The 57,083-nt window shown below is 70.0% G+C and carries 51 protein-coding genes and 2 tRNA genes (2 of these 53 only partly in view); 36 read left to right on the top strand and 17 right to left on the bottom strand.

From position 1 onward, the window contains the following. The 3 genes in view from F6J84_RS13195 to F6J84_RS13185 are tightly spaced (each overlapping or abutting the next) and all read left to right on the top strand, a layout consistent with a single transcriptional unit that may run on beyond the window. Positions 1-136, top strand: the 3' end of a protein-coding gene (locus F6J84_RS13195) for a sugar ABC transporter ATP-binding protein (RefSeq protein ID WP_150974270.1). 1,448 nt of this gene lie to the left of the window's left edge; 136 of the gene's 1,584 nt are visible here — the last part of the coding sequence; the start codon falls outside the window, past its left edge; the stop codon is at positions 134-136. Continuing rightward, the gene (locus F6J84_RS13190; RefSeq protein ID WP_150974269.1) at positions 133-1,146 is read left to right on the top strand and encodes an ABC transporter permease; all 1,014 of its coding nucleotides are present in this window, start codon (positions 133-135) and stop codon (positions 1,144-1,146) included. Before F6J84_RS13195 ends, F6J84_RS13190 begins: the two co-directional genes overlap by 4 nt. Further along, a complete protein-coding gene (locus F6J84_RS13185) occupies positions 1,143-2,243 on the top strand; it encodes an ABC transporter permease (RefSeq protein WP_150974268.1) in 1,101 nt (366 codons plus the stop codon). Before F6J84_RS13190 ends, F6J84_RS13185 begins: the two co-directional genes overlap by 4 nt. 114 nt (positions 2,244-2,357) lie before the next feature. Here F6J84_RS13185 and F6J84_RS13180 read toward each other — a convergent pair whose 3' ends face one another. Beyond that, positions 2,358-3,371 (bottom strand): NAD(P)-dependent alcohol dehydrogenase, encoded by a 1,014-nt coding sequence (locus F6J84_RS13180; RefSeq protein WP_150974830.1) that lies wholly within the window; start codon positions 3,369-3,371, stop codon positions 2,358-2,360. Between the two features lie 260 nt (positions 3,372-3,631). Between F6J84_RS13180 and F6J84_RS13175 the strand changes: the two genes are divergently transcribed. From F6J84_RS13175 to F6J84_RS13135, 9 genes are all read left to right on the top strand, one after another. Next, a complete protein-coding gene (locus F6J84_RS13175; RefSeq protein WP_238702508.1) occupies positions 3,632-4,666 on the top strand; it encodes a zinc-dependent alcohol dehydrogenase family protein in 1,035 nt (344 codons plus the stop codon). After that, entirely contained in the window at positions 4,663-5,322 is a 660-nt protein-coding gene (locus F6J84_RS13170; protein WP_150974267.1) for a DUF2291 family protein, read from the top strand. Before F6J84_RS13175 ends, F6J84_RS13170 begins: the two co-directional genes overlap by 4 nt. Further along, positions 5,319-6,836 carry a sugar ABC transporter ATP-binding protein gene (locus F6J84_RS13165; RefSeq protein ID WP_150974266.1) on the top strand — a complete coding sequence of 506 codons (1,518 nt, stop codon included), beginning with the start codon at positions 5,319-5,321 and terminating at the stop codon, positions 6,834-6,836. The genes F6J84_RS13170 and F6J84_RS13165 overlap by 4 nt, the downstream gene beginning before the upstream one ends. A 23-nt stretch (positions 6,837-6,859) precedes the next feature. Beyond that, positions 6,860-7,975 carry an ABC transporter permease gene (locus F6J84_RS13160; RefSeq protein ID WP_150974265.1) on the top strand — a complete coding sequence of 372 codons (1,116 nt, stop codon included), beginning with the start codon at positions 6,860-6,862 and terminating at the stop codon, positions 7,973-7,975. A gap of 73 nt (positions 7,976-8,048) precedes the next feature. Beyond that, a complete protein-coding gene (locus F6J84_RS13155) occupies positions 8,049-9,044 on the top strand; it encodes a D-ribose ABC transporter substrate-binding protein (protein ID WP_150974264.1) in 996 nt (331 codons plus the stop codon). Positions 9,045-9,138: 94 nt separating this feature from the next. Then, positions 9,139-10,860 (top strand): dihydroxyacetone kinase family protein, encoded by a 1,722-nt coding sequence (locus F6J84_RS13150; RefSeq protein WP_150974263.1) that lies wholly within the window; start codon positions 9,139-9,141, stop codon positions 10,858-10,860. Between the two features lie 19 nt (positions 10,861-10,879). Further along, entirely contained in the window at positions 10,880-11,353 is a 474-nt protein-coding gene (locus tag F6J84_RS13145) for a ribose-5-phosphate isomerase (protein WP_150974262.1), read from the top strand. Continuing rightward, complete coding sequence (locus F6J84_RS13140; RefSeq protein WP_238702506.1) at positions 11,346-12,128, top strand: triose-phosphate isomerase family protein; 783 nt, start codon at positions 11,346-11,348, stop codon at positions 12,126-12,128. The genes F6J84_RS13145 and F6J84_RS13140 overlap by 8 nt, the downstream gene beginning before the upstream one ends. Positions 12,129-12,147: 19 nt before the next feature. After that, positions 12,148-12,978: a DeoR/GlpR family DNA-binding transcription regulator gene (locus tag F6J84_RS13135; protein ID WP_150974261.1), complete on the top strand. Its 831-nt coding sequence runs from the start codon at positions 12,148-12,150 to the stop codon at positions 12,976-12,978. Positions 12,979-13,051: 73 nt separating this feature from the next. Here F6J84_RS13135 and F6J84_RS13130 read toward each other — a convergent pair whose 3' ends face one another. The 3 genes from F6J84_RS13130 to F6J84_RS13120 form a co-directional block, all read right to left on the bottom strand. Continuing rightward, positions 13,052-14,419: an MFS transporter gene (locus tag F6J84_RS13130; RefSeq protein ID WP_150974827.1), complete on the bottom strand. Its 1,368-nt coding sequence runs from the start codon at positions 14,417-14,419 to the stop codon at positions 13,052-13,054. 5 nt (positions 14,420-14,424) lie between these two features. Then, entirely contained in the window at positions 14,425-14,871 is a 447-nt protein-coding gene (locus F6J84_RS13125) for a MarR family winged helix-turn-helix transcriptional regulator (protein ID WP_150894071.1), read from the bottom strand. A gap of 75 nt (positions 14,872-14,946) precedes the next feature. After that, positions 14,947-16,560, bottom strand: coding sequence for a DHA2 family efflux MFS transporter permease subunit (locus tag F6J84_RS13120; protein WP_150974260.1), 1,614 nt, complete (start codon positions 16,558-16,560; stop codon positions 14,947-14,949). Positions 16,561-16,636: 76 nt separating this feature from the next. Here F6J84_RS13120 and F6J84_RS13115 point away from each other — a divergent pair, with 76 nt between their 5' ends. The 3 genes from F6J84_RS13115 to F6J84_RS13105 are packed head-to-tail and all read left to right on the top strand — an operon-like array spanning position 16,637 to position 19,459. After that, a complete protein-coding gene (locus F6J84_RS13115; protein WP_150974259.1) occupies positions 16,637-17,485 on the top strand; it encodes an alpha/beta fold hydrolase in 849 nt (282 codons plus the stop codon). Between the two features lie 37 nt (positions 17,486-17,522). Next, positions 17,523-18,572, top strand: a complete 1,050-nt coding sequence (locus F6J84_RS13110; protein WP_150894078.1) for a lipoate-protein ligase LplAB — start codon at positions 17,523-17,525, stop codon at positions 18,570-18,572. Beyond that, positions 18,569-19,459, top strand: coding sequence for a DNA-methyltransferase (locus F6J84_RS13105; protein WP_238702504.1), 891 nt, complete (start codon positions 18,569-18,571; stop codon positions 19,457-19,459). Before F6J84_RS13110 ends, F6J84_RS13105 begins: the two co-directional genes overlap by 4 nt. 4 nt (positions 19,460-19,463) lie before the next feature. On the opposite strand, the gene F6J84_RS13100 is transcribed toward F6J84_RS13105, so the two are convergent. The 3 genes from F6J84_RS13100 to galT all read right to left on the bottom strand — a co-directional run bounded on the left by F6J84_RS13100 (position 19,464) and on the right by galT (position 23,496). After that, positions 19,464-20,930 carry a carboxylesterase/lipase family protein gene (locus F6J84_RS13100; protein ID WP_150974258.1) on the bottom strand — a complete coding sequence of 489 codons (1,467 nt, stop codon included), beginning with the start codon at positions 20,928-20,930 and terminating at the stop codon, positions 19,464-19,466. Positions 20,931-21,163: 233 nt separating this feature from the next. Next, positions 21,164-22,348: a galactokinase gene (galK, locus tag F6J84_RS13095; protein ID WP_275094016.1), complete on the bottom strand. Its 1,185-nt coding sequence runs from the start codon at positions 22,346-22,348 to the stop codon at positions 21,164-21,166. Continuing rightward, positions 22,345-23,496 (bottom strand): galactose-1-phosphate uridylyltransferase, encoded by a 1,152-nt coding sequence (gene galT / locus F6J84_RS13090; protein ID WP_150974824.1) that lies wholly within the window; start codon positions 23,494-23,496, stop codon positions 22,345-22,347. The genes galK and galT overlap by 4 nt, the downstream gene beginning before the upstream one ends. 70 nt (positions 23,497-23,566) lie before the next feature. On the opposite strand from galT, the gene F6J84_RS13085 reads away from it, so the two are divergent. After that, on the top strand, positions 23,567-24,532 hold the full coding sequence (locus F6J84_RS13085) for a LacI family DNA-binding transcriptional regulator (protein WP_150974257.1): 966 nt from the start codon (positions 23,567-23,569) through the stop codon (positions 24,530-24,532). Between the two features lie 413 nt (positions 24,533-24,945). Here F6J84_RS13085 and galE read toward each other — a convergent pair whose 3' ends face one another. Both galE and pgm read right to left on the bottom strand, forming a co-directional pair. After that, positions 24,946-25,920 (bottom strand): UDP-glucose 4-epimerase GalE, encoded by a 975-nt coding sequence (gene galE / locus F6J84_RS13080; RefSeq protein WP_150974256.1) that lies wholly within the window; start codon positions 25,918-25,920, stop codon positions 24,946-24,948. A 494-nt stretch (positions 25,921-26,414) separates the two neighbouring features. Next, on the bottom strand, positions 26,415-28,058 hold the full coding sequence (gene pgm, locus F6J84_RS13075) for a phosphoglucomutase (alpha-D-glucose-1,6-bisphosphate-dependent) (RefSeq protein WP_150974255.1): 1,644 nt from the start codon (positions 28,056-28,058) through the stop codon (positions 26,415-26,417). Between the two features lie 88 nt (positions 28,059-28,146). Between pgm and F6J84_RS15575 the strand changes: the two genes are divergently transcribed. Then, the gene (locus F6J84_RS15575; RefSeq protein WP_191905680.1) at positions 28,147-28,410 is read left to right on the top strand and encodes a response regulator transcription factor; all 264 of its coding nucleotides are present in this window, start codon (positions 28,147-28,149) and stop codon (positions 28,408-28,410) included. 581 nt (positions 28,411-28,991) lie between these two features. After that, entirely contained in the window at positions 28,992-29,957 is a 966-nt protein-coding gene (gene pheA, locus F6J84_RS13065) for a prephenate dehydratase (protein ID WP_150974823.1), read from the top strand. Between the two features lie 45 nt (positions 29,958-30,002). Here pheA and F6J84_RS13060 read toward each other — a convergent pair whose 3' ends face one another. From F6J84_RS13060 to F6J84_RS13050, 3 genes are all read right to left on the bottom strand, one after another. Continuing rightward, entirely contained in the window at positions 30,003-31,046 is a 1,044-nt protein-coding gene (locus tag F6J84_RS13060; protein ID WP_150974254.1) for an LLM class flavin-dependent oxidoreductase, read from the bottom strand. Between the two features lie 67 nt (positions 31,047-31,113). Continuing rightward, a complete protein-coding gene (locus F6J84_RS13055; RefSeq protein WP_150974253.1) occupies positions 31,114-32,475 on the bottom strand; it encodes a cryptochrome/photolyase family protein in 1,362 nt (453 codons plus the stop codon). Positions 32,476-32,539: 64 nt separating this feature from the next. After that, positions 32,540-33,538 (bottom strand): diacylglycerol/lipid kinase family protein, encoded by a 999-nt coding sequence (locus F6J84_RS13050; protein ID WP_150974252.1) that lies wholly within the window; start codon positions 33,536-33,538, stop codon positions 32,540-32,542. Between the two features lie 113 nt (positions 33,539-33,651). Here F6J84_RS13050 and serS point away from each other — a divergent pair, with 113 nt between their 5' ends. The 5 genes from serS to F6J84_RS13025 all read left to right on the top strand — a co-directional run bounded on the left by serS (position 33,652) and on the right by F6J84_RS13025 (position 37,552). Next, entirely contained in the window at positions 33,652-34,917 is a 1,266-nt protein-coding gene (serS, locus tag F6J84_RS13045; protein ID WP_150974251.1) for a serine--tRNA ligase, read from the top strand. Then, positions 34,914-35,822: an HAD family hydrolase gene (locus F6J84_RS13040; RefSeq protein WP_238702503.1), complete on the top strand. Its 909-nt coding sequence runs from the start codon at positions 34,914-34,916 to the stop codon at positions 35,820-35,822. The genes serS and F6J84_RS13040 overlap by 4 nt, the downstream gene beginning before the upstream one ends. Before the next feature lie 133 nt (positions 35,823-35,955). Further along, a tRNA-Ser gene (locus F6J84_RS13035) sits at positions 35,956-36,040 on the top strand. 82 nt (positions 36,041-36,122) lie between these two features. Then, entirely contained in the window at positions 36,123-37,379 is a 1,257-nt protein-coding gene (locus F6J84_RS13030; RefSeq protein ID WP_238702501.1) for an LCP family protein, read from the top strand. Between the two features lie 84 nt (positions 37,380-37,463). After that, positions 37,464-37,552 (top strand) — tRNA-Ser (locus F6J84_RS13025). 67 nt (positions 37,553-37,619) lie between these two features. On the opposite strand, the gene F6J84_RS15570 is transcribed toward F6J84_RS13025, so the two are convergent. Beyond that, the gene (locus F6J84_RS15570; protein WP_191905679.1) at positions 37,620-37,769 is read right to left on the bottom strand and encodes a hypothetical protein; all 150 of its coding nucleotides are present in this window, start codon (positions 37,767-37,769) and stop codon (positions 37,620-37,622) included. 350 nt (positions 37,770-38,119) lie between these two features. Here F6J84_RS15570 and F6J84_RS13020 point away from each other — a divergent pair, with 350 nt between their 5' ends. After that, positions 38,120-39,406 carry an ice-binding family protein gene (locus F6J84_RS13020; RefSeq protein WP_202980449.1) on the top strand — a complete coding sequence of 429 codons (1,287 nt, stop codon included), beginning with the start codon at positions 38,120-38,122 and terminating at the stop codon, positions 39,404-39,406. A 66-nt stretch (positions 39,407-39,472) separates the two neighbouring features. Here F6J84_RS13020 and F6J84_RS13015 read toward each other — a convergent pair whose 3' ends face one another. After that, positions 39,473-40,375 (bottom strand): LysR family transcriptional regulator, encoded by a 903-nt coding sequence (locus tag F6J84_RS13015; protein WP_150974248.1) that lies wholly within the window; start codon positions 40,373-40,375, stop codon positions 39,473-39,475. 89 nt (positions 40,376-40,464) lie between these two features. Here F6J84_RS13015 and F6J84_RS13010 point away from each other — a divergent pair, with 89 nt between their 5' ends. The 7 genes from F6J84_RS13010 to F6J84_RS12980 all read left to right on the top strand — a co-directional run bounded on the left by F6J84_RS13010 (position 40,465) and on the right by F6J84_RS12980 (position 48,222). Further along, positions 40,465-42,141: a thiamine pyrophosphate-binding protein gene (locus F6J84_RS13010; RefSeq protein ID WP_238702499.1), complete on the top strand. Its 1,677-nt coding sequence runs from the start codon at positions 40,465-40,467 to the stop codon at positions 42,139-42,141. A 35-nt stretch (positions 42,142-42,176) separates the two neighbouring features. Next, positions 42,177-43,229, top strand: a complete 1,053-nt coding sequence (locus tag F6J84_RS13005; protein ID WP_150974247.1) for an ABC transporter substrate-binding protein — start codon at positions 42,177-42,179, stop codon at positions 43,227-43,229. Between the two features lie 13 nt (positions 43,230-43,242). Beyond that, the gene (locus F6J84_RS13000) at positions 43,243-44,034 is read left to right on the top strand and encodes an ABC transporter ATP-binding protein (RefSeq protein WP_150974246.1); all 792 of its coding nucleotides are present in this window, start codon (positions 43,243-43,245) and stop codon (positions 44,032-44,034) included. Next, positions 44,034-44,813, top strand: coding sequence for an ABC transporter permease (locus F6J84_RS12995; RefSeq protein WP_150974245.1), 780 nt, complete (start codon positions 44,034-44,036; stop codon positions 44,811-44,813). Before F6J84_RS13000 ends, F6J84_RS12995 begins: the two co-directional genes overlap by 1 nt. Further along, positions 44,810-45,598, top strand: a complete 789-nt coding sequence (locus tag F6J84_RS12990) for an ABC transporter permease (RefSeq protein WP_150974244.1) — start codon at positions 44,810-44,812, stop codon at positions 45,596-45,598. The genes F6J84_RS12995 and F6J84_RS12990 overlap by 4 nt, the downstream gene beginning before the upstream one ends. Positions 45,599-45,818: 220 nt before the next feature. Beyond that, on the top strand, positions 45,819-47,186 hold the full coding sequence (locus F6J84_RS12985; RefSeq protein WP_150974243.1) for a hemolysin family protein: 1,368 nt from the start codon (positions 45,819-45,821) through the stop codon (positions 47,184-47,186). Then, a complete protein-coding gene (locus tag F6J84_RS12980; RefSeq protein WP_150974242.1) occupies positions 47,179-48,222 on the top strand; it encodes a hemolysin family protein in 1,044 nt (347 codons plus the stop codon). Before F6J84_RS12985 ends, F6J84_RS12980 begins: the two co-directional genes overlap by 8 nt. Positions 48,223-48,247: 25 nt before the next feature. Here F6J84_RS12980 and F6J84_RS12975 read toward each other — a convergent pair whose 3' ends face one another. Together F6J84_RS12975 and F6J84_RS12970 are read right to left on the bottom strand one after the other, a co-directional pair. Next, positions 48,248-49,564: an FtsX-like permease family protein gene (locus tag F6J84_RS12975; RefSeq protein WP_150974241.1), complete on the bottom strand. Its 1,317-nt coding sequence runs from the start codon at positions 49,562-49,564 to the stop codon at positions 48,248-48,250. After that, positions 49,561-50,256: an ABC transporter ATP-binding protein gene (locus F6J84_RS12970; RefSeq protein WP_150974240.1), complete on the bottom strand. Its 696-nt coding sequence runs from the start codon at positions 50,254-50,256 to the stop codon at positions 49,561-49,563. The genes F6J84_RS12975 and F6J84_RS12970 overlap by 4 nt, the downstream gene beginning before the upstream one ends. 86 nt (positions 50,257-50,342) lie before the next feature. Here F6J84_RS12970 and F6J84_RS12965 point away from each other — a divergent pair, with 86 nt between their 5' ends. Beyond that, complete coding sequence (locus F6J84_RS12965; RefSeq protein ID WP_150974239.1) at positions 50,343-50,543, top strand: hypothetical protein; 201 nt, start codon at positions 50,343-50,345, stop codon at positions 50,541-50,543. 7 nt (positions 50,544-50,550) lie between these two features. Here the strand turns inward: F6J84_RS12965 and F6J84_RS12960 are convergent, their stop codons facing one another. Then, on the bottom strand, positions 50,551-51,603 hold the full coding sequence (locus F6J84_RS12960; protein WP_150974238.1) for a YihY/virulence factor BrkB family protein: 1,053 nt from the start codon (positions 51,601-51,603) through the stop codon (positions 50,551-50,553). A 383-nt stretch (positions 51,604-51,986) separates the two neighbouring features. On the opposite strand from F6J84_RS12960, the gene F6J84_RS12950 reads away from it, so the two are divergent. From F6J84_RS12950 to F6J84_RS12935, 4 genes are all read left to right on the top strand, one after another. After that, positions 51,987-53,465, top strand: coding sequence for an MFS transporter (locus F6J84_RS12950; protein WP_150974236.1), 1,479 nt, complete (start codon positions 51,987-51,989; stop codon positions 53,463-53,465). A 111-nt stretch (positions 53,466-53,576) separates the two neighbouring features. Then, positions 53,577-55,118, top strand: a complete 1,542-nt coding sequence (locus F6J84_RS12945) for a Re/Si-specific NAD(P)(+) transhydrogenase subunit alpha (RefSeq protein ID WP_150974235.1) — start codon at positions 53,577-53,579, stop codon at positions 55,116-55,118. Beyond that, positions 55,115-56,518 (top strand): Re/Si-specific NAD(P)(+) transhydrogenase subunit beta, encoded by a 1,404-nt coding sequence (gene pntB, locus F6J84_RS12940; protein ID WP_150974234.1) that lies wholly within the window; start codon positions 55,115-55,117, stop codon positions 56,516-56,518. The genes F6J84_RS12945 and pntB overlap by 4 nt, the downstream gene beginning before the upstream one ends. 34 nt (positions 56,519-56,552) lie before the next feature. After that, positions 56,553-57,083, top strand: the 5' portion of a protein-coding gene (locus F6J84_RS12935; protein ID WP_150974233.1) for a TetR/AcrR family transcriptional regulator. Its footprint extends 129 nt past the window's final position; the window shows 531 of its 660 coding nt (coding positions 1-531); it begins with the start codon at positions 56,553-56,555; the stop codon falls past the right edge of the window.

The raw sequence follows: 57,083 nt of genomic DNA, 5'->3' as shown, positions 1-57,083 counted from the left end.
GCGGATCGCGGCCGAGTTCGGACCGGATGCATCGCAGGTGCAGATCCTCGCGGCCGCGGCCGGCGACGAGCGCGCACAGGAGGCCGCGGGGCTCGCCCCCGTCGATGCGGATGAGCAGGAAGGGGCGGCGGGATGACCACCATCAGACCCGAGACCGGACCCGTCGTCCAGGCTACGGCCCGCCGCATCCTCCCTCCCGCGGTCACCGGGCAGGAATGGGTGCTGGTGGGGGTGATCGCCGCGCTGTGGGTCCTGCTCGGGATCTTCACGCCGGCGTTCCTGAGCCCGGGGTCCGTCCAGCCCCTCCTCGTGGCGGTCGCCCCGATCGCCCTCGTCGGGGTCGGGATGACCTTCATCATCCTGACCGCCGGCATCGACGTCTCGGTCGGCGGCGCGATCATGGTCTGCGCGGTCATCACGGCGAAGCTGATGGTGGGCGCCGACGTGCCGCTGGTCGTGGCGGTACTGGTCGCGGTCGTCACCGGCACACTGCTCGGGCTGCTGAACGGCTTCCTGATCGCGTACGGGCGTGTGCACGCCATCATCATCACCTTCGGCACCGCGAACCTCTTCCAGTTCCTCGGCCTGCGGATCTTCGGTTCGTCCACGGTGAACGGCATCCCCTCGACGCTCGAGGCGTTCGGGCGGGGCGAAGCCGGCCGCACGTTCGGCATCCCGCACAGCTTCGCGATCACCGTCGTGGTGGTCGCGCTGGCCTGGTGGTACCTGCGGTACACCCGGGGTGGTCGTCATCTCTACGCGATCGGCGGCAACGAGAACGCCGCCCGCCTCGCCGGGGTCCGGGTGCGCCCGCGGGTGATGAGCTCCTACGCCATCACGGGCGGGCTGGTGGGACTGGCCGCGTGCTTCATCATCGCTGCGGGGACGTCTTCGCTCGACCAATCGGTCGGGGCCGGTCGCGAACTCGCGGTGATCGCCGCCGTGGTCATCGGGGGCACATCGATCCTCGGCGGACGCGGCTCGGTCGTGGGCACCCTGTTCGGCGCGATCCTCGTCCAGACCGTGCTCAGCGGCGTGACCCAGCTCGGCTGGCCGTCGCAGCTGGGCTTCCTGTTCGTCGGACTATTCATCATCGTGGCGGTCGGCACGGATCTGCTGCGCGAGAAGGCGAGGAAGAAGAAATGAGCGCTCCCCCTTCGACACCGCCCGTGGATGCCACGACCGCGACGAACGTCGTCGATCCGCCCCGATCCTGGGCGAGCCGGGCGCTGCAGGCGCTGCTCACGCAGCGGATCGTGCTGCTCGCGGTGCTGATCGTGATCCTGCTGGGCGTCATGACCATCCTGGACGTCAGCGGGCTGCTCAGCGGGTCCTACAACGCGGACTACCTGGCGGCGGCGCTCATCAGCGCGGTGCCGCTGGCGCTGCTGGGTCTCGCGCAGCTCATCGTCATCACGTCCGGGCGCGGCGGGATCGACCTGTCGGTCGGGTCGATGGTCTCCCTCACCGGCATCGTCTTCGGCTACCTCTACGGCATCCTCGAACTCCCGCTGGTCGTCGCGATCGTGATCACGGTGCTCGCGGGGGCCCTGGCCGGAGCCGTGAACGGCGTCCTCGTCTCCTACATCGGCTTCCCCGCGCTGATCGCGACGCTCGCGACGTTCTACATGTACCGCTCGCTGGCCCTCGTGGTCAGCGGGCAGAAACCCATCAACGCGCCGGCGATCCAGCAGTTCTACGATGCCGCCCGCGCGGTGGAGCTACCGGTCATCGGTGGCGTGCTGCCGCTCGTGCCGCTGGGGGTGTTCACCTTCCTGCTCCCCGCGATCGTGCTGGTGTGGCTGGGGATGAACAAGACCACATGGGGGCGGCGGGTGTACGCCATCGGCACGAACGACGTCGCCGCGGTGTGGGCCGGACTCGGCAACAAGTCGACGCGGGCGAGCGCCTACGTCCTGTCCGGGGTGATCTCCAGCGTCGTCGCGATCTACACGGTCGCGCAGTTCGCCTCCGCGCGGCCGGATGCCGGGACGTCCGGGAACGGGATGGCCCTGCCGGCCATCACGATCGCCGTCCTCGGCGGTGTAGCGATCACCGGGGGCATCGGACGGGTCGCGGGGGTGGTGCTGGCCGCCCTGCTGATCGTGTGGCTGAACGCCGGCATCCTGCTGCTCGTCCCCGGCAACGAGGGGTCCCAGTTGCAGTTGTTCGCGCTCGGTGCGGTGCTGGTGTTCGCGGCGCTGTTGAACGGCCTCACCAAACGCAAGTACGGCGGCATCTGAGCGGTCGCCGGGGCTCGGCGCCGCGGGACGGCGACTCGACACCGTCGAGCGCACCCGCAGGGTGATCGTGCCGGGACGGCGACCGCCCGTCTCAGCGGCGACGGGTAGGCATGATCAGCGACGACCCGGTTCGACGATGGATTTGATCGTGCGCGGGTCGGCCGTGGACTCGAGCGCGGTGCGGACGTCGCCGAGCCCGAACGTCCCGGTCACCATCCGGTCGAGGTCGACGCGTCCGCTCGCGACGAGCGCGATCGCGGTGGGCCAGGTGTTCGCGTACCGGAAGACCCCGGTGACGACGAGCTCCTTGTTCTGGATAGCGATGATCGGCAGGGGGACCTCGGGCAGTCCCATGCCGACCAGCACCGCGCGGCCCGAGGGGCGCAGCGCCGTGATGCCCGCCCGGACGGCGGATGCAGCGCCCGAGGCATCGACGAAGGAGTCCACGCCCTCGATGGCAGCAGCGAAGTCCGGTGACGCCGGATCGACGGTCGCCGTGGCGCCGAATGATCGTGCGGCTGCGCGGCGGTCCTCGGCGATGTCCGAGACGATGATCTCCGAGGCGCCGTACGCGACCGCGACCTGCGCGATGGCGATGCCGACCGGGCCGGCGCCGGTGATGAGTACCCGATCGCCCGGGGAGAACCCTGCCTTCCTGGCCGTGGCGATGGCGACCGACAGCGGCTCCATGAGTGCCGCCGCGTGATCGCTGACCGTGTCGGGGACGGCGTGGGCGAAGTGGCTCTGGATCGTGACGTACTCCTGGAAGGCGCCGTCGGTGCCGGGAACCGCGTAGAACTCCATGTGCGGGTCGAGGTTGTACTCGCCGCGCAGCGTCTCAGCCGAGGTCGTCGACGGATGCTGCGGCTCGATCGAGACGCGCTCGCCGACGCGGGACGGGTCGACATCGGCGCCGACCGCCACGATCGTCCCGCCCGATTCGTGGCCGAGGACGAGTGGTTCCTCGACGACCCAGTCGCCGAGGTGGCCGTCGGTGAAGAAGTGCACGTCGCTGCCACACACGCCGACCGCCGTCACCCGGACGAGGACCTCATCGGCTCGCGGGGTAGGCACCGGGCGTCGCTGGACCTCGATCTCCTGGCGGCGCACGAGCACCGCAGCGTCCATCTGCTCGGGGGTGCGGTCCGGGGTGCGTTCAGTCACGGCGATCTCCTTCGAATCGTCGGCGACACGCGGGTCGCGTGCGGGTTTTGACACTGAAATGTGATGTTCCTATGGTGTATCTCACGTAGTTACGTGACAAGATCACAGGAAAGATAACACAGGCGGTCGGGCCGACCTGCCGGACATCGTGCTCCGGCCGGATGCAGGCGAGAACGTCGACGACGCCGCGCCTCATGGTTGGCGCCGAGACACAAACGGGAGCGATGATGCGCGCAGTTGTATTCACCTCGGAAGGCAAGTTGGCGCTCGAGGAGCGGCCTCAGCCGACGCCCGGGTACAAAGAGATCCTGATCGAGACCGCTGCAGTCGGCATCTGCGGCACCGACACCCACGTGTTCGACGGCGAGTTCGAGGGCACGGTGTTCCCCCTCGTGCCCGGCCATGAGGCCACGGGCACGATCGTGGCGCTCGGCGAGGGGGTCAACGACGGTGTGTTCGATTTCCACGTCGGCGACCACGTCGCAGTCAACCCGAGCACGACATGCGGCGAATGCGAGTTCTGCCAGAACGGCCACCAGAACCTGTGCCGCTTCTGGAACGGACTGGGCGTCGTCGCCTCCGACGGCGCATCGCAGCAGTACTTCACCGCGCCCGCCGGCAACGTCTACAAGCTGAAGCCCGAGACGGACCTTTATGAGGCGGCGCTGATCGAGCCGCTCGCGTGCGCCATTCGCGGCTGGGATGTGCTGCCGCGTCGCCTGGGGGACCACGTGCTCGTCTACGGCGCAGGGACGATGGGGCTTCTCATGGCGCAACTCGCCGGCAAGGCCGGGGCAGCGACGGTCACCATCGTCGACCTCAACGAGGCGCGGCTTCAGACCGCCGCCGAGTGCGGCATCGAGCTGCGCTACACGAGCGCTGATGACGCCGACCGCGAGAAGTGGGACGTCGTCATCGACTGCACGGGCAACATCCGCGCGATCGAAGACGGGCTCACGCGCGTCAAGCCCGCCGGGTACTTCCAGGACTTCGGCGTCGCACCGGCGGACAAGACAGCACAGTTCTCGCCCTTCCGGGTCTACCGCGATGAGATCACCATCGTCGGCACGATGGCGGTCTTGAACTCGTTCGGCCGTGCCGTGGAGCTGTTCGAAGCGGGCGCCATCAACGCCAAGGCCATGATCAGCCACTCGTTCACCCTGGACGACTACGACCAGGCGCTGGAGATGTTCCGCCGCGGAGAAGGGCGCAAGCTGCAGATCCGCCCGAACGACACCGAATCGCGGGTGTTCCTGTGACCGCCACCGCACAGCGGGCCACGCCCCGTAAGGCCCTGTCGCCAGGAGCCAAGCGCGGCATCTGGATCGGCGTGATCGTCCTGGTCATCCTGGGCGTCGTGCTCGGCACCCGGGTCGTCTCGAACGACGACCCGCTGCTCCAGGGCACCGAGGAGTTCGACCCGGCGACGTTCGGCGCGGAGAACTTCCCCGGGGTGCAGGAATCGATCGCCGAGCGCGCCACCGACGCGGAGACGCTCGCCGCAGCGATCGCCGAGGATCCCGCCGCCGCGGCCGAGGAGTACGCGACGGCGAGTTCCGGCGGTCCGGTGTACAGCGTGACCTTCACCGGCACCGTCGGCGAGGGGACGTCCGGCATCTACGAGGTCGAGGTCGAGGGGCTGCCCGATGACGTGCTCGTGCGCGTGCAGACCGGACCCGCCATCAACGGCACCGAACTGCGCGACGCGACCGGCGAGATCACGTTCGGGCAGTTCACGAACCAGATCGATTACCAGAACGCGGCCGCCGCGCTGAACGAGGAGCTCAAGAAGGCGGTGCTCGCGAACATCGACAACGCCGCGCTCCAGGGCAAGACCATCACCGTCACCGGCGCATTCACCCTGATCAATCCGAGTTCGTGGCTCGTGACTCCCACGGAGATCGAAGTCTCATGAGCGCCGATGACGTGGTCCTCGAGGCGCGAAACATCGTCAAGACGTACGGCGGGACGCGCGCGCTGAAAGGCGTGAACTTCGAGATCCGCCCGGGCACGGTCACCACCCTCTTCGGGGAGAACGGCGCGGGCAAATCCACCCTGATGAAGATCCTCTCGGGCGTCGAACAGCCGACTTCCGGGGAGATCATCCTCGACGGGGAGCCCGTCGTGTTCGCCTCGACGACCGACGCGCGGGACCGCGGGATCTCGATCATCCACCAGGAGCTGAGCCTCGCGCCGAATCTGTCCGTGCGGGACAACATCTTCATGGGGCGGGAGATCACCGGACCCTTCGGAGTGGACTACGCGGAGGAGACCCGCCAGACGCGTGCGCTGCTCGACGAGATGCAGCTCGCCATCGATCCGGACACCCTCGTCGCCGATCTCCGTGTGGGTCAGCAGCAGATCATCGAGATCGCCCGTGCCCTCTCCGTGAACTCCCGCATCCTCATCATGGACGAGCCGACGTCGGCGCTCGCCGCCGCAGAGGTGGAAGTGCTGTTCGGCATCATCCGCGACCTGCTCTCGCGCCGCGTCGCGATCGTCTACATCTCGCATCATCTCGAAGAGGCCTTGGAGGTCACCGATCACGCGGTCGTACTCCGAGACGGGACGATGACCGCCCGCGGTGAGCGCGCGGACATCGACCTGGAATGGATCGTCCGCAACATGGTCGGCGACAACTTCGATCTCGGTTCACCGCCCACCGGGTACGACTTCGGCGACACCGTTCTGAGCGTGAAGAAGCTGCAGATCGTCGACCGGGAGAACCCTGAGCGCACGATCGTGAACGGGCTCGACCTGGACGTGCGCGCCGGCGAGGTCGTCTGCATCTACGGACTCATGGGTGCAGGACGCACGGAACTCCTCGAGGCCATCGCAGGCAAGGAGGAGGTCGCCGCCGGCGACATCCTCCTCGACGGCCGCTCGATCCTCTCCGACACCATCGCCCAGCGCATCGACGACGGGGTCGGCCTCGTTCCGGAGGACCGGCAGCGCGACGGGCTGGTGCAGACGTTCGACGTGGGTACGAACCTGACCCTCGCGAGCCTCGACCGCAGCCTCGTGAGGGGCGCGATCTCACGACGGAGCGAGAAGCGGCGTGCCCTCGACCTGATCAACGCCGTCACCGTCAAGACGCCCGGTCCGGACGCACCGATCGGTTCGCTGTCCGGTGGCAACCAGCAGAAGGTCGTGATCGGCAAGATCATCGCGACCGAACCGCGCGTCATGCTCCTCGACGAGCCCAGCCGAGGCATCGACGTCGGGGCCAAGGGTGAGGTGTTCCGCCTTCTCGCCCAGCGCGCCAGCGAGGGTCTGGCGGTCGTGTACTCCACCTCCGAGGTCGGCGAATGCTTCAGCATCGCCCACCGGATCATCGTGATGCGCCGTGGCCGGATCTCGGCCGAGTTCACCCCGGACGCCACGAAAGACATGATCATGGCCGCCTCCGGCGAAGCCGTGGCCGACTGAAGCCCTCCAGAACGGATCGGACAATGACGACGACAACGACCACCATCCTCGAGAACAGGAAGAAGTTCTCGCTCGCCAAGCTCCTGCTGGAGGGGCGGGCCTTCCTCGCGCTCATCCTCATCATCGTGGTGTTCTCGCTCCTTTCGCCCAACTACCTCACGGTGGGCAACGTGCTCATCATGGCGTCGCACGTGGCGATCTACGCGCTGCTCGGGCTCGGGATGCTGATGGTGATCCTCAACGGAGGCATCGATCTTTCGGTCGGCTCGACGCTGGGATTCTCGGCGGTCATCGCCGGATTCCTGCTCCAAGGCGTGCCCATCGAGATCTTCGGCGTCACCCTCTACCCGAGTGTGCCGGTGGTGGTTCTGCTCTCCTGCGGAGTGGGCGCGCTCGTCGGCCTGGTCAACGGGATCCTGGTGGCGCGGTTCAACGTCCCACCCTTCGTGGCGACGCTCGGCATGCTCTATGTGGTCCGGGGCTTCGCGCTCCTCATGACCAACGGGCTCACGATCAACGACCTGGCCGGGGAGCCGGAGCTCGGCAACACCGGTTTCGACTGGCTCGGCTTCAACCGCATCCTCAACGTTCCCATCGGTGTGATCATCATGGGTCTGGTCGCCATCGCGCTGGGCTATGTATTGGGACGCACCAAGTTCGGCCGCTGGCTCTACGCCTCCGGCGGCAACGAACGCGCCGCGGAGCTCTCCGGTGTCCCCGTCAAGCGGGTGAAGGTCTACGTCTACGTCATCTCGGGCGTGTGCGCGTCCATCGCCGGACTCATCCTCGCGTCGACGCTCACCAGTGCCAGCCCGACGGCGGGCAACACGTACGAGCTCACCGCCATCGCCGCGGTCGTCATCGGCGGGGCAGCCCTCACCGGCGGACGCGGCAACGTGCGGGGCACGCTGCTCGGGGCCTTCGTGATCGGCTTCCTGTCGGACGGGCTCGTCATCGTCGGCGTCTCCGCCTACTGGCAGACCGTGTTCATGGGTGCCGTGATCGTCATCGCCGTGCTCCTGAACACGCTGCAGTATGGCCGGCGCCGTCGCCCGGCCGCCCCTGCTTCTCCCGCACCCTCGACGCCGGCCCCCGTGCCGGCGGGCTCGGGATCCAACTCGTCGGGACAGGGATCTTAGGCCACGGCCGGATCCGTCACCGCGAAATCGGCATCGAAGACCGCTGCCGATCCTCCAAGAAAGGACAAATCACATGGTGCGCAAGAAGGCGCTAGCCGTCCTCGCAGCTGCGGGCGCGCTCGTCCTCGGCCTGACCGCTTGCTCGGGCGGAAGCTCGAACGAATCCACCGGCGGTGCTGCGGCGGGATCGGGCGAGGCCGGGGGTCTCATCACGATCATCGTCAACGACCCCGCCAACCCGTACTGGAAGACCGAGGGGGACATCGCTGCGGCGACCGCCGAGGAACTCGGGTACGAGGCGACCGTGGGCGCCCACAAGGGGGACGCCAACACGGAGAACACCCTCATCGACACGGCGATCTCGAACAAATCCGTCGCCATCATCCTGGACCCGGCGAACGCCGACGGGTCGGTCGCCGCGGTGAAGAAGGCGACGAACGCCGGCATCCCCGTGTTCCTGGTCAACGCCGAGATCAACGAGCCGGGCATCGCGAAGGCACAGCTCGTCTCGAACAACGCGCAGGGTGCGGCCCTGGGCGCCCAGGAATGGGTGCGGCTGATGGGCGACGCCGGTGACTACGTCGAGCTCTTCGGCGCACCGTCGGACAACAACGCCCAGACCCGGTCGAACGGCTACACCACGGTGATCAGCCAGTACCCCGGACTCGTCCAGGTCGGCAAGGAGGTCGCTGACTGGGACCGCACGAAGGGTCACGACAAGATGCAGGCTCTCCTGCAGGCGAACCCGGCCATCAACGGTGTCATCTCGGGTAACGACGAGATGGCGCTCGGCGCGATCGCCGCTCTCAAGGAGGCCGGTGCGCTCGACGGCATCGTCGTCGGTGGCTTCGACGGCTCCCCGGATGCGGTGGACTCGATCAAGGCCGGCGAGCTGGCCTACACGGTGCTTCAGCCGGTCGCCGTCTTCTCGGAGGAGGCGGTCCGTCTCGCGGACACGTTCATCCGGACCGGTGAGGCGCCCGAGACCGAGAAGCAGGCGTTCGACTGCATCCTGATCACCTCGGAGAACGTCGACAAGATGACGGCTCCGTTCACCTACACCGACTGAGCTCGGTCCACACAGGCCGTGCCGTCCGCACGGCCTGCGACGGGGGCGGGTGTTCCGCATCCGTCCCCGTCGCATCCACTTCACCAGAGGCATCATGAGCTACGTACTGAACGACCCGGCGGATTTCGCCGATGAGGCCGCTGCGGGATTCGTCGCAGCCCACCGTGGCCTGGTCCGTCGCGTCCCCGGCGGCGTCGCCCGCGCGACCGCGACGCCGAGCGGTCAGGTCGCCGTCGTCATCGGCGGCGGGTCCGGACACTACCCGGCGTTCGCCGGCCTGGTGGGACCGGGTCTCGCCCATGCGGCCGTGATGGGCAACGTCTTCGCCTCGCCGAGCGCGCAGCAGGTCTACAGCGCAGCGAAGGCGGTGGCCACCGACGCGGGCGTGCTGCTGAGCTACGGCAACTACGCGGGCGACGTCCTCAACTTCGACCAGGCCGAGGCTCGGTTGAACGCGGAGGGGATTCCCTGCCGCACCGTGCGGGTCACCGACGACATCTATAGCGCCGGTCCCGACGAACGGGAGAAGCGCCGCGGCATCGCCGGGGACCTCGCGGTCTTCCGAGCCGCGGCGTGGGCTGCCGAGCAGGGATTCGACCTCGACGCCGTGCACGCTGTGGCTGCGCGGGCGAACGAACGAACGCGCTCGTTCGGTGTCGCCTTCACCGGGTGCACACTGCCCGGAGCGAAGGAGCCCCTGTTCACCGTGCCGGCGGGCCAGATGGGTGTCGGAATGGGCATCCACGGCGAGCCGGGCATCGATGTGCGCCCCCTTCCGACCGCCAAGGAACTCGGCGCGCTCTTCGTGGATGCTCTGCTCGATGAGCGACCCGCCGACATCCCCGGAGCGCACGGCGCCAGGGTGGGGGTCATCCTGAACGGTCTCGGCGCGGTCAAGTCCGAGGAACTGTTCGTCGTGTACGCCACGGTCTCCCAGTTGCTCGAAGACGCCGGGGTCGTCGTCGTGGAGCCGGAGATCGGTGAGTACGCCACCAGTTTCGAGATGGCGGGCGTCTCGCTCACCCTGTTCTGGCTCGACGAGGAGCTCGAACGTGCATGGAGTGCGCCCGCGTACACCCCGGCCTACCGGAAGGGCGCGCGAGACCTGACGGGCATCGCCGCCGGTGACGAGGCCATCGACGAGACAGAGGCCGACATCCCGGTCGCATCCGCCGGTTCCATCGCTGCCGCGGAGACGGTCTGCGCCGTCATCGATGCGATCCGGAACGTGATCGACCGCGAGGCCGAGGAATTGGGGCGGCTGGATGCCGTCGCCGGAGACGGCGATCACGGCATCGGTATGAAACGTGGCGCCCGAGCCGCCGCAGAGGCCGCGCGAAAGGCAGGTGCGGCCGGTGCCGGCGCCGGGACCGTGCTGAGTCTCGCCGGAGACGCCTGGGCGCATCGCGCCGGTGGCACCTCCGGCGCGCTCTGGGGAGCGGGACTGCGTGCCGCCGGCGAGCAGATCGGCGACCAGGACCGCCCGGACGCGGCGGTCATCGCCCGTGCAATGGATGCGGCGCGCGCGATCGTGCAAGGGAACGGCAAGGCCCAGGTCGGCGACAAGACGCTCGTGGACGCCCTCGTCCCCTTCGTCGACTCACTGGGCGACGCCGTGTCCTCCGGTCTTCCCCTCGCCGATGCGTGGGCCGCCGCCGCCGGTGAAGCCGAGAAGGCCGCCGCCGCCACCGCCTCGCTGGTCCCACGCATGGGCCGCGCCCGGCCGCATGTGGAGAAGAGCATCGGCACCCCCGATCCCGGGGCGGTTTCGTTCGCCCTTGCGATGACCGCCGCTTCGGCCGTCCTCGCGCGTTGAGAGAAAGCAGGAGAGTGACATGACCCGCCAATGGCGCGTGGTCGTCGGTTGCGACGACGCCGGATACCAGTACAAAGAGGCCCTCAAAGCGGATCTCGAGAAGGACCCACGGGTCGCCGAGGTCATCGACGTGGGTGTCGGCGCGGATGGACACACTCCGTACCCCAGCATCGCGATCCGCGCGGCAGAGAAGGTGCGCGACGGTGAGGCGGACCGCGCCCTCCTCGTCTGTGGCACGGGTCTCGGCGTGGCGATCGCGGCGAACAAGGTGCCGGGTATCCGGGCGGTCACGGCGCATGACAGTTTCAGTGTCGAGCGCAGCGTTCTCAGTAACAACGCACAGGTGCTGACGTTCGGTCAGCGCGTGGTGGGGATCGAGCTCGCGCGGAGACTGGCGCGCGAGTGGCTCGGCTACGAATTCGACGAGAGCTCTGCCTCCGCGGAGAAGGTCGCCGTGCTGTCGGAGTACGAACAGACCGGCAGCTGTGGTTGACGAACCGCTCAGTCGCCCGCCGCTGACACTGGGAGTCAGCCTCAAGCTCTATCTGGATGTCGCCAGTACGGAGGAGTGGGCGAGGCGGGTCGCCGACGTCGCCCGGAGCAGCGCTGCCGTCCGGGATGGGCGCGTGCGACTGTTCGTCATGCCGTCCTTTCCCGCCATCCCGTCCGTCCGTCAGGCTCTGCTCGGCAGTGCGGTGGAGCTGGGGGCGCAGAACCTGCACTGGGAGGATCGCGGCCCCTACACGGGTGAGGTCAGCGGAGCGGATCTGAAGGCGGTCGGCTGCACCCTGGTAGAGGTCGGCCATGCGGAGCGGCGCGAGCACTTCGGTGAGGGGCCGGACGTCGTGTGCCGGAAGCTCGTCGCCGCCGTGCGCAACGGTCTGACGCCGGTGCTGTGCATCGGCGAGCGGGGGGAGGTCTCGGCTCCGGCGGCAGCGGAGGAGTGTGTCGATCAACTCGAGTCGGCCCTGGCCGACCTCGCCGACGACGCGGCCGCCGATGTCATCGTCGCGTATGAGCCGGTGTGGGCAATCGGGCGTCCGGTGCCGGCGACGACAGGTCACATCCGCGACGTCGTCGAGGTGCTGCGGGCCCACCTTGGAGCGGATCCGCGGATCGCCAGCTCGTCGGTGATCTACGGTGGTAGCGCACAGGGGGGAATGCTGAGCGAGCTCGGCGAGGCGGTGGACGGGTTGTTCCTCGGTCGCTTCGCCCACGATACGGGTGATCTCGCCGAGATAATCGACGAGGCCGCCTCGCTCCGCTGAGCCGGAATGGGGGAGGACCATGGGTAGCGACCAGCAGGAGGTGCCGGATCTTCTGAACGGTTCGCGGCAGCGACGCCAGGCGGCCAGGCAGCGGGCGATCACCGAGGCCGTCATGGCTGCCGGCGCGCTTCGGATCGAGGAGCTGGCCGACCGGTTCGCCATCAGCCAGATGACCGTGCATCGCGACCTCGACGAGCTGGAAGGGCGGGGCCTGCTCCGCAAGAGCCGCGGTGTGGCGACCGCGCTGTCCACCGCACTGGTCGAGTCCAGCGACGTCTACCGCTCCGGGCGGCAGTTGCCGGAGAAGGAGGCCATCGCGCACGCGGCGATGGAATTCGTGGAGCCGGGTCAGGCGATCATGCTGGATGACTCGACGACGACCCTGCACCTGGTTCCGCATCTTCCGGCGAAGAAGCCGCTCACCGTGATCACGAACACGCTGACGATCATGAACGAGCTGAAGGCCACGAACGGGATCACCCTCCTCGGGCTGGGGGGGCAGTACTACAACTGGTGCAGCGCATACATGGGGCGGATGACCACCACGGCCATCTCCGCGATGCGCGCCGACCTGTTCGTGATGTCGACCGCTGCGATCACGGACGACGTGTGCTTCCACCAGACGCTGGAGACCGTGGACGTCAAGCGCGCGATGTTCGACGCCGCCAGTGTCCGTATCCTGCTTGCCGACCACACCAAGTTCGCCAAGCGGGCACTGCACGCCATGGTCCCGCTGGCGGATTTCGATGCTGTCATCGTGGACTTCGCGACGGATGCCGCGCACGTGAAGCGGCTGCGCAGCGCCGGTGTGAACGTCGTCGTCGCGCGCCGCGGTCCCGTTCCGCGCTGACGTTCGCGGCATCTGAGCGGCCGCCGGCCCGTCCCGCGAGTGCACGACTTCCCGGCGGGCGGCCGTCCCGGCGTCAGGGGGTCGTGCGCTCCGCAGGGGTGCGTGCACTCGGCGCGGGACGCCCGCGACGCCGTTCCGGGATGCGGATGGGCGTCGTGCTCATCACCTCGTCGCTGAACTCCTCCGGGGCGATCACGGCGACGGGGGTCGTCTCGTCGATCGTGAGCCGGAACCGGCGTGCCGTGTCGCGTCGGACGCGTCCCGAGACCAGGAGCCAGGTCACACCGACGGCGCAGGCGGCGAGCCCGGCGACGCCACCGAGGACGATCGCCGACCGGGGGCCCCAGGTGTCCGCGACCCAACCCGCGATGGGCGCACCGATGGGGGTGGCACCCATGAGGACGGCCATGTACAGCGCGAGGACGCGGCCGCGGACCGCCGGGTCGGTGGTGGTCTGCACGTAACCGTTCGCGGTGGTCAGCAGGGTCACCGTCATGAACCCGACGAACACGAGCGCCGCGGCGTACAACGGGTAGGTGGGCATCATCGCGGAGAGGATGGAGAACACTCCGAATCCGCCTGCGGCCATCATCGCCACGCGCATCCGGGCCTTGTCCCTGCGTGCGGACAGCAGGGCGCCGGCGAGGGAGCCGATCGCGAGGATCGAGCTGAGCACTCCGTAGCCGTCGGCGCCTTGGCCGAATTCCACCGCCATCGTCGACGCGAAGATCGGGAAGTTCATCCCGAACGCGCCGATGAGGAACACGATGACGAAGGTCACGATGAGATCTGGCCGCCGCGCGACGTAGCGGAACCCGTCCGCGAGCCGCGCGGCGCCCGGGGCGCGCAGGCGCGGGATGAGCTCGTGCCGGCGGATGAGCGCGAGAGCGACCAGCATGGCGAGGAACGTCGCGGCGTTCGCGATGAAGACCCATCCGGTGCCGACCAGCACGATGAGGAATCCGGCGACCGCGGGGCCGAACAGCCGGGCGCCGTTGAACCCGGCCGCGTTCAGCGCGACCGCGTTCGCGGCGTAGTCCCGGGCCACGACGTCCGTCACGAACGCCTGGCGCGCCGGGGCGTCGAAGGCGTTGGTGATGCCGAAGCCGAGAGCGAAGCAGAACATCATCGGCAGCGTCATGACACCCGACAGCAGGAGGACGCCGACCGCGACCGCCAGTGTCATCAACACCGTCTGGGTGATCATGAGCAGGCGACGCCGGTCGAAGCGGTCGGCCACCCAGCCGGTGATGCCGACGAGCAGGAGCGGCGGACCGAACTGCAGGGCCATCGTGATGCCCATGGCGGTGGCGTCGTTGTCGGTCAGCTGGGTCAGGACCACCCAGTCCTGGGCGGTGGCCTGCATCCAGCCACCGATGTTGGAGACCAGCGCGCCGAGGAACCAGATCCTGAAGTTGTAGAGCCGGAGCGAGCGGAACATGGCACTCATCTGTCCGCCACCTCCCGCAGCACGGGGATGGCCTGCGCAAGCAGATCGCGCTGCGCCGGGGTGAGGTCCGCCAGTGCCCGCTCGAGCCAGGCATCGCGGCGGCGGCGCGTCTCCTCGACGACGGCGCGGCCGGCATCCGTCAGGGTGATGTTGACCTTCCGCCGGTCGTCCCCGTCGGGCGTGCGCACCAGGTACCCGGACTCCTCGAGGCAGTTCACCGTCCGGTTCATGGACGGCGCGGTCACCCGTTCGCGCGCGGCGAGCTCGCCCAGTGTGTGCGGACCGTAGACGCCGAGATTCGCCAGGACGGCGAACTGGCCGTCGCTCATGCTGTCGACGGCGCGCTCGGCGCGCAGGCGCCGGGAGAGCTTGAAGGTGGCCATCCGCAGGTCGGCGGCGGCGTGACCGATGTCGGGGGAGGCGAGTTCCGGGGGTGTGGTCATAGATTACTTAGCATAGCTCATTAGTCATGCTAAGTAAATGAGCGCCCGCCCAGGCGGACCCACCTGCGCGGGCGCTCAGGACGGCTCGGACGAGGCTTCGGCGGGTGCCACCGAGACCTCCTCCGGGGGACGCCGGCCGAGGCTCACGGTGGTGACCAGTCCGACGGCCAGGAAGGCGGCGGCGGTGAAGGCGGCGTAGCGGGTGCCGTCGGAGAACGCCGTGGCCGCGGCGTCCGCCGCCTCCGCCGTGTCCGGGTTCTCGGCGAGTCCGGCGATCGCACCTCCCGCGGAATCCACGACCGCCGCGACGATCTGATCGCGCTGCTGCGCCGGCACGCCGGCGTCGTCGAGGGACGCGGTGAGCGCGGCACCCGTGCTCGTGAAGAGCACGGTGCCGAGGATCGCGACGCCGAGCGCCGAGCCGACCTGCCGCGAGGTGGACTGCGTCCCGGAGCCCTGTCCGGACAGCTCGACGGGGACGTCCTGCAGGATGACGCCGGTCAGTTGTGCTGTGGCGAGACCCACCCCGAAGCCGTACACGAACAGTGCCGGGATGAGCCATCCCCACGCGGCGTCGGGGGAGACGATCAGCGCGATCCACAGGATGCCGATGATCTCGGCGACGAGGCCCATCCGGACGACCGTGACCGGGCGCACCTTGCCCGACATCGCTCCCGCGAAACCGCTCGCGAAGAAGGAACCGACCGCGAGGGCGACGAGCATCAGGCCCACCTGCAGGGCGTTGAACCCGAGCACGAACTGCAGCCAGAGCGGCAGCGACAGGATGACGCCGAACTCGCCGAGGGAGACGACCAGGGCCGCGATGTTGCCGCCGCGGAAGCTGGGGATGCGGAAGAGTGAGAGCTCCAGCAGCGCGGACTTCCCGCTGCGGGTGCGGTACACGCTCCAGGCGAGGAAGAGCACGAGCGAGACGAGCGTGATCGCGAAGGCGACCGGCACGGGGGAGAGGTCCCAAGGCCAGGTGAAGGAGCCGAGGGTGAACACCTCGTCGACACCCCACCACCCGTAGGTGCGCCCCTCGATGAGTCCGAAGACGAGCGTGCCGAACAGCAGGACCGACAGGACCGCGCCGACGAAGTCGATCGAGCGCCGACCCGGTTCGCGGGACTCGGGCACCGTCAGCAGGACGCCGATCAGGATGATGATGCCGAGCGGCACGTTGATGCCGAAGGCCCAGCGCCAGGAGAAGGCCTCGGTGAGCCAGCCGCCGAGGAGGGGGCCGAGGGCTGCCATCCCGCCGATCGTGGAACCCCAGACGGCGAAGGCGATGCCGCGCTCGCGGCCGCGGAAGGTCGCGTTGATGAGGGAGAGCGTGGTCGGCAGGATCATCGCGCCGCCGACTCCCTGGACGAGCCGGGAGAGGATGAGTGACTGGCCGTCGGGGGCCAGCGCGGCGAAGACGGACGACAGCGCGAAGAGGACGACCCCCATCAGCATCAGTCGCCGGCGGCCGAAGCGGTCGGCGAGGGAACCGAACAACAGGAGGAGGGACGCGAAGACCAGCGTGTAGGCCTCCTGCACCCACTGGACCTCGGTCGAGGTGATGCCCAGTTCGTCGACGATCGACGGCACGGCCACGTTGACGATCGTGGAGTCCACGATGATCAGCGATACGGCGATGCTGATGAAGACCAGGCCCGCCCAGCGGCGGCGTGACATATCGGCCATGAGTATCTCGCTTTTCTAGCTAACCGTGCGCAAGAGTACACCCCCCTCGTTTGGCGGTCGCCCCTAGACTCTGCGCATGCCGGAGTTCATCGACGCCTACGGGGTGCCCATCACCTACGACGTGTATCCGGCGGCCGGTACGCCGCGCGCTGTCGTGCAGCTCCTACACGGGCTCGGCGAGCACGCCGGACGGTACACCCGCCTCGCCGAGGCGCTCGCCGCGGACGGTTACGTCGTCTACGCCGATGACCACCGTGGTCACGGCCGCACCGGGATGACCCAGTGGGGCGACGCCGCGCGCCTGGGCAGACTGGGGCAGGGCGGCCACCGGGCGGCCGTCGACGCCCTGTGGCAGTTCTCCCGGCTGATCCGTGCCGAGCATCCCGACCTTCCCCTCCTGCTGATCGGGCACTCCTGGGGGTCGTTCCTCTCGCAGATCCTCCTCGATCGTCATCCGGAGGCGTACGACGCGGTCGTCCTGTCCGGATCAGCGCTGCGCTGGCCGGGAAGCCTCAACGCCGGCGACCTCAACCGGCCATGGAAATCGGCGGACGCCACCGGTGCCGAGTGGCTCGCGAGCGACACGGAGGTGGGCCGGGCGTTCATCGCCGACCCGTTGACGACCTCGGAGCCGCTGTTGCGGCTGTTCGGACCGATCGATGCCGTGCGGTTGTTCGGCCGGCCGCGGAATGACCTCGGTCACGACGTCCCGATGCTGCTGATGGTGGGCGGGGAGGACACGGTCGGCGGTCCCCGCAGCGTGCACATGCTGGCCAAGGCGTACCGTGAGCGGTCCGGCCTCGGGGACGTGACCACGCTCGTCTATCCCGGTGCGCGCCACGAGATCTTCAACGAGGTGGGGCAGGCGGAGATCCGCGCTGACCTCCTCGCCTGGCTCGACAGGCGTTTCCCGGCCCGGGACTGACCGCTCCCCGCCGTCCCGGCACGCCTAGGCTGGAGTCATGCACGGCGAATTCAAGGTGCCCGGCGGGAAGCTCGTGGTCGTCGATCTGGACGTACGGGACGGGCGGATCGCGGACTTCCACCTCGCCGGCGACTTCTTCCTCGAACCCGACGATGCGCTGCAGGACATCGACGCGGCGGTCACCGGGCTGCCGGTGGAGACGGATGCGGCCACGATCGCCGCGACCGTCCGCGCCGCGCTCCCCGAGGGTGCTCAGCTGCTGGGTTTCACGCCCGAGTCCGTGGGGACGGCGGTGCGCCGCGCCCTCGTCACCGCGCCCGGGTGGAAGGACTTCTCCTGGGAGGTCGTGCACGACCGCCCGGTGTCGCCGCGGATGAACCTCGCGCTGGACGAGGTGCTCACCGCCCGCGTGGGAGACGGCCGCCGCGCGCCCACCCTGCGGCTGTGGGAGTGGAACGAGTCCGCCGTCGTGATCGGATCCTTCCAGTCGCTGCGCAACGAGGTCGACCCGGAGGGGGCGGCCCGGCACGGCTACGACGTGGTCCGGCGGATCTCCGGCGGCGGCGCCATGCTGATGGGCGCCAACTCGATCATCACGTACTCGCTGTACGTGCCCGCATCCCTCGTGGCGGGGATGACCTTCGCGGACTCCTATGCGTTCCTCGACGATTGGGTGCTGCAGGCGCTGCGCTCCCTGGGCATCGAGGCGACCTATCAGCCGCTGAACGACATCACCTCTCCCTCCGGCAAGATCGGCGGCGCGGCGCAGAAGCGTCTCGCGAACGGTGGCGTCCTGCACCACGCCACGCTCAGCTACGACATGGACGGTCAGGTGATGACCGAGGTGCTCCGGATCGGGCGGGAGAAGCTCAGCGACAAGGGCACCGTCTCCGCCGCCAAGCGCGTCGATCCGCTCCGCAGCCAGACCGGCCTTCCCCGCGAGGCGATCATCGAGCGGTTCATCGACACCTTCTCGAACCTCTACGGAGCCGTCCCCGGACATATCACCGAAGAGGAATACGCCGAGGCCGAGGCGCTGGTGGCGCAGAAGTTCGCCACCGACGCGTGGCTGCGCCGCGTTCCGTGAGCGGGGCCATCGCCATCCACCCTGGCGACAATCTGGACGTCGCCCGGAGGCTCCCGGACGGCGCGTTCACCGTCGTCTACCTCGATCCGCCGTTCAACACCGGACGCACCCGGACCCGTCTGGCGGGGGCGCCGACCGGAGGACCGCGGGCCGCCTCGCGTGCCGCGCGTGCGGTTTCCGGGGACGCGCCGGAGACGGGAGCCGATCTGCACCGCGGCTTCCGCGGGCAGGGGTACGCGCGCCTGCGCGGGGACCTCGGCGTGTACGACGACACGTTCGAGGACTACTGGTCGTTCCTGGAGCCGCGTCTGCTCGAGGCGTGGCGCGTCCTCGCGCCCGACGGCACGCTGTACCTGCATCTGGACTACCGCGAGGTGCATTACGCGAAGGTGATGCTGGACGCGCTGTTCGGCCGCGACCACTTCCTCAACGAGATCATCTGGGCCTACGACTACGGGGCCAAGACGAAGCGGCGCTGGCCCACCAAGCACGAGACGATCCTCGTCTACGTGAAGGACCCCGACGCCTACTGGTTCGACGCGGATGCGGTCGATCGCGAGCCCTACATGGCGCCCGGGCTCGTCACCGCGGAGAAGGCGGCACGGGGGAAGCTCCCCACGGACGTCTGGTGGCACACGATCGTCCCGACGACCGGGCGGGAGAAGACCGGCTACCCGACGCAGAAGCCCGAGGGGATCCTCCGCCGGATGATCCAGGCGTCCAGCCGCCCGGGCGACGCGGTGCTGGATCTGTTCGCGGGCAGCGGCACCACCGGAGCCGTCGCCGCGGCGCTCGGCCGCCGTGCGGTGCTCGTGGACGACAACCCCGAGGCGATCGAGGTCATGCGTCGGCGCTTGCCGGATGCGGTGGTCCTCCCCGGTCCGTGAGCGGTCAGCCGAGGGCGGCTGAAGCGTAGCCGTCGCGGATCACCGCGGGCCCCGGGGCGGGGTCGTCGAACACCCGGGTCGTCCGTTCCGGTTCGCGCCAGGGTTGCCAGTCCTCGGTGTGGTCGCGCACGAGGCGGACGGCCGCCCCGTGCATCGCGTCGGCCAGGGCCTGGGGCGGATCGTCCCCCGTGATGGCCGTCACGCGATCGGCATCCAGGCAGTCGAACCAGAACGGCACGTCCAGGCAGTGGCCGGCCCAGCCGATGACGGGGGAGGCCCAGGAGAACCGATACGCCCACGTCGGCGCGGCGGCTTCCCGGCGGGCCCGCAGGACGCGGGCGACGAGGGAACGGAAGACGCGGTCGGAGACGTAGCGTCCGAGCAGTCCTGCGGTGCCGCGGCGACGCTCGATCGGGTTGGCCCTGAGGTAGGCGCGGCGGTCCTGTCCGCGCAGGCCCAGCATCCCGAGGCCGAGGTCCCTCGGGACGAAGCGAAGCATGCGCTGCATCCGCATCGTCACCATCGTGAACTCGTCGTCGGCGGCGCCGATGAGCAACGGCTTGTCGGACCCCACGCCGGCCGCCAGGGAATCGACGGTCGGGCGGGTGAGGAGTTCGCCGTCGATCATGGGTCCCCAGGCGAGGTTGCGGAGCATCTCTCGGACGGACGCGAGGCGGTCGCGGGAGGGGGCGTGCGCGGCCCGGTCCTGCAGAGCGTGCAGGGTCTCCTCGTCGACCGACGCGAACCCCGACCGATCCGCCGTGACGCCCGCCAGCGCCGCGAGCCGTGCCGCGCGGGAGCGCGCCTCGTCGGCGGGGACGTCGCCGATCGCCGCGGAGACCGACCAGGCGGCGTGGAAGAGGTGCTGTGCGGTCGGCATCCCGAGCAGGGTCAGCACGGCGCCGCCGCCGGCGGACTGCCCGCCGATCGTCACGCGGTGCGGGTCACCGCCGAACGCGGCGATGTTCTCCTGTACCCACTCCAAGGCGGCGAGCCAGTCGCGGACGCCCCGGTTGCCGGGTGCTCCGTCGATGTGGCCGAACCCGTCGAAGCCGAGGCGGTAGGAGATGGTCACCACGACCACGCCGTCCCGGGCGAAGCTCGCACCGTCGTACCACGGGCTGGCCGGGGCACCCGAGACGAACGCGCCGCCGTGGATCCAGACGAGCACGGGCAGCGCCGCCGCGGCATCCGTGGACGGGGTGAAGACGTTCACGTTCAGGGTCGCGTCGCCGGGGACGGACGGCTCCGGGATGAGCGTGATCCCCGCGTCGCCGCGCTGCGGGGTGGGTCCGTAGGCGGTGGCGTCCCGGATCCCCGGCCACGGCTCCGGAGGAACGGGGGCCGCGAAGCGCAGGTCCCCGACCGGCGCCTGGGCGAACGGGATGCCGAGGAACGCGGCCGAACCCGGTCGCTGGATCCCGCGGACCGCGCCCGCTGCGGTGTGCACGACGGGCGGTTCGGGTGTCACGGTGCTCCTCGGGTCGGCGGGTGGGTCGCCGGCCGGCGGTGGCCCCGGCGTGCGGGCCTTCGGTGCGGCGAGCGATCCGCCGCCAGGATAGTCGGCCGGAGGTGGGTGTCGGCTGCATCCGCCCCTCGTGGACGCGGCCCGGACGCGCGTGGTTCGCAGGGATGCGCCGGAAACGTGCGGGGTTGGCGCGATCCTGCGGAGTACGGATCCGGCAGTGCCCGACCGGCGGGTGCTCAGTCCCGCCTGGCGCCCGAGCCCGCGCGCACCGTGAAGATGTGCGGGGCGGTGTGGCCGGCGGCGGTGAACGCCGTGCGCACGGCATCCGCCACGGCATCCCGGAGCCCATCCTCGACGAGCGCGATCGCCGCGCCTCCGAAGCCGCCGCCGGTCATCCGGGCGCCGAGGGCGCCCGCCGCGAGGGCGGTGTCGACGGCGGTGTCGAGCTCGGGGGTGGAGATCTCGAAGTCGTCGCGCATGGACGCGTGCGAGGCCGTCAGCAGGTCCCCGATGGCGCGGGGCCCCTGTTCGCGCAGCGTGCGCACGGTGTCCAGCACGCGCTGGTTCTCGGTGACGATGTGACGCACCCGCCGGAACGTGACGTCGTCCATCCTCGCCTCGGCGGCGGGGAGGTCGGTCAGCTGGACGTCGCGCAGGGCCGGCACGCCCATGAGCTGCGCGCCCCGCTCGCAGGACGCGCGGCGCTCGCGATAGCCCCCGGTCGAGTGGGCGTGCGAGACCCGGGTGTCGATCACCAGGAGTTCGAGGTCGTTCGCGGTGAAGCCGAGGTCCACGACGTCCGTGTCCAGCGTGCGGCAGTCCAGGAAGATCGCGGCGTCCTCGCGGCCGAGCACCGAGGCCATCTGATCCATGATGCCCGTGGGTGCGCCGACCGCCTCGTTCTCGGCCTTCCGGCCCGAACGGGCGAGCGCCACCGGTTCGAGCTCCAGCGCCCAGGTGTCGTTCAGGGCGTATGCCGTCGCGCTCTCGATCGCAGCGGATGACGACAGTCCGGCGCCGACGGGGACGTCGGAGGCGATCGCGATGTCGACGCCGGTCACCGCGTCGGCGGCTCTCCCGGCGGCGTGCAGCAGCGCCCACGCGACTCCGAGCGGATAGCGGGACCACTCCGGCACCTCGTCGCGCGCGTCGGGGAAGAGGGCATCGAGCGCGTCGAGCGGGACCTCCACCGGGACCTCGTCGAAGGTCGAAACGACGCGGATGCGTCCGTCCGCGCGCCCTCCGAGGGCCACGTGGGTTCGGTGCGGGATGGCGAAGGGCAGCACATAGCCCTCGTTGTAATCGGTGTGCTCGCCGATGAGGTTCACCCGGCCGGGCGCCGACCACGACCCGTCCGGCTCGTGCCCCGTCATGCGGTGGAAGAGGTCTCGGGCGGCGGCTGCCGCATCCGTTCCGGTCACAGCTGGACTCCTTGGATGGCGTCGCGGAGACGGGCGGCCGCCGCTTCCGGCGGGACGTCGCCGATCCAGGCGCCCATGGCGGCCTCGGACCCCGCGAGGTACTTGAGCTTGTCCGCGGCGCGCCGCGGCGAGGTGAGCTCGAGGCGGAGGCGGGCACCGGCGCGTCCGACGTGGACCGGGGCCTGATGCCAGGCGGCGATGTACGGGGTCGGGGTCTCGTAGAGCGCGTCGACCCCGCGCAGGAGCCGCAGATAGAGCGGCGCGAGTTCGTCACGCTCCGCAGCATCCGTCTCCGCGAAGTCGGCGACGTGACGGTGCGGGACGAGGTGGACTTCGAGGGGCCACCGCGCGGCGAACGGGACGAACGCCGTCCAGTGCTCGCCGCGGAGGACGACCCGCTCGCTCGCGGATTCGAACGTCAGGATGCGGTCGAACAGGTCGTCGCCGGTGCGTTCGAGCGCGGACAGGAGCCGGTGCGTGCGCGGGGTGACGTAGGGATAGGCGTAGATCTGCCCGTGCGGATGGGGCAGGGTGACGCCGATCTCCTGACCGCGATTCTCGAACGGGAAGACCTGCTCGATCCCGGGGAGCGCCGACAGGGCAGCCGTCCGGTCGGCCCACGCCTCGATCACGGTGCGCGCCCGGGTGACGGTCTGGGTCCCGAAGGAGCCGGTGTGGTCGGGGCTGAAGCACACCACCTCGGTGCGTCCGACGGATGTGCGGGTCCGGCCGAGTCCGTACTCCGCGAGGTCCGCCAGTCCGAGCGGCGGGTCGGTCGCCGCGGGGGCGTCCGCCGTCGCTTCCGCGAGGGCGGGCCCGAAGGACGGCGACTTGTTCTCGAACACGGCCACGTCGTAGCGCGAGGGGATCTCGGACGGGTTCGTCGGGGTCTGCGGCGAGAGCGGGTCGAGCTCGGCCGGGGGGAGGAACGCGCGGTTCTGCCGATTCGCGGCGATCGATATCCAGTCGCCGGTGAGGACGTCCAGTCGCATCGTCGCGGTCTCCGGGCGGGGGGACAGGTCGCGGGCGTCCACCGAGCGCTCCGGCCCGAGCGTCGTCCCCGGGTCGTCGAAATAGATGAGCTCGCGCCCGTCCGCCAGGCGGGTGGTGCGCTTCACGACGCCGCCGCCGAGGGTCGTGGTCGCCATGGAGATGTTCACGATAACACGCTACATTCCGTGCATGCTATCGTCAACACAGGGAGTGAACGGGAGAGTCATGGCGCGCGTGTCGATGGCGGATGTCGCCGCCCGGGCGGGTGTTTCGGCGCAGACCGTCTCCCGCGTGGTCAACGGCAGTCCGCGCGTGGATCCCGCCACCCGCGAGCGGGTCGAAGAGGCCATGGAAGCGCTCGGCTATCGCATGCACCGGGCAGCACGGGCGCTCCGCACGGGCCGGACGCGCACGATCGGCCTCGTCGTGTCCACGCTCGCCTCGGTGGGCAACTCGCGCATGCTGCAGGCCATCGCCGAGGCCGCCGGTGCGCGGGACTACGCGCTCGCGATCGTCACCGTCACCGGCACGAGGGCGGTGGCGGAGGGGTTCGCGCACCTGCACGACCAGGGCGTCGACGGGGCGATCGTGCTGAACGAGGCGACCATGCTCGCCCGCGACACCGAACCACCCGCGGGACTGGGCATCGTCGTGGTGGATTCACCGCCGGACGACCGCTTCGCCATCGTGCAGACCGACCATGCCGGGGGCGCGCGGGATGCGGTGGCGTACCTGCTCGAACAGGGGCACGACACGGTCCACCACCTCGCCGGACCAGCCTCGTCCTTCGCCGCGGCGGAGCGGGAACGGGGATGGCGCGAGGCGCTCGTGGGAGCCGGGGCTTTGGTCCCGGAGCCGGTTCGCGGGGACTGGACCTCGCACTCCGGATACGCCGCCGGCGGGGCGCTCGCGGCCGCATCCGCCGTCTTCGTCGCGAACGACCAGATGTCGCTCGGGCTGCTGCGGGCGCTGGCCGAGGCCGGTCGGCGCGTGCCGGAGGACACCGCGGTGGTGGGGTTCGACGACGTCGTGGATGCGGCCGACTACCGCCCGCCGCTCACGACCATGCGGCAGGACTTCGACGCGCTCGGCGCGCAGGCGGTGGCGGCGCTCGTGGCGATGATCGAGCGCGGCGAGCCGCCCGCACGGGTGACGGTCCCCGCCACCCTGGTGGTCCGCGCCAGCGCCTGACCCTGCGGGGCGCCGGGCGGGTGCACTGGCCGTCCCACTCCGCCGTGCACAACGGCGGAGATCGAGCGCGGCGCGCCGTGCCTGGGCCGGCGGTGGCGGGGTGTCGGTGACGAACTGTGCCGTTGTGCCCCCGGTCGGCGTGTGCGGCTGTGCGCCCGGTGCCGGACCCAGGTGGGCCGCGCCGGGTCGGAGCCGTCAGGGTGCGCAGCATCCGGGTGCACAACGGCGGAGATCGAGCGCGGCGCGCCGTGCCTGGGCCGGCGGTGGCGGGGTGTCGGTGACGAACTGTGCCGTTGTGCCCCCGGTCGCCGTGTGCCGTTGTGCGCCGACCGCTGGATGCGGCTACGCGCCGACCGCCCGGACCACCGGACGCGCCGGTGCGCGCGGGCACACCCCCGGCCCGGCGGCGGGGGTCAGGCCCGGCGGCGGGCTTCCCAGCCAGAGCGCACCATCTCGTCCACCGTGTGACGGTTGGCCCACTCCAGATCCCGCGCCGCGAGCTCGCCCGTCGCGACGATCCGGTCCGGATCGCCTGCGCGGCGCGGACCGATCTCGGGCGTGAAGCCGATGCCGGTCACCCGCGCCATGGCGTCCATGATCTCCCGCACCGACAGACCGTTCTGCGACCCGAGGTTGTACGCGGGCTCGACCGGCTCTCCGGCGGCCAGCCGACGCGCGGCGACGGCGTGGGCTGCGGCGATGTCCGCCACGTGCACGTAGTCCCGCACGTTCGTGCCGTCGGGGGTGTCGTAGTCGTCGCCGTTGATGCGCGGGGTCTCCCCGGCCAGCAGTTTCTCGAACACGATCGGGAACAGGTTGTGCGGGCTCGTGTCGTAGACCGACGGGTCGCCCGACCCGACGACGTTGAAGTACCGGAGCGACGTGTGGCGCAGCGGCAGCGCCGAGTCGGCGGTGGCGACGGCCTGGTCGCGGATCAGCCACTCGCCGATCAGCTTCGACTCGCCGTAGGGGGAGGCGGGACGCTTGGGCAGGTCCTCGGTCACGAGCGGCACGTCCGGGGTGCCGTAGACGGCCGCACTGGAGGAGAAGACGAGCTTGTCCACCCCTGCATCCGCCATCGCCGCGAGCACCACGCGGGTGCCCTCCACGTTCTGCTCATAGGTGTGCAGCGGGCGCTGCACGGAGACGCCGGCGTACTTGTATCCCGCGACGTGGATGACGCCGGTCACGGCGTGCTCTCGGAGCGTCTGCTCGACGAGGGCGCGGTCCAGGATGCTGCCGCGGACGAACGGGACGCCCTCGGGGACGAAGCCCTCGTGGCCGCTGGAGAGGTCGTCGATCACGACGGGCGGCAGCCCCGCATCCGCGAGCGCGCGAACGACGTGCGCGCCGATGTAGCCGGCGCCTCCGGTGACAAGCCAGGACATGTGTCTCCTCCGTGTGCCGAGCTCCTCGGCTGTTCGCGTGGCGGGCGGATGCCGGTCACGCCCTCCCATTCTGCCCGGCCGGGCGTGCCCCGCGACTCCGCCTCCCCGACCCGACCGGGCGCGACCGGGCGCACAGCGGCACATGTCGATGCCGACACCCCGGGCGCGGCGCACCGGACCCGGGGTGTCGCTCCAGATCTCCGCCGTTGTGCGGGGGGAGGGCAAGGGGATGTCGGTCGGGAGGTGGAACGCCGACGACCTCAGCAATGGGCGAGCCCGCGGCGGCCGGCCGCACAACGGCGGAGTCCGTCCGCGACACCCCGGGCTGCGGCATCCTGGGTCGGGGTGTCGGCGAGGACTTGTGCCGTTGTGCGTGTCCGGGGGCGGATGCGGGACCCGCCGCGGCCGGGCGGGGCGCCCCGACGCCCGGCAGGCGCCCAGCCCCCCGACGCCCGGCAGGCGCCCAGCGGCCCGGCGCCCAGCCGGCGCCCGGGCTACGCCCCGGCGAGAGCCTCCGTCACGACGGCGCGGGCCTCGTCCTGCACCAGGCGCAGGTGGTTCTCGCCGCGCAGCGACTCGGCGTACAGCTTGTAGACGTCCTCGGTCCCGGAGGGGCGGGCGGCGAACCAGGCGTCCGCCGTGACCACCTTCAGTCCGCCGATCGCAGCCCCGTTGCCGGGTGCGTGCGAGAGCTTCGCGGTGATCTCCTCTCCGGCGAGCTCGGTCGCGGTGACCGCGTCCGGGGACAGCTGCGCCAGCGCGGCCTTCTGCGCGGGGGTCGCCGGGGCGTCCACCCGCTGATAGACCGACGCGCCGTAGGTCGCCTCGAGCTCGGCATAGCGCTGCGACGGGCTCATCCCGGTGACCGCCTGCATCTCCGCCGCGAGCAGGCAGAGCAGGATGCCGTCCTTGTCGGTCGTCCAGACGGAACCGTCGAAGCGCAGGAACGACGCCCCCGCGGACTCCTCGCCGCCGAAAGCGACCGAGCCGTCCAGCAGCCCCGGCACGAACCACTTGAAGCCGACCGGCACCTCGTACAGCCGGCGGCCGAGCGCCTCGACGACGCGGTCGATGATCATCGACGACACGAGGGTCTTGCCGACCGCCGCATCCGCCGACCATCCCTCGCGGTGCGAGAACAGGTAGTCGATCGCGACCGCCAGGTAGTGGTTCGGGTTCATGAGTCCGGCGTCCGGCGTGACGATGCCGTGGCGGTCCGAGTCCGCATCGTTCCCGGTGAGGATGTCGTACTCGTCCCGGCGCGCCACGAGCGAGGCCATGGCGTTCGGGGAGGACGGATCCATCCGGATCTTCTCGTCCCAGTCGAGCGTCATGAACCTCCACGTCGGGTCGACGTCCGGGTTCACGACGGTGAGGTCGAGGCCGTAGTGCTCCGCGATGAGGGCCCAGTAGTCCACCGACGCCCCGCCCAGCGGGTCGGCGCCGATCCGGATGCCGGACCGCTTGATGGCCGCCATGTCGATGATGGAATCGAGGTCGCGCACGTACGCCTCACGGAAGTCGTACTGGCCGAGCGCGTCCGCGTCGATGTCGGCGAACCGGGTGCGGCGCACGCCCTCGAGCCCTCCGGCGATCAGCTCGTTCGCGCGGTCAGCGATCCACGAGGTCGCGTCGGTGTCGGCGGGGCCGCCGTGCGGGGGGTTGTACTTGAACCCGCCGTCGCGGGGCGGGTTGTGGCTCGGGGTCACCACGATCCCGTCGCTGCGGCCCGGTGCGTCCGCGGCGAGGTCGCGGTTGAAGGTGAGGATGGCGTGGCTCAGGGCGGGGGTGGGCACCCAGGAGTCGCGGGCGTCCACGCGGACGTCCACGCCGTTCGCCACGAGCACCTCGATCGCGCTGCGCTCGGCGGGCAGCGACAACCCGTGCGTGTCCCGCCCGAGGAACAGCGGCCCGGCGATGCCCTGCGCCGTGCGGTAGTCGACGATCGCCTGCGTGGTGGCGAGGATGTGGACCTCGTTGAAGCTCGTGGACAGGCTCGACCCGCGGTGACCGCTGGTGCCGAACGCCACCCGTTGGGCGGGCACGGCGGGATCCGGCTTCCGGTCGTAGTACGCGGCGATCAGCTCGTCGACGTCGATGAGGTCGGATTCTTCGGCGGGAAGTCCAGCGCGGCTCATGGCCTCAGTCTGCCACCCGTCCGCGTCGCGTGCGCGGGTCCGGGGAAGGTTGCGTGCGGGACTTCGAGGACATCGCCACCCGGCCCTATTGTCGGATCCGGGGGCATCGATCGAGAACAGGACACGCGTCGCGGTCGTCGACGACCACCAACTGGTCGCGAGGGCGGTCGGCGGTCTCATGGCGGCGGAGCCGGAGCTGGAGTTCACGCGGCACGCGCCCAGCGTCGCGAAGCTGATCGGTCCGCGCTGCGACGCCGATGTGGTCATCCTCGATCTGAGTCTGCGGGACGGGACGACCCCGGCGGAGAGCGTCCGCGCCCTGCAGGCGTGGGCGCCGAGGTGCTCGTGCTGACCTCGGCGGAGAACCCCTACCTCGTGCGGGAGGCCTCGCGGACCGGGGTGCTCGGCATCGTGCGCGAGTCCGCGCCGCGCGAGGTGCTGGGTCACTACGCCTCGGGGATGGGCGCGCGCGAGGTCGCCGCCGCGCTCTTCGGCAGCGAGAACACCGTCAACGATCACCTGCGCCGCATCCGTGCGGTCTACCACCAGCTCGGCCGTCCCGCCGGGACCAAGGTGGAGCTCTACCAGCGCGGCGGGTCCGGCCGGCCGGCGCACGGCCGCGTCGGTGACAGCCGACGGGACATCCACCGACTTCGGGGGCTGATCGGCGCGTTTCGCGACCACCGCCCCGCTCCACCCCGTCGACTCGCCAGGATCGGCGGGTCCGGCCGACCAGAATGCGCCGATCCTGGCGAGTCGACGGGTGTTCACCGCGGGGGAGAAGCGCTTCGTCACCCGCGGCGACGCGAATGCGGTCGCCGTCGCGGCGCTCTGCGGCTACGCGGGATGGATGTTCGTGGGCGCGGCTCGGGAACGGCGACCGGGGAGGACGAAGGTCCCCGTGCCGGAAGCGCGCGGCTAGGCTTGATCTCCGTGAGCAGCGAGCCCGAGGCAACGACACCCGCACGTCGGACATACAGCTACCTCGGCCCGGCCGGAACCTTCACGGAGGCCGCGCTCGCCCAGGTGCCCGAGGCGCGCGGTCAGGTCTGGAACCCGGTCCGCAATGTCGCCGAGGCCCTCGCCGACGTCGTCGAGGGACGTTCGGATGCTGCGATGATCGCGATCGAGAACTCGGTCGACGGCGGCGTCTCCACCGCCCAGGACGCACTCGCCACGATGCCGGGCCTGCGGATCGTCGGGGAGTACCTCGTGCCGGTGCGGTTCGTGCTCGTCGGGCGCCCCGGAACCACCCTCTCGGACGTGTCGCTCATCGCGGCGCACCCCGTCGCCTACGCGCAGTGCCTGCAGTGGCTGGGCCGGGAACTGCCCGCGCACGCGCACCTGCCCGCGGCGAGCAACGTGGCCAGTGCGCTCGACATGCTGGACGGGACGAGCAACGCGGATGCGGCGATCGCCCCTCCCGGCATCCTGGAGCACCACGAGCTCGAGCTGCTCGCCGAGGACATCGGCGACAACAAGGACGCCGTCACCCGATTCGTGCTGGTCAGCCGCACGGTCGCGCCGCCGAACCCGACCGGCGCCGACAAGACCTCCCTGATCGTCGAGCTCCCCGAGGAGTACCCCGGCGCGCTCATGGAGATGCTCGAGCAGTTCGCCACGCGGGGAATCAACCTGAGCCTGCTCGCGTCCCGGCCGGTGGGCGATGCGCTCGGCCGGTACCGGTTCGTCATCGACGCGGACGGGCACGTGCTCGACGAGCGGATGGCGGACGCCCTGCTGGGGCTCCGCCGGTTCAGCCCGAAGATGATCTTCCTCGGTTCCTACCCGCGGGCGGACCGCGTGATCAACCGTTACCCCGACCGGTACTCGGACGATGTGTTCGTCGAGGCGCGCGACTGGCTGCGCGGTCTGATCAGCGGCGAGCCCACCGCCTGACCCGCCCGTCCTCGGTTGCGGCGTGACGGCGCGGACGCGACCCGCTCAGTCCAGGGCCGTGGCGAGGAGTTCGAGCGTCTGCGCCCGCCCGTTCGCGGAGTCCATCGGCTCGTCGGCGTAGGAACCCGCGACCGGGGAGATCATCACCTCGTCGACCTGGTGCGTCGCCGCGAAGTCGCGGAGGGAGGATGCCGCATCCGCCGGCGTCCCGATGAACCAGGACGAGCGGGCCCAGTCCGCGAACGGGGCGCCCAGGCTGTCGACGGACTCCGCCTCGCGCGCCTGCTCCACCGTCTCGAGCGCCACGAGCGGACGGCCGGAACGCAGCCGCGCCATCATCCGCACCTGCGGCAGCGCGCGGTCCCACGCCTCCTCGGCGGTCGGGGCGACGACGGCGTTCGCGGTGACGAACGTCCGCGGCTCCGGATGCGCTTCGCTCGGCCGGTACTGCCCGCGGTAGAGCGCGAGCGCGTGCTCGAGGCCCTGGCCGGAGAAATGGTTCGCGAACACGTACGGGAGGCCGGATGCGGCGGCGAGCTGCGCCGAGTAGTCGCTGGAACCGAGCAGCCACACCTCGGGATCGCCTGTCGCCGCGGGGGTGGCGCGGAGGTCGTACGTGCCGCCGGAGGTGAAGGTCAGCGTCGCCCCGTCGCCGCCGACGAGGGCGCGGATGTCACGGATGTGGTCGGGGAACTGATCGACGTCGCTCGTCGTGCCGCTGCGGCGCAGCAGCTGTGTGATGACGGGGTCGCTGCCGGGCGCGCGCCCGATCCCGAGGTCGATCCGGCCGGGGGCGAGTGCCTCCAGTGCGGCGAACTGCTCCGCCACGATGAGCGGTGAGTGATTGGGGAGCATCACCCCGCCGGATCCCACGCGGATCCGCGTCGTCCGCATCGCGGCGGCGGCGATCAGCACCGGCGGCGTGGTCGAGGCGACGGCGGGCATGTTGTGGTGCTCGGCGAACCAGTACCGCGTGAACCCCAGATCGTCGGCGCGCGCGGCCAGTGCCAGGGACGCGGCCATCGCCTCGGCGCTCGACTGTCCGGTGCGGACGGGGACGAGATCGAGCACGGAGAGAGAGGGCGTCATGTCCGGTGCAACGGCAGGGCGGTGCGCCGGTATTCCGCGCGATCCGGGGAGCGCGGGGTGCCGGGTGTCAGCGTCCGGCTCGCTTGACGTATTCGTAGGCGTCGAGCGCCGCAGCACGGGAGGCGCGCAGATCCACGATCGGCCCGGCAGTGTCCGCGTGCTGCCCCCGGTACTCCGGTGCCCACTGCCCGACATAGTGGCCGTCGGGATCGAACTTCTGAGCCTGCAGCTCCGGGTTGAACACCCGGAAGTACGGCGCCGCATCCGCCCCGGAGCCCGCGACCCACTGCCAGTTGAACGGATTGCTGGCGGCATCGGCGTCGACGAGGGTGTCCCAGAACCACTCCTCGCCCCGGCGCCAGTCGATCAGCAGGTTCTTCACGAGGAACGACGCGGTCACCATCCGCACCCGGTTGTGCATCGTGCCGGTGCGCCAGAGCTCGCGCATACCGGCATCGACGAGCGGGATGCCGGTGCGTCCGCGCTGCCAGGCGCGAAGGCGTCCGGGATCGAGCGGGGGCCACGGGAAGGCGTCGAAAGCGGGACGGAGGTTCTGCCTGGCGAGCGCGGGGAAGTGGAAGAGCGTGTGCCAGGCGAACTCCCGCCATCCCAGCTCGCTGAGGAAGCGTCCCGGTTCCGCGTCCCCCTGCAGCGTTTCGTGCCACACCGTGAACGGGCTGACCTCGCCCCAGCGCAGGCGAGGGGAGAGACCGGACGTGACCCCTGCGGCCGGCTCGTCGCGCGCCCGGGCGTACCCGGCGAGGTCGTCGCGCAGGAAGTCGCTGAGGCGGGCGCGGGCGGCGGGCTCGCCCGGCTCCCATGTCTCCGCGAGCCCGCCGGACCAGTCCGGGCCGGTGGGGAGCAGCCCCCAGGAGGCGAGGTCCTCGGATGCCGGTGCCCGCCCGGGTCCCCGGATGGCGGCCGGTTCCGGGAGTGGGCGGCGGGGCGCCGGCGCCTGCAGGCACGCCCGCCAGAACGGGGTGAAGACCTGGAAGGGCGTCCCCTGTCCGGTCTGCACCGTCCACGGCTCGAACAGCAGGTTCGCCGCGAACGACTCCACGTCCAGGCCGGCGGCGCGGAGTCCGGTCTTCAGCGCCGCGTCGATCGTGCGTTCCGGCTCCCCGTAGCGGCGGTTCCAGAAGACGGCGCCCGCGCCGGTCTCCGCGACCAGGGCGGGGACGACATCCGCCGCGCGTCCCCGGCGCAGGACCAGGACGCCGCCGTGTTCGCTCAGCCGGGCGGCCAGGGACTGCAACGACCGGTGCAGCCACCAGCGGGCCGCGCCGCCGAGCGGGCGGATGCCCGGGGACTGCTCGTCGAGCACGTAGAGCGCGATCACGGGCTCGTCGCGGGCGACCGCGGCGCTGAGGGCAGGGTTGTCCGCGATCCGGAGATCGTCGCGGACCCAGACGATGGACGGGCGGCTCACCCTGCCATCCTGACGGTCGGCGCGCGGCGCCGGGCCGGGTTGACAGGCATCCCGCGCCGTTCGATCAGAGATCGCTGATGTCGTGTCCGGTGGGCACCGTGATCGTCAGCGCGCCCGGTTCGATCCGGGCGATGATGTGCACCGCCTCGCCGAACTCGTCGCCGTCGAGCTGCACCGGCTGGGGGCCGGCCGAGGCGATGTCGAGCGCCGTCCCGCGCGCGTAGCGGACGGCGGTGTCCCTGGTCCGCAGGGCCAGCACCCGGCGCCCCGCCCGGAACCTGCGCAGGAAGCTGTTGTCCCAGGCGACGCGTCGCCAGACGAACAGCCAGCCCCACCATCCCTTCGGCTGGAACACGACGACATCCATCGTCCCGTCCGTCACGGATGCCTCGGGGATCAGCGCGAGTCCGGCCGGCAGGGACCCGCAGTTCGCGTAGAGCACGCTCTGCACCCGGGCGGAGAGGAGGCGGTGCCCGGCCACCTGATAGACGACGCGGAAGGGCTTCGCCGTGGCGAGGGAGCGCGCGGCGCCGTCGACGTACGCGACCCAGCCGACGCTCTTCTTCAGTTGCGGGCGCGTGTTCGCGATCATGGCCGCGTCCAGACCGAGGCCGCCCATCACGACGAAGGCGTGGGTGTCCTGGGTGCCGTCGGTGCGTTGCAGACGTGCGAATCCGATGTCGATCTGCACCCGGTCTCCCACGAATGCCGTCTGGACCGCGCGTTCCGCGTCGTCGAGGGGGAGCCGCAGGTTCCGGGCGAGCAGATTGCCGGTTCCGCTCGGCACGATCGTGAGCGGGACCCCGGTGTGCGCGAGCGCCTCCGACACGGCCCGCACGGTGCCGTCGCCACCCGCGACCAGCACCGCATCCGCCCCGGCGTCGAGCGCCTCGCGCACCAGACCCTGGCCGACCTCCTCGACGGTCGTGGCCAGGAACAGCGGCTCCGCCCACCCGGCGCGCCGGGACGCGCGGATCACGTGCGCTCGGAGCCGTTCGGCGTCGACCTTGATCGGGTTGTAGATGAGCGCAGCGCGGCGCTGGCGGGCCCCGTCCGCAGTCATGCTCACACGATAGCCGTCGCGTGGACCCCGCCCGCACGCGTCGCCGGGGGGCGCAGGGCCGCCTCGGGACGTCCGGCCGGTCGAGTCCGCCCGGTCGCGTCTAGACTTGGCGCGTGATCGATCTCGCTCTTCTTCGCGACGCCCCCGAGCTCGTCAAAGCCTCGCAGGAAGCCCGAGGCGAATCCCCGGACACGGTGGATGCGGCGCTCGCCGCCGACCGCGCGCGCCGGGCCGCCATCACCGCCTTCGAGGAGCTGCGCGCCGAGCAGAACGCGCACGGCAAGAGGGTGGCTCAGGCTCCCAAAGAGGAGAAGGCCGCGCTCGTCGCGCAGGCGAAGGACCTCAGTGACCGCGTCAAGGCCGCTCAGCTGGCCGTGACCGCCGCGGAGGAAGCGGCGACCGAGGCGCTCGCCGCCATCGAGAACATCGTCATCGAGGGCGTTCCCGCGGGCGGCGAGGACGACTTCGTCACGCTGCGCACCCACGGGGACATCCCCGCCTTCGACTTCGCGCCACGCGACCACCTCGAGCTCGGCGAGAAGCTCGGCGCCATCGACATGGAGCGCGGCACGAAGGTCTCGGGCAGCCGGTTCTACTTCCTCACCGGCATCGGCGCCCGCCTCGAGCTGGCGCTGATGACCCTCGCGCTCGACCGCGCCCTCCAGGCCGGCTTCACCCCGATGATCCCGCCGACGCTGGTGCGGCCCGAGGTCATGCAGGGCACCGGGTTCCTCGGCAAGCACTCCGCCGAGGTCTACCACCTGGAGGACCAGGACCTGTACCTCGTGGGCACGAGCGAGGTGCCGCTCGCCGGTTACCACATGGGTGAGATCCTCGACCTCAGCCGCGGCGCGAAGCGCTACGCCGGGTGGTCGACGTGCTACCGCAGCGAGGCCGGCTCGTACGGCAAGGACACCCGCGGGATCATCCGCGTGCACCAGTTCAACAAGCTGGAGATGTTCGTCTACACCGACCCCGCGGACGCCGAGGCGGAGCACCTGCGCCTCGTGGCGATGCAGGAGGGGATGCTGCAGGACCTCGGTCTGTCCTACCGGGTCATCGACGTCGCCGCCGGCGACCTCGGTTCCTCCGCCGCGCGGAAGTACGACATCGAGGCATGGGTGCCCACGCAGGGCGCCTACCGCGAACTCACCAGCACGAGCAACTGCACCACCTACCAGGCGCGCCGGCTCGACATCCGGCACCGTCCGGAGGGCGGCAAGACCGCGCCGGTCGCGACCCTGAACGGGACCCTCGCGACGACCCGCTGGATCGTGGCTCTCCTGGAGACGCATCAGCGCGAGGACGGCTCCGTCACGGTGCCGGAGGTGCTGCGTCCCTACCTCGGCGGACTCGACGTGATGGACGCCATCGCGTGACCGAATCCAGGCTGCCGGCCGAGGGCGAGATCGAGGTCGAGGCCCCCGAGGAGGCCGCCGAACTCGTCGAGGACCTCGCCGAGGACCCCCGCCGCGCGGGCGGGCGGATGCTCATCGCGCTCGACATCGACGGGACGGTCGTGCTCGAGGACGAGTCGCCCAGTCCCGGGATCGTGGAGGCAGTGGCGGATGCCGAACGTGCCGGGCATCGCGTGATGCTCGCGACCGGGCGCAGCTGGGAGGCCACCCACCGGATCCACGACGTGCTGGAGATCGCCCCCGACTACGCGGTCTGCTCGAACGGCGCCGTGATCATGAAGCGCGTCGACGGGCCGGAACCGGGGGCGCACCGCTACGAGCGCGTGCACGTCGAGACGTTCGACGCGAGCGAGGTGCTGACGCTCCTTCGGGAGCACCTGCCCGATGCGCACTACCTCGTGGAGCTGCCCGACGGGCGCCGGGAGTACACCGCGTTCATGGGCGACTGGAACCTCGACCTCGCCGACAAGGTGGCCTTCGAGGAACTCGCGCGTCAGCCGGTGACCCGCGTGGTCGTGGTGTCGCCGGAACACGCGGAGCAGGACTTCGTCGAGCTCGTCGAACGGGTGGGGCTCAACCAGGTCTCGTACGCGGTGGGATGGACGGCCTGGCTCGACATCGCCCCGAAGGGCGTCGACAAGGGCAGCGCGCTGCAGCTCGTCCAGCAGTGGCTCGATATCGACCCCGCGCACGTGCTCGTGATGGGCGACGGGCGCAACGACCTCGGGATGTTCGCCTGGGCGCGCGAGCACGGCGGCCGGGCGATCGCCATGGGCCAGGGCCCCCAGGAGGTGCGGGATGCGGCGGGCGAGGTCACCGCATCCGTCACCGAGGGCGGCGTCGCGGCGGTGCTGCGCGGCCTCTGATCGCGCGCACCCGCGTCGGGTGATCCTGGCGCGTCGTTCAGGCCGCATCCAGATGGCGTTGCGACAATGGCGGGCAGTGCCGTCGACTAGACTCGGGGCTCGTTCGATGGATGCCGGCCCGCCGGTGTCGTCGGGAGGGTTGTCCGAGCGGCCGATGGACCTGGTCTTGAAAACCAGTGGGCAGCAATGTCCCGTGGGTTCGAATCCCACACCCTCCGCAGAGTAGTTCGGTGGCCACCCGTGGCCGGCGACGGGGACGCGGGGGAGAGCGTCCCGCTCCACCCGTACGAGAGGACCCGAGTGAGCCCGAAGACCCGACCCGGGCGTCAGACCGTGGCACGCCACGGCAAACTGCGCGCGCCGAATCCGGTCGCGCAGTTCCTCAAGATCCTCGCCGTGGGAGTCGCGGTCGTGCTGGTCGCCGGCATCGGCGTGGCGGGTTTCAACGTGTGGAGCCTCGCGACGAACTTCACCGAGGATGCGGTGGCGCTGGAGGGGCAGGACACGGCGCCGCCGGACATCGGCCAGATCGAAGGCGGAGTGAACCTCTTCCTCGCGGGCACCGACGCGTGCGAGCCCGAGTACGCCGCCTACTTCGGTGAGCGCTGCACCGGAGCGGACGCCGGCGGCGAGCTCAACGACGTCAACCTGCTCGTGCACATCTCCGACAATCCGCGACGGGTCACCGTGATCTCGTTCCCGCGCGATCTGATGCTCCCGATCCCCGCCTGCGAGCAGGAGGACGGATCGACGACCTCGGCGATGAGCAAGCAGCCCCTCAACTCCACGTTCAGCTACGGTGGGCTCTCCTGCGCGGTGAAGACCGTGTCGCAGCTCACCGGTCAGAGCATCCCCTACGCCGCGAAGGTCACGTGGGGCGGCGTGATCGAGATCACCAACGCGGTGGGCGGTGTCGAGGTCTGCATCGCCAACGGCATCCGCGACCGTCACACCGGGATCGACTGGGAGGCGGGCAACCGCAATATCCAGGGCGTCGAGGCGCTGCAGTTCCTGCGCACCCGCCACGGCGTCGGTGACGGCGGAGACCTCGGACGCATCTCCAACCAGCAGCAGTACATGTCGCGACTGGCCCGAAAGGTCGTCAGCGACGAGGTGCTCTCGGACCCCGGGACCCTGTACAAGCTCGCCTCCGTCGCGGTCGACAACATCACGCCGAGCCAGAGCCTGACGAACCCGCTCACGCTCGTGCAGATCGCGCTCGCGGTGAAGAACGTCCCGTTCGAGGAGATCGTCTTCCTGCAGTACCCCACCTACGAGGACCCGTCGGATCCGAACAAGGTCGTGCCGAACTACGACGCGGCCGAAGCGCTGTTCGCGGCGCTCGAGGCGAACCAGCAGCTCGTGCTGACCAGGGACACGGTCCAGGGCGACGGCACGATCGTGGTGGAGCCGGAGACGCCCGGCGAAGTGCCGACGGAAGAGGCGCCGGTCGAGCCCACCGAGCAGGTCGTCGACCCGACGGTGGCGGAGCTCCCCGCCGCGATCTCCGGTCAGACGGCCGCGGAGGAGACCTGTTCGAACGGAAATCTGCGGTAGTCCGTCCGGCATCCTGGGTCCGCGTTCGTTGCGGCGCCCGGAAGCCGTTATGATTGCCAGGTGCTCGTCGTGAGGCGGGCGCAAGGAGACGTCGCATAGTCCGGCCGAGTGCACCACCCTGCTAAGGTGGAGTCCCCGTAAGGGGACCAGGGGTTCAAATCCCCTCGTCTCCGCACTCACTTTCTGGCCCGGGATCCCCTGCATCCGGATCCCGGGCCATAAGTTTCGCCACCGCTCTGCTCAGGCGTCGAGCATGCCGCCGTGGATGTGATAGACCCCGGGGCCGGCGACGGTCTGATCGGGACGCCGGTAGATGGCCAGGATGATCTCGGCGCCGTCGTAGCCCGCGATGGTGCGCTCTTCATGAACGTCCGGCGCACGTGGCGACATTCTCCGCGCGACGGAAATGCACAAGGTGCTGGATGATCCCGGAATGTGTCGGACGAATAAGGCTAGCGGATTCGTGGATGAGATGTCACGAAGAAACCTTATTCGTGACACCTATGCATGCGACCCCCCCCAACCACGAGGGCGACTCGAAGACCATTATCGCCATCTACTAGGCGAATTCTGTCCTGCGCCGCTACGGTGAGAGGCGGTTCACATCCCGAATTGTCGGGGGAAGATAGGGGGGCCTTATGGGAACTCACACATCAAATCGTTCGCCTTTCGCGGGTATTTCGCGGCCTTTCAAAGCGGGCATTACCGCGTTCGTGGTCGCCGGAGTAACCGTGGCGTCCATGACCTTGAGCGTTCCTGCCGCGTTCGCCGCAACGGCGATCGACCTCGGGACCGCCGACTCCTACGTCGTCCTCGGTGGGTCGACGGTGACGAACACGGGAACGCCGACCGTTCTGAACGGCGATCTCGGAGTTCACCCCGGAACGGCGATCACCGGGTTCCCTCCGGGTCTCGTCACCGGTGGCACGACCCACGCCGGCGACACCCACGCCGCGCAGGCCAAGATCGACCTCGTCACGGCGTACGACAGCGCCACCAGCCAAGCGCCGATCGCGACCCTGGCCACCGAGCTCGGCGGCCAGACGTTGGTCGAGGGTGTCTACACTTTCTCGTCCACGGCAGGCCTCACGGGGGCGGTCACCCTGCAGGGCGGTCCTGACGCCGTGTGGGTATTCCAGATCCCCGACACTTTGATCACCGCGTCGAGCAGCACAGTCGTGCTGGACGGTGGGGCCCGGGCCTGCAACGTGTTCTGGCAGGTCGGGAGTTCGGCGACGCTGGGGTCGGGCACCGACTTCGTGGGAACGATCATGGCCATGACATCGATCACGGTTGATTTCGGGGCGACCGTCGAAGGGCGCGCCCTCGCTCGCAACGGGGCTGTGACCCTCGACAACAACGTGTTCACCGATGCGCGCTGCGACGACGATGAAGCGGGCAATCCGGATGAGCCGGTGACTCCCGGTGATCCGGATGACCCGGTGACCCCTGTTGATCCGGATGACCCGGTGACTCCCGGTGATCCGGATGACCCGGTGACCCCTGTTGATCCGGATGACCCGGTGACTCCCGGTGATCCGGATGACCCGGTGACCCCTGTTGATCCGGATGACCCGGTGACTCCCGGTGATCCGGATGACCCGGTGACTCCCGGTGATCCGGATGACCCGGTGACCCCTGTTGATCCGGATGACCCGGTGACCCCTGTTGATCCGGATGACCCGGTGGCTCCCGGTGATCCGGATGACCCGGTGACCCCTGTTGATCCGGATGACCCGGTGACCCCCGTTGATCCGGATGACTCGGGAACCCCTGCCGACCCGATTGAGCCGGTTGTCCCCGGAACGCCTTCCGCTCCCGGAAACCCGGCCGCCGGGAACCCCGGCACCTCCGCGACCACCGCGACGGTGAACAGCAGTAGGTCGGGTGCGTCCGACGCGCTCGCCACGACCGGAATCGATGGTTCTGCACGTGGGGTTCTGCTGACGGCAGCAGGGCTACTCACGATGGGCGGGATCTTCATGGTTCTGCAGGCCGCTCGCCGACGGACTGCGAGAAACACCTGAGTTCGAGCCGCTCGCAGACGCGCCCCCGAGGAATACGGGGGCGCGTCTCGCGTTTCCGGTCACGCGTCAGCGAGCCAGCGCGGAACGGATGCTGTCGAGGAACCACGCGTTCGCCGAGGCCGCGCTGGCATCCGGGTGCGAGATCAGATGCACCGATGTCGTGGGCGAGGAGAACGGGAGTTCCAGCAGCTTCGCGCCGGCCGGGAGCGGCAGGGCCGAGAAGGCGTCGATCGGCACGATCGCCACGAACCCGGAGCGCGCGACGATCCACGGCAGTGCGGTGAACCGGGGGACTTCGACCTGCGGGCGCCGCGAGAGCACGCCCGCGCCCAGGGTCAGCACGGCTTCCGTGATCGCCCGGTGGCCCGCTGAGTTCCCGACGCGGGCTTCCGGCAACCGCCGCAGATCCTCGACGCGGACCCGGCCCTCATCGTCCTCGAGATCGGCCGGCACCAGGCACGCGTACCGGTCCTGGAACAGGGTCTCCTGACTCACGGGACCGGGGAGCGGCGAACTGGTGATGGCGGCGTCGATATCCCGGGACAGGACATCGCGGACGACGGTATCGATGTCGAGGGGGACGACCTCGATCGCGATCCGGGATGCGGGGCTGCCGATGGCCAGCAGGATGCGCGGCAGGAGCACCGCCTCGCCGAGGTCGGTCAGCGCGATCCGGAAGCGCCGCTGCGACGTGCCCGGATCGAAACGTGTGCCGTCCTCGGTGTGGGCGACGATCTGGGAGAGCGGAGCGCTGATCTCCGCGTACAGGTCCGCGGCGAAGCGGGTGGGCCGTACTCCCGTTCCGGTCCGGACGAACAGCGGATCATCGAAGTGATCCCGCAGCCGCCGGATCGCGTGGCTCACTGCAGGCTGCGAGATCCGGAGGGACTCGGCCGCGGCGGTCAGGTTCTTCGCGCGATACACCACGACGAACGTGCGCAGCAGGTTCAGGTCGATGCTGAAAGCCATACCGCATTATGCATCTGACTCATGTCGGTGATGCGCTTTATTCATTGGATGAAGATCACCCGCCTGGTTATCGTGACGGAAGGTCGCCGATGACCAGGATGGGATTCACCGCAGTGACGCAGATGATGAAGGTTGCCGACGCGATCGGCCGAATGCTCGCCGACGTGGGCGTCTCGCATGTTTTCGGGGTGGTGGGCAGCGGGAACTTCCACGTCACCAACTCGCTCGTGGCCTCGGGGGCGGAGTTCGTGGCGGCGCGCCACGAAGCCGGTGCGGCCTCGATGGCCGACGCGTACTCCCGGGTGACGGGTGAAGTGAGCGTGCTGAGTCTGCACCAGGGGTGCGGGCTCACCAACGCCCTCACCGGGATCACGGAAGCAGCGAAGTGCCATACGCCGCTCCTCGTGCTCACGGCGGACACCGCCGTCGGCGACGTGACGTCGAACTTCGAGATCGACCAGGACGCCGCCGTGCGCGCGATCGGCGCCACGCCGATGCGTATCCACTCCGCTGAGACGGCGCTCTCGGACGCGGCCCGCGCATTCCGTCTCGCCCGGATCGAACGGCGGACGGTGGTGCTCTCGCTGCCGATCGATCTGCAGGAGCGGGAGATCGATTATCCCGGGGAACGACCCGCATCCAACGTTCGCGTTCCCGCTCCGATCATCTCGGCCACCGACGTCTCGGAGCTCGCCGGTCTGCTGTCCGGTGCTGCACGTCCGGTCATCGTCGGCGGGCGTGGGGCCAGGGGGGCGAAGGGTGCGCTGCGCGAACTCGCGAAGACCGCCGGAGCGCTGCTCATCGCCTCCGGCGGGGGACGCGGCATCTTCGAGGGCGACCCGTGGGCGCTCGACGTCATGGGCGGATTCGCCACCGACGGGGCGGCCGAGCTGGTGAGAGAGGCCGACCTCATCGTCGGTTTCGGGGTCGCGCTGAACACCTGGACCACCCGAGGGGGATCGCTGACCTCCCACGCCACGCTCGTGCAGGTCGACGACCGGGTCGACGCGATCGGCAAGCATCGTCTCGTCGACCTCGGGATCATCGGTGACGCCACGGCGGTCGCCCGGGCGACGAACGAGGCCCTGATCGCGGCCGGTGCCACGGGCCCCGGCTACCGGACGCCCGAGACCGCCGAGCGGGTCGCGCAGGCGCGGTACTGGTCGGATCAACCCGTCGAGGTCGTCGACGAGCCGGGATTCGTCGATCCGGCGGCCCTCATCAACGCCCTCGACGGCCTGTTGCCCGACGAACGCGTCGTCGTCGTCGACGGCGGCAACGTGAACGCCTATCCCGGGGCGCACCTGCGGGTGCCCGATGAGGAAGGCTACGTGCTGCCGTTGTCGTTCCAGGCGATCGGTCTGGGCCTGGCGAGCGTGATCGGCGCCGCCGTCGCCCGTCCGGACCGGATGGCGGTGCTCGGCACCGGGGACGGATCGCTCCTCATGGGGGCGGTGGAGCTGGAGACCGCGGTGCGTCTGCGCCTCGGACTGGTGATCGTGGCCTTCAACGACAGTGCCTACGGAGCAGAGATCCACCTGTTCCCCGATTCCACGCCCGAGGAGCAGGAGATCGTCCGCTTCCCGGACACCGACATCGCCTCGATCGCTCGCGGGTTCGGCTGCGAGGCGATCACCGTCCGATCGCTCGACGACCTCGAGGGCATGGCCGCCTGGCTCGAATCGGATCGCACCCGCCCGCTGGTGATCGACGCCAAGATCACCGGTCGCGCGTCCTGGCTCATGACCCAGCACCACGGTCACTGACCGCTCCCCCCCCTGAGAAACAAAGGAGTTTCACCATGCAGCACACGACAGCACCCCGTACCGGTCGATTCCTCGTCGGGGCGGCCGCAGCCGCTACCCTCGTCCTCGCCGGATGCGCCGCGGACCCCGAGGGCGCCGCACCGGGCGCCTCCGAGGGCGGGGGCGGCGACACCATCCGCGTGGCCTATCTCGCCACGGGATCCTCCCTCCCGCTCTTCGCCACTGCCGAGAAGTACGCGGAGGAGGTGGGCATCGACATCGAACTCGTCGAGGTCGCGAGTGGCAACGAGTCCATCACGGGGGTGGCGACCGATCAGTACGACGCCGGTTTCGCCGGAATCGGGTCAGCGGCCTACAACGCGGTGGCCGAGGGGCTGCCCGTCCGGTACGTCGCGCCGATGCACTCGGGCTACATCGAGGACTACTTCATCATCTCCTCGCAGCTGGCCGGATCCACCGAGGAGGCGGCGACGCTCGCGGAGGACATGTCCGGACTGGCGGGGCAGACCTTCGCCGCGAACGCCCCCGGCGTCGTCACGGAGGCACTGCTGGGCTTCGCGCTCGAGCGCGCCGGACTCGGGATGGATCAGATCAACCTCGAGCACATCCCCTTCCCCGACCAGGTCCCCGCCCTCGCCAACGGCGGGATCGCGGCCGGCATCCTGTCCGAGCCGTTCCCCACCCAGGCCGAGGAGAACGGGTCGGGGTACCGTCCGTGGGCCACCCCGACGGATGAGGCGCCCCTGCCGTTCACGGGCATCATCTACAACACCGACTGGGCGGAGGAGAACTCCGAGCTTGCGACGGACTTCCTCCGCGCCTACGCCATGGCCGCCGAGGACCTCGACGAGAACGGCTGGGACACCCCGGAGATGCTCGAACTCGTGGAGCAGTACACCGGAGCGGACCCCGCGATCGTCGCAGCGTCCCGCCAGCATCACATCGACGCCGACCTCGAGGTGGACTTCGATGTCCTGCTCCGCTACCAGGAGTTCTTCATGGAGCAGGGGTCGCTGAACTACGCCGAGATCATCCCGGAGGAAGACATCTGGGACTTCACGTGGCGCGACGCGGCGCTCGCGGACTGAGCGGGGCGCACGCATGATCGTGGACACGAAACCCAAAGTCCGTCTCACCGACGTCACGAAACGGTTCCCGGGACAGGAATCGGTCACCGCTCTCGACGGGGTCTCCCTGGACATCGCGGAGTCCGAGTTCGTCTCCATCGTGGGGCCCTCGGGATGCGGCAAATCGACGCTGCTCAGGCTGGTCGCAGGTCTCTACGAGCCCTCCGCCGGGACGGTGGAGATCGACAGCTCCCGGCCCGATCGTCCCAAGACCGCCATGGTCTTCCAGGAGCATGCGCTTTTCCCGTGGCTCTCCGTCCGGGAGAACGTCATGTTCGGGCCCCGCAACCGCAAGGTCCCGAAGAAGGAGGCCGCGGAGATCGCCGACGAGCAGTTGGCTCGCCTCGGCCTCGGGCGCTTCGGCGACTTCTACCCGCACCAGCTGTCCGGAGGGATGAAGCAGCGCGTGGGAATCGCACGTGCGCTGGCACAGGATGCCGAAGTGCTCCTCATGGACGAGCCCTTGGGCGCCCTGGACGCCCAGACCCGGACGCTGCTGCAGGAGCAGATCCTGGAGCTGCGTCAGCAGACGAAACCGACCGTGCTCTACATCACGCACGCCATCGACGAGGCGGTCTTCCTCTCCGACCGCGTGGTCCTGATGTCCGCCCGTCCGGGGCGCATCCGCGACATCGTCGAACTCGACTTCGGCCCGCACCGCACCCCGGCGCTGCGCGGGACCCCCGAATTCGCCGCACTCTCGCAGGACATCTGGGACCACCTGAGAGACGAAGTGCAGGCCGCCATGGCGGTGGACGAGCGGTGATGCGTCCTGCGCTCAAAGAGAAGTGGGCGCTCGTGGTGGGGCCGGTCGCCATCCTGCTCCTCTGGGAGATCCTCAGCCGGACGGGGATCGTCCGGGCCACGTTCTTCCCCCCTCCCACGAAGATCATCGAGCGGAGCGTGATCGTCTTCGACCCCGCCTCGGGGCTCGGCGGCGACATCATCGCCACCGTCCTGCGCGTCCTGGTGACCATCCTGCTCGCGATCGTGCTCGGGGTCGCGATCGGCATCGCCATCACCGCCTCCCAGTGGCTGGAGCGCGGCACGAACACGATGCTCGCGTTCCTCTACCCGATCCCGGGCGTGCTGTTCTTCCCGTTCCTCACGTTCCTGCTCGGGCGGACCGAGACGGCGATCATCCTCACCGCGCTGGTGACACCCCTCATCGTCGTGATCCTCTACACCGTCGCCGGGGTGCGGACGATCGACCGCACCCTGATGGAGGTCGCGGACAACTACGGATCCCAGGGGATCCGTCGCTTCTTCAGCGTGCTCGTCCCCGGTGCGTTGCCCTCGATCGTGACCGGTATCCGGGTCGCGCTGGGATTCACCCTCATCGCGGTGATCGCGATCGAGATGGTGGGCGCGTCCAACGGACTGGGCCAGTTCCTGTGGGCGAACTGGCAGATCCTGCGAGTGACCGACATGTATGTCGCATTGCTCATCATCGCCGTCCTCGGCCTGCTGAGCTCTGTCGGATTCGATGCCGTCGCCGACCGGCTGCTGCCCTGGCGTCGCGACGTGAAGGGAGCGCAAGTATGAGCCCCGCCGTGCGCCGATGGGCGCAGACCTGGACGATACCCGTCGTCGTGCTCGTCCTGTGGGAGGTCACCACCCGAGCCGGCCTGCTCGACCCGCGGTTCTTCCCGCCGCCCAGCAGTATCCTCGCCACGACCGCAGGGGAACTCCTCGACGGAAGACTGGGACTCGATCTCGTGCTGACGCTGCAACGGCTCGGCGTCGCCTTCGCGCTCGCCGCGGTGTTCGGGGTGGCGATCGGGGTCGCGTCCGGCCGCTGGCGCACCGTCGAGATGCTCATCCGCCCGATCACGGACACGCTGTACCCGCTGCCGAAGATCGCACTGCTGCCGCTGTTCATCATCATCGTCGGACGTGGCGAGGTCGCCTACATCATCACGGCCTTCGCGACGGCGTTCTTCCAGATCATCATCAGCACGCGGGGGAGCGTGCGTGACGTGCCCGCCGACCTGCTCGAGGCAGGGCGTAATTTCGGGGCGACCGGCACGCGATTCTTCACGAAGTTGCTCTTCCCCGCGATCGCGCCGGGCCTCCTGAACGGACTGCGGCTCGGCATGGCCACCTGTCTGATCACCCTCATCGCGGCGGAGTTCGTCGGCGCGGAGTACGGGCTGGGGGCGATGATCCGTCGAGCGGGCCAGCAGTTCGCAATCGAGCAGGTGTACGCCGGCATCGTGCTGGTGGGTGTGATCGGTCTGCTGATCAACCTCGTCTTCCGGCTCGCCGGGCCGCTGCTTCTGCCTGCGCAGCGGCACGGACGAGTGGCGGCGGACGTGCGGCCCGTGTGAGGTCCGACGACCGTCGTGCACCGCGGTCCTGGCCCCCGCGCCGGCGACCGGGTGCACGGCGGACCGTCGCGTCTTCCCCGGCCCCTTCGCGTTCAGCCGGCTGATAGATACCGCTCGCTAGCGTGGACGGCATCATGGATGACCCTCCGGCGCATAGTCCCTCGCCCTCTGACCACCCACCCGCTGCGGCGGGACTTCTTCGGGTCAGGGGGTGTAACGAATGAACGAATGGTTCATGCTCGGGATCGGCGTCGTCTTGACCGTCGGTACCGGTCTGTTCGTCGCGAGCGAGTTCGCACTGGTGAACCTCGACCGCCACGAGCTGGAGGCGCGGCGTGCGCGCGGTGAACGAGGCCTCGACGGCACGATCGCGGCGCTGCGGATCACGTCCACGCACCTGTCCAGCGCGCAGCTCGGCATCACCCTGACGACCCTGCTCACCGGCTACACCTTCGAGCCCGCGGTCTCCAGCCTGCTCCGGGAGCCGCTTCTCGGACTCGGCGTTCCCGCGGGTGCGGTGACCCCGATCGGGGTCGTCGTGGGCGTGGTGCTCGCCACCCTGTTCTCGATGATCATCGGCGAACTCGTGCCCAAGAACTTCGCGCTGGCGCTGCCACTGGCGACGGCGAAGGTCGTCACACCGTTCCAGCGTGCGTTCACGGCCGTGTTCAAACCGTTGATCCTGCTGTTCAACAACACCGCCAACGCCATCATCCGCTCGGTCGGCATCGAGCCGAAGGAGGAGCTGTCCGGCGCGCGGAGCGCGGACGAACTCTCCTACCTCATCCGGCACTCAGCCACCGCGGGCCTGCTGGACGATTCCGATGCGCAGCTGCTGCGGCGCACCCTGCGCTTCAGCGAGCACGACGCCTCCGACGTCATGACGCCGCGGGTGCGGATGGCGAGCGTCGAGATCACGGACACCGCGGAGGACATCATCGCCACCTCGCGCGCCACCGGGTTCTCCCGCTTTCCCGTCATCGACGGCACCCCGGACCGCGTCGTCGGCGTGCTGCACGTCAAACAGGCCTTCGCCATCCCCCTCGATGAGCGGTCCGCCGTCCGGGCGGAACACCTCATGAGCGAGGTGCGCACCGTCCCGGAGGGGATGGGGGCGGATCACCTGCTCGGACTCCTGCGGGCGGAAGGCCTCCAGATCGCGGTCGTCGGCGATGAGCACGGCGGCACGGCCGGGATCGTCACGCTCGAGGACCTCGTCGAGGAGATCGTCGGCGAGCTGGAGGACGAACACGACCGCACCCGGACCGGTGTGCTGCGCTCCGGCCGTTCGATCACGTTCGACGCCGCGTGGCGTCCGGACGAGGTGCTCGACCGGACCTCGATCGAGATCCCGGACGGCGGGGACTACGACACGGCGGGCGGCTACGTGACCGACGCCCTCGGGCGCCTCCCGGAGCTCGGCGACGAGGTGCGGATCGCCGGCGGCATGCTCCGCATCGAGCGGATCGACGGGCATCGGATCGTCCGGCTCCGCTACACCCCGGACGACCCGCAGCACGACCCCAGCCTGCTGACCCGTCACGACCGGATCGTGCACACCCTCGCGAAGGGGAACCGCCATGAGTGAGTACCTGCCCGGCCTCATCTGGCTGTTCGTACTGCTCGCGGGCAACGCGTTCTTCGTCGGCGCGGAGTTCGCCGTCATCTCGGCGCGTCGTTCGCAGATCGAGCCGCTCGCGGAACGGGGCAGCCGTGCCGCGAGGACCACGCTGTGGGCAATGGAGCACGCGACCCTCATGCTCGCCACGAGCCAGCTCGGCATCACGATCTGCTCGCTGCTCATCCTGAACGTCTCGGAGCCGGCGATCCACCACCTCCTGGAGATCCCGCTGGGACTCACCGGTCTCTCGGCCGAGGTGATCAGCATCGTCGCGTTCGCCGTCGCGCTCACGCTCGTGACGTTCCTGCACGTGGTGTTCGGCGAGATGATCCCGAAGAACATGGCCTTCTCGGTACCCGACCGTGCCGCGCTCCTCCTGGCGCCCGCGCTCGTGCTGGTCGCGAAGGTGTTCACGCCGGTCATCTGGACGCTCAACACCGCGGCCAACGGCATCCTCCGCCTGTTCCGGGTCCAACCCAAGAACGAGGCGACGAGCACGTACACGCTCGACGAGGTGGCGAACATCGTGGAGCAGTCCCGTCGAGAAGGGACCCTCCAGGATGCCTCGGGCACTCTCGCGGGCGCCTTCCAGTTCACCGAGAAGACCGTCGCGGACGTGGACGTGCCGCTGCCAGGGATGGTGCTGCTGCCGGACGGGGCGAGGCCCGCAGATGTGCAGCGCGCGGTCGCCGAGCACGGGTACTCGCGCTACGTGATCGCGGGGCCGGACGGTGAGCCGCAGGCATACGTGCACATGAAGGACGTCATGGACCTCGACCGTCCGGAGCAGTTCCACGCACCGATCCCGCAGAAACGCCTGCGGAGACTCGTCTCGGTCCCGCGCACCGCCGAGCTGGAGGACGCCATGGCCATCCTGCGGCGCCGCGGCGCCCACGTCGCCCGCAGCCTCGACGCCGACGGTCGCACCGTGGGTCTGTTGTACCTCGAAGACGTCCTCGAGGTGCTCGTGGGCGAGATCGACGACGCCACAGCCGCCGCCTGAGCGGCCGGCCACCCGGTGACCCGGCTCACGCCGCCGCGAACGCCCGACGGAGGATGGGCCGGGTCGCCAGGGTGCTGAGCCACACGATGCCGATCCCCGCGGCGATCACCGCGGCGATGGTCGCGATCGAGAGGGGAGCGGTGATCAGCGTCGCCCCGAGCAGGGGGGAGATCATGATTCCCGCGACGACCGCGGAGCCGATCGCCGTCACCAGCAGCGGGCTCATCACCGCGCCGCGACGCGCGGTCTCCACCGTCTCGACCGGCATCCCCAGGCGGTGCAGGCTCAGGTGCAGATCCTGCCGGTCCAGGATCTCCGCCGCCTGATTCATCCCGACCGAGGCGGCCACCATGAGGAACGTGGCCACCAGGGTGATGATCAGGCCGGTGCGGATGTCGACGGCCAGCTGGACGTCCTCGACCGAACCCGTTCCCATGACCTCCAGCAGGGCGACGGCGGTTCCGGCGAACACGGCGATGAAGCTCGCCATGGCGACGCCGCTGACCTGCCGCCACGCGGCCTTCGGGGACTCCAGCACGGTGCGCGCCGAGAGTAGCTGTTCGGGACCCTTCGCCCGGCGCAGTCGCAGACGCGCCTGAACCCGGATCACCCAGGGCCCGATGACGTTGAGGACGGCGAAGGCGATCGCGAACACCACGGTGAGCACGATGATCGTCGGCAGCATCTCGGCAGCCGACGGCACCAGCGAGATCAGCGCGAACGCGGCGACGAGTGCGGCGACCGTGATGACCGCACGGAACCAGTGGGCCTTCCCGGCGACCGCGCGGGTGCGGACCCCGAGCGGCGAGATCACGACCTTCCGCAGACCGAGGGCGGCGCTGGACGCGGCGAGCAGGACGATCGCGCCGATGATGGCGAGGACGACCGGTACCGGCAGCAGCACGGAACCCGCGCCGAGCGCCTCGCCGCGGAACGGGATGAGGCCGACGAGTGGGACGAGCAGCAGGTGGACGACGACACCGGCCACGGCCCCGACCGCGGCGAGCACAGCCGACTCCAGCACCGTCGCGCCCACGACCCCGGCGGGGGAGACTCCCAGGAGCCGGAGGGTGGACAGGCGCTCGTCACGGCGGCGTGCCGACAGCCGCGCCGCCGCTCCGCCGAGGGTCAGTAGCGGGACGACCAGGAGCACGAGTGCGATCGCCGCGAGGGCGTGGTAGATCGGCGCCTCCGGATCGGTCCAGCCCCAGAAGGACTGTGCCCCGCCGACCACCGTGAGCACGAGTGTGCTCACGGTCGCGAAGGCCACGACCGGGAGCGCCAGGACGTCGTTCTGGCCGGGGCTCGGCCGCATCAGCAGCATCAGGACGCGGGCGTTCATGCGGACACCCCCGCGGACACGAGCCGGCCGTCGCGGACGGCGACCGTGCGTGAGCAACGGGCGGCGACGTCGGGGTCGTGGGTGACCACGACGAGGGTGCGTCCCTGCTGGGTCGTCGCCCAGAGGAGCGCGTCCATGACCTCGACGGAGGTGCGGGAGTCCAGTGCACCGGTCGGCTCGTCGGCGAAGACGATCTCCGCCCCGGTCACCTGCGCCCGCGCGATGGCCACGCGCTGCGCCTGCCCTCCGGAGAGCTCGCCGATGCGGCGCTCCTCCATGCCGGCGAGGCCCAGAGCGCCCAGCCAGGACGCTGCCCGCTCCATCGACTCGGCGCGGCTGCGCCCGGTGATCATGAGGGCGATGGCGACGTTCTCGATGGCGGTGAGCTCGGGGATCAGCAGTCCCTGCTGGAAGACGAACCCGAAGCTCTCCCGGCGCAGCTTCGACCGTCCCGTCTCGCGCAGCCCGGTGACCTGCACCGGGGCGCCGGAGGCGGGGGAGAAGGTCACGGCGCCCGCGTCGGGCGCGGTGATGCCGGCGAGCACGTGCAGCAGCGTCGTCTTGCCCGAACCCGATGCCCCCATCACCGCGACCGACTCCCCGCGCCGGATGGCGAGGTCGACGCCGGCGAGGGCGTGGGTGGTTCCGTAGGTCTTGACCAGTCCGGTCGCGTGCAGCACTGAGGTGTCCATGTTCCCAGCCTCGTCGGCGCGGGAGCCGGCGTCATCGGCCGCGGGAGTGAGGTCGGGTCGCTCGCGTCATCCCGGAGGATGATCCCGTGCGGTACCGTCGCCGCATGGTGCAGGTGATGCTGGTGACGGAGTCCTGGTCGAAGCGCGTCGAGGTGGACGCCGCAGATGAGCTCATCGAGGCCGAGGGGATGTCCTGGGAGCGCGAGGGGACCCATCCGGTTCTCGACGGGCCGGCCCGCGGTGCGGGGGGAGACGTCCCGCGTTACGTGCCGGCCGTCTCCGCCTGACGACCGGTCAACGCCCCGAGTCCTCATCGAGGTCGAGGCGGATGCGGCGGCCCTCCTCGATGTCCTTCTCCTCCTTCTGCGCACGCTTGTCGCTCGCACGGGTGTCCCGCGGCGGTAGCTGGATGTCCTCCTCGGCGGCGATGCCCGCCTGCAGCTGGCGCCCGCGCTCGAGTTCCGCGTCGAACTCCGCACCGAACAGCAGGGCGAGGTTGGCGATCCACAGCCAGAGCAGGAAGACGATGACACCGGCCAGGGAGCCGTATGTCCGGTCGTAGTTGGAGAAGTTCGTGATGTAGAAGCCGAAGCCGACACTGCCGATGGCGAGCACGACGATCGCGAGCAGGGCGCCCATGCTGATCCACCGGAACTTCGGCTGCTTGGCGTTCGGGGTCGCGTAGTAGAGCACGGCGACGAGGAAGACGACCACCAGCAGCATGAGGGGCCATCGGGCGATGTTCCAGGCGATCTGCACGCCCTCGCCCACCCCGATGGCGTTGCCGATCGCGGACGCCACGTCACCGGAGAGGACCAGTGCGAGAGCCACGATGGTCAGCGCTACGACGCCGATCAGGGTCACCAGCAGTTGCATCGGGCGAAGCTTCCAGAACGGACGCCCCTCCGCGATCTCGTACACCCGGTTCATCGCGCGGCTGAAGGCGCCGACGTACCCGGATGCGGACCACAGCGCGACGACGATCCCGAAGATCAGCGCGAGGCCCGCCCCGGGCGCGTTCGAGAGCTGCTCGATGGGGCCGCGCAGCGCATCCGCGGTGTCCCCCGGGGCGACGTCCTCCACGATTCCCAGGACCGCATCCGCCGCCGCACCCCCCTGGCCGAAGACGCCCAGCAGCGAGAAGATCGCGATCAGCGCCGGGAAGAGCGCCAGGACGGCGTAGTAGGTGAGGCCGGCCGCTGCATCCATGCACTGATCCGCCGTGAACTCGCGGACGGTCTTGCCGAGGACGTACTTCCAGGACCGCTTCTCCAACTGGGCCGGTGAGTCCGGCTTGCCCTCCCGTTCGGGAGGGGGAGCATCCGTGCGGGTGTCGTGCGAGCTCATGCTGACCTCCTCGGCGTCCCTCCTGTCCTAATCCGACAGGGACGGTCGCGTGCGGGGGTTGCGCAGGAGCGACAGGGGCAGTATCCGTCCCTCCGGGAAACGGAGTACAGCGTCGCTCAGTCCGGGCGGGCGTCCAGGTCTCGGCCGCGCTCTACCTCGCCAGCCACGGCTGCACGGTGGCGGAGCGGATCGATGAAGCGCGTCGCCGCGGCGGTCGGGGAGGGATCCAGCGCGGTCGCCTCGGTGCACCGGGTGCTGGCCGGCTGAGCGGTCTTTTTACTCCGCCGGAACGCGAAAGGCAACCCGGGGACCCGTCCTGGGTGCGGGAGTAGAAATGCTCCGCGGGATCCACCGGAGGCTCCCGAGCGAGGGAGGAGCCGGTCATGTCGACACCCGCGCCGAAGGCCAAGGAAGTCACCTCGCTCGTGCCGGCGAGGATGGACCGGCTGCCCTGGTCGCGGTTCCATTGGCTCATCGTCGTGGGACTCGGGTTCTCCTGGATCCTGGACGGCCTCGAGGTCCAGATCGTCGCCGCGAACGGCTTCGCGAAGACCCTGGGGATGGGGCCGGTCGAGGTGGGTCTCGCGGGTACGTTCTATCTGCTCGGCCAGGTCTGCGGCGCGCTCTTCTTCGGCAGGCTCACGGACCGGCTCGGCAGGAAGAAGCTCTTCCTCGTCTCCCTCGCGGTGTACCTGGTCGGCAGCGGTATCGCGGGGCTTTCGTTCGCCCCGTGGTTCTTCTACATCTGGCGGTTCGTCGCCGGCGCCGGGATCGGCGGCGAGTACGCCGCCATCAACTCCGCGATCGACGAGATCATCCCCTCCAAGTACCGCGGACGCGTCGACATCGCGATCAACGGGACGTACTGGGGCGGCGCCGCCCTCGGGGCGGTGGCCAGCGTCGTCTTCCTGAACACCGAGATCTTCCCGCAGGACCTGGGATGGCGCCTCAGCTTCTTCATCGGCCCGGTTCTCGGGCTGCTGCTGATCTACATGCGCCGGCACATCCCGGAGAGCCCGCGCTGGCAGATGACGCATGGCCGGGAGGAGGAGGCCGAACGCAACGTCGACCAGATCGAGGAACGCATCCGCAACGAGGGTAAGGAGGTGCCGCCGGTCGATGAGTCCAAGGCCATCACGGTCAAGGAATACGGCCGTGTGCCCTTCCTCGTCATCGCCAAGGTGCTCTTCAAGAAGTACCCGCGGCGCACGTTCGTGGGGGTGACGATGATGGTCACCCAGTCCTTCCTCTACAACGCGATCTTCTTCACCTACGCGCTGGTCCTGGAGAACTTCTACGACACCCCGCCCGCCTCCGCCGGTCAGTACTTCATCGTCTTCGCGGTCGGCAACCTCGCCGGGGCGCTGCTGCTCGGTCACTTCTTCGACACGTGGGGCCGACGCCGGATGCTGTTCGGCACCTACGTGCTGGCCGGCCTCATCCTGCTGGTGAGCGCGTTCCTGTTCAACGCGGACGTCCTCAACGCCGGCACGCACACGGCCTTCTGGTGCGCGTCGTTCTTCTTCGCCTCGGCGGGTGCCTCGGCCGCCTACCTGACGGTGAGCGAGATCTTCCCGCTCGAGCTGCGCAGCCAGGTCATCTCCTACGTGTTCTCCGTCGGACAGCTCGTCGGGGCCATCGCACCCACGCTCTACGGCGCGCTCATCGGCGACGGGACCGACCGCACGCCGTTGTTCTGGGGCTATGTGCTCGGCTCCGCGGTGATGATGTTCGGCGGCGTGGTCTGCGGGATCTTCGGCGTCAGCGCCGCGGGGAAGTCGCTCGAGGACATCGCCGATCCGCTGTCCCTCGTCTCGGATGCCGAGGCCGGGGTCACCTCAGGAAACACCTCCAAACGTTAAGAAGTGCGAATTCTTCACCCCTGCAGCGGTCTATGATCTGCAGGTTTATCCGAACCGGCTTATAGAGTTTCTCCGTCGTGCCGGAAGGCGGCGCGACGGAGAAAGGTATGCATGTCTCGTATAGGCATCGTCGCCGAGTCCGCGGGCGAGACCCGCGTGGCCGCGACGCCCACGACCGTCCGTACTCTCATCGGCCTCGGGTACGAGGTCGCGGTCGAGAGGGGAGCCGGGGCGTCATCCTCCTTCCCCGATGACGCGTTCGCGGATGCGGGGGCGTCGGTCGTGGATCGCTCCGACGCGTGGGCGTCCGAGATCGTCCTGAAGGTGAACCCGCCCACGCAGGACGAGGTGGCGCTGCTCGCGGACGGCGCGACGATCATCGCGATGCTCTCCCCGGCGCTGCGTGCGGACGTACGGGAGTCGCTGCAGACCCGGGGGATCACGGCACTCGCCCTGGACGCCGTGCCGCGCATCTCGCGAGCGCAGTCGATGGACGTGCTCAGTTCGATGTCGAACATCTCCGGCTACCGGGCGGTCGTGGAGGCGGCGCACGAGTTCGGCCGGTTCTTCACCGGACAGGTGACGGCCGCGGGGAAGGTCCCCCCGGCGACCGTGCTCATCGCCGGCGCCGGTGTCGCGGGCCTCGCCGCGATCGGTGCGGCATCCAGCCTCGGCGCGATCGTGCGCGCGACCGATCCCCGCCCGGAGGTCGCGGACCAGGTCACCTCGATCGGCGGCACGTACCTCCCGGTCGTGGTGGACGAGGTCATGGAGTCCACCGACGGGTACGCGAAGGCGACGAGCGAGGCGTACGACGCGGCCGCTGCGGCGCTCTACTCGGCGCAGGCCCGCGAGGTCGACATCATCATCACCACCGCGCTGATCCCGGGGCGCCCCGCTCCCCGCCTCATCACGGCGGCGGATGTCGCGAGCATGAAGCCGGGGAGCGTGATCGTCGACATGGCCGCAGCCGCGGGTGGGAACGTGGAGGGCTCGGTCGTGGGGGAGCGGATCGTGACGCCCAACGGTGTCACCATCCTCGGCTACTCCGACCTCGCCTCGCGCCTGCCCGCTCAGGCGTCCCAGCTGTTCGGCACCAATCTGGCGAACCTGCTGAAGCTGCTGACCCCCGGAAAGGACGGGCGGCTGGTCCTCGACTTCGACGACGTCGTGCAGCGCTCGATCACGGTCGTCCGTGACGGCGAGTCCACGTGGCCCCCGCCTCCTGTCCAGGTTGCCGCGTCCCCGCAGCCCGCCGCCTCCGCCGCCGAACCGGTCGCGCCGAAGAAGAAGCGCACGCTGTCGCCGGCCGCGCGATCCGGGCTCGTCGTGCTGGGCATCGCCGCGCTGTTCGGCCTGTCCGCGATCGCGCCGGCCCCGCTGCCGCAGCACATCACCGTGCTGGTGCTCTCGGTCGTGGTCGGGTTCTACGTGATCGGGAAGGTGCACCACGCGCTGCACACCCCGCTCATGAGCGTCACCAACGCGATCTCCGGGATCATCGTGGTCGGCGCGATGCTGCAGCTGACGATCCCGAGTCTGCCGGTGCAGATCCTCGCCGCCATCGCCGTGCTGCTGGCGTCCATCAACATCTTCGGCGGATTCGCCGTCACCCGGCGCATGCTCGCCATGTTCTCGAAGGGCGACCGATGACCGCCGCGTCCCTGGCCACCGCCGCGTACATCGTCGCGGCGATCCTGTTCATCCTGAGCCTGCGCGGGCTCAGCACCCACGAGTCCGCCCGCGGCGGCGTCGCCTACGGCATCGCCGGCATGACGATCGCACTCGCGGCCACCGTCTGGCTCACGGTCGAGAACGCGGGGGGCGACCCGCAGGCCTCGTTCGGGCTCATCCTGCTGATCGCCGCGGTCGTGATCGGCGGCGCGATCGGACTGTGGCGGGCCCGGGTGGTGGAGATGACCGGGATGCCGGAGCTCATCGCGCTCCTGCACTCCTTCGTCGGCATGGCCGCGGTGCTCGTCGGGTGGAACGGCGCCCTCTACGACACCGGCCTGACCGGGGCCCTCGCCGACATCCATCACGCCGAGGTGTTCATCGGGGTGTTCATCGGCGGTGTCACCTTCACCGGATCGATCGTCGCGTACCTCAAGCTCTCCGCCCGGATGTCGTCGAAGCCCCTGGTGCTGCCCGGCAAGAACGTCCTGAACGTCGGGGCGCTGGTCGCCTTCGTCGCCCTCACCGTCTGGTACGTGATCGCCCCCGAACTGTGGCTGCTGATCGTCGTCACCCTGCTGGCGCTCGCGCTCGGCTGGCACCTGGTCGCCTCGATCGGCGGCGGCGACATGCCCGTCGTGGTGTCGATGCTCAACAGCTACTCCGGCTGGGCGGCCGCCGCTGCCGGATTCCTGCTGAACAACGATCTGCTCATCGTCACCGGCGCCCTCGTCGGATCCTCCGGTGCCTACCTGTCGTACATCATGTGCAAGGCCATGAACCGGTCCTTCCTCTCGGTCATCGCCGGCGGCTTCGGCATCGAGGCGCCCCGCAAGGACGGCGAGGCCGACGAGGGGGAGCACCGCGAGGTGGACGCCGCGACCGTCGCGGACCTGCTCGCGAACGCCTCCCGGGTGGTCATCACGCCGGGCTACGGCATGGCCGTCGCGCAGGCGCAGTATCCCGTCGCCGAGCTCGCCCACCGCCTCCGGGAGAAGGGGGTCGAGGTGCGCTTCGGCATCCACCCCGTGGCCGGCCGGCTCCCCGGTCACATGAACGTCCTCCTCGCCGAGGCGAAGGTGCCCTACGACATCGTGTTCGAGATGGACGAGGTGAACGACGACTTCGCCGGCACGGACGTGGTACTGGTGATCGGCGCGAACGACACGGTCAACCCGGCCGCCGCCGAGGACCCGACGAGCCCCATCGCCGGCATGCCGGTGCTGCGGGTGTGGGAAGCGGGCGACGTCATCGTCTTCAAGCGCTCCATGGCCTCCGGATACGCCGGCGTGCAGAACCCGCTCTTCTTCCGCGACAACGCCCGGATGCTGTTCGGCGACGCCAAGGACCGGGTCGAGGACATCCTGCGCGCCCTCTGAGGAGCGAGCCCGGGTGCGGTGACAGACTGAGGGCATGACGTCCTCCGCCGAAGCCGCCCCCGGCGCCCCGGCGCGGCGGGGGCGGCCGGGATACGACCGGGACCGGGTCCTCGAGGTCGCGGTGCAGCTGTTCAACGAGCAGGGGTACGACGCGACCTCGGTCGCGGATCTCGCTCAGCGCCTCGGTCTGACCAAGTCCGCCCTGTACCACCACTTCGCCTCCAAGGAGGAGCTGCTCTCCGTCGCGCTCGACCAGGCGCTCGGGGGACTCGAGGCGGTGCTGGCGGAGCCCGCCGCGCAGCGCGGTGCCGCCCTCGACCGGCTCCGGCACGTGATCCGCAGCGCGACCGACGTGCTCGTGTCGCAGCTGCCGTCGGTGACGCTCCTGCTCCGGGTACGCGGGAACAGCCCGGTCGAGCAGAGCGCGCTGGAGCGCCGGCGCCTGTTCGACCAGCGCGTCACCCGCCTGGTCGCGGAGGCGCAGCGGGAAGGCGATGTGCGTTCCGACGTGGACGCCGCGGTCGTCTCACGACTGATCTTCGGCATGATCAACTCGGTCGTGGAG

Origin of the sequence: Microbacterium caowuchunii, from assembly GCF_008727755.1 — a bacterium.
GTDB lineage: Bacteria > Actinomycetota > Actinomycetes > Actinomycetales > Microbacteriaceae > Microbacterium > Microbacterium caowuchunii.
Note: the sequence above shows the minus strand (reverse complement) of the source record. Positions and strands in the feature narration are given on the sequence as shown.

Coding starts and splice junctions, on each gene's coding strand:
- F6J84_RS13085 (WP_150974257.1), top strand. CDS start 23,567: ATGGCGCGCGTGTCGATGGCGGATGTCGCCGCCCGGGCGGGTGTTTCG.
- F6J84_RS13185 (WP_150974268.1), top strand. CDS start 1,143: ATGAGCGCTCCCCCTTCGACACCGCCCGTGGATGCCACGACCGCGACG.
- F6J84_RS13060 (WP_150974254.1), bottom strand. CDS start 31,046: ATGACGCCCTCTCTCTCCGTGCTCGATCTCGTCCCCGTCCGCACCGGA.
- F6J84_RS13150 (WP_150974263.1), top strand. CDS start 9,139: ATGAGCTACGTACTGAACGACCCGGCGGATTTCGCCGATGAGGCCGCT.
- F6J84_RS13015 (WP_150974248.1), bottom strand. CDS start 40,375: ATGGCTTTCAGCATCGACCTGAACCTGCTGCGCACGTTCGTCGTGGTG.
- F6J84_RS13155 (WP_150974264.1), top strand. CDS start 8,049: ATGGTGCGCAAGAAGGCGCTAGCCGTCCTCGCAGCTGCGGGCGCGCTC.
- F6J84_RS13175 (WP_238702508.1), top strand. CDS start 3,632: ATGATGCGCGCAGTTGTATTCACCTCGGAAGGCAAGTTGGCGCTCGAG.
- F6J84_RS12970 (WP_150974240.1), bottom strand. CDS start 50,256: ATGGACACCTCAGTGCTGCACGCGACCGGACTGGTCAAGACCTACGGA.
- F6J84_RS12995 (WP_150974245.1), top strand. CDS start 44,034: ATGCGTCCTGCGCTCAAAGAGAAGTGGGCGCTCGTGGTGGGGCCGGTC.
- galT (WP_150974824.1), bottom strand. CDS start 23,496: ATGGCGACCACGACCCTCGGCGGCGGCGTCGTGAAGCGCACCACCCGC.
- F6J84_RS13020 (WP_202980449.1), top strand. CDS start 38,120: ATGACCTTGAGCGTTCCTGCCGCGTTCGCCGCAACGGCGATCGACCTC.
- F6J84_RS13130 (WP_150974827.1), bottom strand. CDS start 14,419: ATGTTCCGCTCGCTCCGGCTCTACAACTTCAGGATCTGGTTCCTCGGC.
- F6J84_RS13125 (WP_150894071.1), bottom strand. CDS start 14,871: ATGACCACACCCCCGGAACTCGCCTCCCCCGACATCGGTCACGCCGCC.
- F6J84_RS13050 (WP_150974252.1), bottom strand. CDS start 33,538: ATGACTGCGGACGGGGCCCGCCAGCGCCGCGCTGCGCTCATCTACAAC.
- F6J84_RS13115 (WP_150974259.1), top strand. CDS start 16,637: ATGCCGGAGTTCATCGACGCCTACGGGGTGCCCATCACCTACGACGTG.
- F6J84_RS13160 (WP_150974265.1), top strand. CDS start 6,860: ATGACGACGACAACGACCACCATCCTCGAGAACAGGAAGAAGTTCTCG.
- F6J84_RS12985 (WP_150974243.1), top strand. CDS start 45,819: ATGAACGAATGGTTCATGCTCGGGATCGGCGTCGTCTTGACCGTCGGT.
- F6J84_RS13190 (WP_150974269.1), top strand. CDS start 133: ATGACCACCATCAGACCCGAGACCGGACCCGTCGTCCAGGCTACGGCC.
- F6J84_RS13120 (WP_150974260.1), bottom strand. CDS start 16,560: ATGGCCGATATGTCACGCCGCCGCTGGGCGGGCCTGGTCTTCATCAGC.
- F6J84_RS13180 (WP_150974830.1), bottom strand. CDS start 3,371: ATGGACGCTGCGGTGCTCGTGCGCCGCCAGGAGATCGAGGTCCAGCGA.
- pntB (WP_150974234.1), top strand. CDS start 55,115: ATGACCGCCGCGTCCCTGGCCACCGCCGCGTACATCGTCGCGGCGATC.
- F6J84_RS13165 (WP_150974266.1), top strand. CDS start 5,319: ATGAGCGCCGATGACGTGGTCCTCGAGGCGCGAAACATCGTCAAGACG.
- F6J84_RS12950 (WP_150974236.1), top strand. CDS start 51,987: ATGTCGACACCCGCGCCGAAGGCCAAGGAAGTCACCTCGCTCGTGCCG.
- F6J84_RS12990 (WP_150974244.1), top strand. CDS start 44,810: ATGAGCCCCGCCGTGCGCCGATGGGCGCAGACCTGGACGATACCCGTC.
- F6J84_RS13135 (WP_150974261.1), top strand. CDS start 12,148: ATGGGTAGCGACCAGCAGGAGGTGCCGGATCTTCTGAACGGTTCGCGG.
- F6J84_RS13010 (WP_238702499.1), top strand. CDS start 40,465: ATGACCAGGATGGGATTCACCGCAGTGACGCAGATGATGAAGGTTGCC.
- F6J84_RS12945 (WP_150974235.1), top strand. CDS start 53,577: ATGTCTCGTATAGGCATCGTCGCCGAGTCCGCGGGCGAGACCCGCGTG.
- F6J84_RS12980 (WP_150974242.1), top strand. CDS start 47,179: ATGAGTGAGTACCTGCCCGGCCTCATCTGGCTGTTCGTACTGCTCGCG.
- F6J84_RS15570 (WP_191905679.1), bottom strand. CDS start 37,769: ATGTCGCCACGTGCGCCGGACGTTCATGAAGAGCGCACCATCGCGGGC.
- galE (WP_150974256.1), bottom strand. CDS start 25,920: ATGTCCTGGCTTGTCACCGGAGGCGCCGGCTACATCGGCGCGCACGTC.
- F6J84_RS12975 (WP_150974241.1), bottom strand. CDS start 49,564: ATGAACGCCCGCGTCCTGATGCTGCTGATGCGGCCGAGCCCCGGCCAG.
- F6J84_RS13000 (WP_150974246.1), top strand. CDS start 43,243: ATGATCGTGGACACGAAACCCAAAGTCCGTCTCACCGACGTCACGAAA.
- pgm (WP_150974255.1), bottom strand. CDS start 28,058: ATGAGCCGCGCTGGACTTCCCGCCGAAGAATCCGACCTCATCGACGTC.
- F6J84_RS13145 (WP_150974262.1), top strand. CDS start 10,880: ATGACCCGCCAATGGCGCGTGGTCGTCGGTTGCGACGACGCCGGATAC.
- F6J84_RS13005 (WP_150974247.1), top strand. CDS start 42,177: ATGCAGCACACGACAGCACCCCGTACCGGTCGATTCCTCGTCGGGGCG.
- F6J84_RS12960 (WP_150974238.1), bottom strand. CDS start 51,603: ATGAGCTCGCACGACACCCGCACGGATGCTCCCCCTCCCGAACGGGAG.
- F6J84_RS13110 (WP_150894078.1), top strand. CDS start 17,523: ATGCACGGCGAATTCAAGGTGCCCGGCGGGAAGCTCGTGGTCGTCGAT.